We start from the raw sequence: 57,671 nt of genomic DNA on the forward strand, positions 1-57,671 counted from the left end.
GTATGCCGCATAGGGCAGTGCCCACCAGCAACGTCCCAAAGTTCAACACGGCACCATGCGCCCGTTCCTTTCCCTTGAGGCTGTACAGGCCAAACAGTGCCAGCCCGAAGAGCAACATCAGGTCGATGTAGAGTGCGAAGCGAAGACTGATAGGGATCAAGTCGTCCATGAATCAGTTGACTGTGAAGGTGACGGCGCCTGTGATCGGATGCGTATCCGAAGAAACAGCCCGCCACTCGACCTTGTAGGTGCCTGGTGGAAGCGGTGCTGCCGGGGTGATGACCATCATTTTCGGGTCGGCGCTGCCCGCTACAGTGGCCTTGATGCCCATGGGGGAGTGGGAAGACATGCCCGGCATTTCGGTCATGATCAGTTTCGCACCGGAAAATTGGGTGGTGAGCTTTTCCGAGAAGCTCAGTTCGATTTTTGCCGGTGAAGTCACCGTGGCGCCGTCGCTGGGGTTAGAGGACAGCAGTTTTGGATGCGCTTGGGTGACCGCACTCAACAACAGACCGGCGCTGAGTGCTGAAACAGAGATGAGGGCTTTCAGGGGTGACATGCCAAGCTCCTGACGGCCTGAGCCGTGGTCGGGGGATTATTGTTCGAGTTGCTTCAGCAAATCTCTCGGGTTCAGAACCACATTCGCATACCGACGACAAAGCGCGTATCGCTGCGGTCTTCGCCTTCTTCAAGGAGGTAATCCGCTGTTTTGCCGTAGGCGCGGTTCCAGGTCACACCGATATAAGGTGCAAACTCGGGGCGTATTTCATAGCGCAGCCTCAGGCCGACCTCGGCGTCCGACAGCCCGGAACCTGTGGCTCGCTGGGCGTCGTTTTTACCGTAGAGGTTGATTTCAGCAGTGGGCTGTAGAATCAAACGGTTGGTCAGCAGAATGTCGTAGTCGCCCTTGAGCCGCAGCGCGGTCTGGCCGGCTTCGCCCAAATAGGCGGTCGCCTGGGTTTCCAAGCCGTAGAGCGCCATGCCTTGCAACCCCAGCGCCGCCCAGGTCTGGGGGGCGCCAGGTTTGAAGTCCTGGCGCACACCACTGACCACCTCCCACCAGGGACTGACGGCGTGGCCCCAGAGTGCCTGGAGCTCAGCGCTTTCGGTCACGCCATTGGTTCGCTCGCCTTCAGTGCGCAGCCAGAGGCGATCGGTGTCGCGGCCAATCCAGCCGTTGGCCTCCCAACGCAGTGCGCTGCCATCGTCAGCGTCTTGCCATTCGAATTGATCGACCAGGAAAAACGAGTTGATCGAGCGGTCGTGCATCTGATGACCGGCATGGCTTGCAAACACCGCCGCGCGATCGGCATCGGTGAGCGCCGGGATCGGTGTCCGGCTTTGCTGGGGCGCGGCGGGTTTCATACCCTGCATCTGGGTGTCATCCATGCCCTGCATTTGGGAGTGATCCATACCCTGCATCTGCTTGCCGTCCATACCTTGCATCGGCTCGCTCTGCCCGTACGCAAGCGGCACGCCCCCCATGCCCAGGATGACCAGGCCGGCGAGTAGCGGTTTGGCGGTTCTTTCGAAGTTCATGTCTGGCTCCTACTCTTGCACACGGACTTCGCGGAACATGCCCATTTCCATGTGGTACATCAGGTGGCAGTGATACGCCCATCGCCCCAGGGCATCGGCGGTCACGCGGTAGCTGCGTTTGCTGCCTGGCGGCATGTCGATGGTGTGCTTGCGAACCATGAAGTCACCGTTTTCATCCTCCAGGTCACTCCACATGCCATGCAGATGAATGGGATGCATCATCATGGTGTCGTTCACCAGCACCAGCCGGATGCGTTCTCCATATTTGAGAAGAAGCGGCTGGGCATCCGCGAATTTGACACCGTCAAAAGACCACGCGAACTTCTCCATGTGTCCGGTCAGGTGCAGGGTGATGGTGCGGCCGGGTTCCCGACCATCGGGATCCGGGAAGGCGCTCTTCAGGTCCGCGTAGGTGAGTACCCGGCGACCGTTGTTTCTCAGGCCCATGCCGGGGTCATTGAGTTTCGGCGTGGGGCTCATCGCTTGCATGTCTACCAGTGGGTTATTCGCTTCCGAGGCCGGGTGCGGCTCCAGCGAGTCCATGCCGGTCATGCCCTGCATACCGCCAGCGGGCGCCATCTGACTGTGATCCATACCCTCCATGCCTTGCATCGAGTCCTGGGTGTGGCCCGTCATATCACCGTGATCCATCCCGGCCATATCACCCATGCCCATGTCGCTCATGGTGATCAACGGACGTGGATCCAGGGGTGGCACAGGCGCCGAGAGCCCTTCATGTACAGACAGCGTGCCTCTGGCGAAACCGGTGCGATCCATCGACTGGGCGAACAAGGTGTAGGCGTTCTCGGTGGGTTCGACGATCACGTCAAAGGTTTCGGCCACGGCGATGCGAAACTCATCGACGCTGACCGGATTCACGTATTGCCCGTCTGCGGCGACGACCGTCATCTTCAAACCGGGAATTCGCACGTCGAAATAGCTCATCGCCGAGCCATTGATGAATCGCAGGCGCAGCCGTTCTCCGGGCTTGAAAATACCAGTCCAGTTACCGTCGGGCGCCTGCCCGTTAAGCAGGTAGGTGTAGGTGGCGCCGCTGACGTCGGCGAGATCAGTGGGGTTCATCTTCATTTCAGCCCACATTTTCCGATCCGCGAGGGTCGCAGACCAACCGTTCTTGCCGACGTCATCGATGAAGTCGCCAACGGTGCGTTTGTGCTGGTTGTAGTAACTGGATTGTTTCTTGAGCTTTTTCATGACCCGCTCGGGGTCTTCGTCCGTCCAGTCGGACAGCATCACCACATAGTCGCGGTCATAGCTGAAGGGTTCGGGATCCTTTGCATCGATAACCAGTGGGCCGTAGACGCCGACCTGCTCCTGGAACCCGGAATGGCTGTGATACCAGTAGGTGCCGTTCTGTTTGACCTTGAAGGAGTATACGTACAGACCGCCCGGTTCGATGCCGTGAAAACTCAGGCCTGGTACACCGTCCATGTTCACCGGAAGAATGATGCCGTGCCAATGGATCGAGGTGTCTTCCTTGAGTCGGTTCCTGACCCGCAACGTCACCGTATCGCCTTCGCGCCAGCGCAATGTCGGGCCGGGTAGGCTGCCGTTGATGGTCATGGCGGTGCGGGGCGTGCCTGTGAAATTCACCCCCATCTCACCAATGAACAGGTCGAAATCCGTGCCGGCGAGCACATTCGGCTGGCCTTGGCTGGTAATTGCCCACACCGGGCTGCGCCACAACCCACAGCCTGCAAGTACTCCGCCTGCCGCCAGGGCTTTTACGAAAGTGCGTCTTGATGTTCTGGGATGCATGGAGGGTATCCAATAAGTCAGAATCCAGGCAGATACGGATCCGCTGTCACAGTACGGCCAGGCCTCGTTCGTTGGAGTCGCTGCCAGCCTCCATTCGCGAGCAAGATGTCACATCATCAGGCGGCGCGTGATTACATTTCCGTCAGGTTGGCGACTGTGATTTGGCTGTGCTGCGAGTGAGCAGTGCCGATAGAACCGGATTTGTATGACTGAGGGGCTGGCATCCAGTAATACGTCGCGCAGGTTCAATGGGCGGCAGATTTTTACCCTTGGCATATTGCCCAAGGTCAAAACCGCCGTCCCATTGGCTAGGGGCTCGTGCGCATCACTTGCTCATCGGCATCTTCATCATGCTCGACTGTTGATCCATCATTTTCATCATCATGTTCATCATTCCCATGCCGTCCTTGTTGCCTGTCATGTCCATGCCATGACAGTTCTTGTGCATCATCGCCATGCTGTCCTTCATCGTCTTCATGCTCTCCTGCATGGCTGCCTGCCGTTCCTCAGGCGTCTTGGCTGCCGCTGCCTTGTCATGTGCGTCCTGCATCTTTTGCATTTGCTCGGTCATCGCCTTGTTCTGCATGGACATGGCCGCTTCGCTTGTTTGAACGGGTGAGGGCGACGCCTGGTCCGGGTGATGTTCATCGGCGGCCGAGACCATTAATGGGCTGCTCGCGAGCAAGGTGACGAGGATCAATCTCAGTGAGGCATGCATGGCAATCTCCAAAGGGTGAGGACAACGCTACCAAGCCGCGTCAGGTTGGGCGCAGTCAGACAGGGCGCCGGAAATCGGCGCGAAGCAGGTCGGTTTAATCGTTGAAACGGACGAAGATCAGGCGGGCGGGCGGTCTGGCGGGTACAGGATGCCGTAATGCAAGAAAGGCTAAAGCAGAGGGTTTGGCGAGATACAAAATCAACAACGCGGGGGGCAGCAACAGAAATATCCAACTGGTCAGCACAGACATTAGAAGATGCAGAAGACTCACGGCTATCGCCGTGTCTGCGCAGTGTTGAAGGCAACCAAAGGTACGGGCGTCCTGGCTATCGTGTTCTTGCGTGGTGTTCAGCGAGGCATGGCTTGTAGCCGGACTTTGGCTGGGTTGCGTCAGACATCCCTGGCCCGCTGCCAGACCAAACGCCAGCACCCAAAGCACTATGGCCAGGCGTATGAGCGTTGGTTGACGATGGCGAAACCAGAACATGGAGAATCTCCGGTACCGATAGCGGGTTTTGAATTTTCAACATACGCCACATCGAAGTGCAAAGGTGGATCCATATCAAAGTATTCAACCTGGCGTCGGCTTTTGATGAGAATTCACGCAATCATGTCGGCGAAGACCGCCTATGACGCCCGCGGGGGTATCTTTCACCTGAGCATGTCAGAGCGCAACGGCCTGGCGCAGTCCGATGACAGCCTGTGTTCAATAATCCGTGAATGACATCGTAAGAGGTGTGGAGTCTGATGCCTTGGCAAGGCTGTGCCCAAGCAGCTTCTGATTGATCTTGAATCGTGTGAAGAGGCGCCCAACCAAGGCTGGGCGCCCCTTGACTCAGCCCGTATGGTGACTCTCGGCAAGTCCATAGACGTTGGTGTCGATGCCTTCGAAACGCGCTTTCAACTGCAGCGCCAGATACAGCGAATAATGCCGTGACTGGTGCAGGTTGCCACCGTGGAACCAGAGGTTGTCCTGCTGTGTTGGCTTCCACATGTTGCGCAGCTCGCCCTCGTACGGGCCAGGATCATTCGTGGTGCCAGAACCCAGGCCCCAGCAGCGGCCGACCTTGTCAGCGACTTCCTGGGAAATCAGCTTCGCCGCCCAACCATTCATTGAGCCATAGCCCGTGGCATAGACGATCAGGTCTGCCGGGAGTCGGCTGCCATCGTTGAGCACGACGGCATCGGCTTCGATGCGTTCGACACCCAGGCCAGGCGCGCTCTTGAGCTTGATCGTGCCATTGGCAATCAGTTCGCTGGCGCCGACGTCGATGTAGTAACCGGAACCACGGCGAACATACTTCATGAAAAGGCCAGACTCGTCGTCACCGAAATCGAGCATGAAACCTGCCTTGGCCAGGCGCTCATAGAAGTCCTTGTCACGCTCCTTGATCGCCTCAAAGATGGGTTGATGAAAGCTTGGCATCACCTTGTAGGGGATAGAGGCGAACAGCATGTCGGCCTTGTCCGTGGTCAGCCCCGTTTCCACGGCGTCTTCGGAGTAGAGCCCGCCGAAGACAAGATCCATCAGGCTGTCGGAACGCACGATGTGGGTACTGGAGCGTTGCACCATGGTCACCTCGGCGCCGTTCTCCACCAGGTCGGCGCAGATATCGTGGGCCGAATTGTTCGCACCGATGACCACCGCGCGCTTGCCGCGCCAGGCATCTCCGCCGGGATGGCGGCTGGAATGATGCTGCTGGCCATTGAAAACCTCGGCACCCGGGTAATCCGGAACATTGGGTACGCCAGACATGCCGGTGGCGAGGATCAACTGGGTCGGCTGTAAAGTCACAGGCTCGCCATCGCGCTGCACTTCAACCTTCCAGGTGCCACTTTGCTCGTCAAAGCTGGCGCTCACGCATTCTGTACGCGGCCAATAATTGAGCTCCATCACTTTGCTGTACATTTCCAGCCAGTCGCCAATCTGGTCCTTTGGGGTGAAGACCGGCCAGTGATCGGGGAAGGGCAGGTAAGGCATGTGGTCGTACCAGACCGGGTCGTGCAGGCACAGCGACTTGTAGCGACCGCGCCACTGATCGCCAGGACGCTCGGCCTTGTCGACGATCAGCGTTGGCACGCCCATTCGCTTGAGCCGCGCAGCGAGCCCCAGCCCACCCTGGCCGCCGCCCACGATCAGGCAGTAAGGCTGGGTGGTGATGCCCAGCGAAGCTTCTTCATCGCGTCGGCGTTCCAGCCAGTTGCGTTTGTCGGCGTGGGCGTGACCATGATTGGCACCCATTGGACGCCGGCGGCCCCTGGGTTCTTCAAAGCCCTTGAGCTCACGCATGGTCGTCAGCAGCGTCCAGCACAGGCCCTCCTTCAGACGCACGTAGCCTTTACCTCGCGCCGCCTCGGTTTCCAGACTGATCCAGCCTTCGAGCACACCGTTATTGAGCGTCGCCTCACCTTCGAGTTTCCATTGCTCGGGACGCGTCGGGTCGAGGCGTGTTTCGAGCATGTCGCGGATGGCAGGCTGGCCTTCCAGGGTCACCAGGTTCCAGCTGAAAAGCAGCAGGTCACGCCAGTGACACTCTTGCGCAAACAGTTCCAGCGCGCCGTCCAGATCACGTTGGGCGAGACGCTCGCCGAGGTTTTCGACCCAGGCGGCGAGCTGGGCAGTTGGCGTTTGCAGAGGGGTTTCGACAGCGATGTTCATGGAGCCTCTCCCGATCTTGTTGTTGTGGTAACAATTGCCCTTGAGCAAGGCTCGGGCCATCTTCATGAAAGCCCCGTTGCAGAGCGGTTGGCGCAGTACCGCCCAGGCTGTGGCGCGGATTCATGTCACGATTTTGGGAATGGCGGATGACAGAGTGTCACCCGGTGCAAAAAGCGCTCGTTGCGATCTTTTCATATAAGCTTCGAACAGCCCCGTGTCCTGACCGTAACGGAGAACAAGAACGATGAAGCCGGCCTTGATCAACGCCCATGCACAACAAGTGCTCCAAGCCGTGCAGGGCACGCCCGCCAGCCACGACACTCCCGTCAACCTGGCAATCACACGGTCCTGGCGCCGTTGCCTGGATCAGCATCAGCTCGATCCCGCCAGCCGCCGCGCGCCTAATGTAGTGGAGCACCCACGCCTGCAGGATCACCGCGCGCCGCTGGAAAGCATCATGTCCGTGGCGCACTGGCAGATGAGCAGTTTGCACCAGCAGCTCGGGCGTGACGGCCACGTGGTGCTGCTTACCGATGCTCGCGGTGTGGCGATCGACAGTGTGTTCAACGACTCCGAACGCGCCGAGTTCCAGCGTGCCGGACTGTGGCTCGGTTCGGTATGGAGCGAGGATTGCGAGGGTACCAACGGTGTCGGCACCTGCCTGGTCGAGCGGCAGCACGTCACCATCCGTCGTGATGAACATTTCCGCGGCAAGCACGTCGGCCTGACGTGTTCGGCCAGCCCGCTATTCGATGCGAGCGGAGAATTGCTTGCCGTGCTCAACCTCTCCTCGGTGCGGGAGGAACACAGTCTGGCGCAACACTTCAAGGCCATGGCGTTGACCAACCTGTCCGCCAGGTTGATCGAGAGCAGTTTTTTCCTGGGGCATGATCCGCAGCGCTACTTGCTGCGCTTTCATCCTGAGGCCGGTTTCGTTGGGCTGCTGGGCGAAGGCCTGCTCGGTTTCGACGAGAGTGCCCGTATCTGCTCAGTCAATCAGGCTGCGCTGGAGCTGCTGGGTCTCAGCCGTGAGCAGGTGCTTGGACAATCGCTGACGATGCTGCTGGAAACACCCATCGATCAGGTGATGAGTCAGGCCAGCGCTCAGCCGAGTGTCTGCTGGCCAATGCGCCTGATGGATGGGCGCCTGCTCTACGGACAGTTGCGCGAACCCTTGCGCCACGAGCCTTCAGTCACGCCTGCAATTCCCAGGATCAACGACGTGCACGTGTGCCTGGAAGACCCGCGCCTGCAACGCGGCTTTGCGCGCGCATTGCGTGTTCTGGAGCGTGATGTACCGGTGTTTCTACAGGGCGAAACCGGTACCGGCAAAGAAGCTTTTGCGGCGGCGCTGCATCGCGCCAGCGCCAGGGCGAGCCAGCCGTTTGTGGCGATCAATTGCGCGGCCATTCCAGAGTCGTTGATCGAGAGCGAGCTGTTCGGCTATCGCGGCGGCAGCTTCACCGGCGCACGCAAGGACGGGATGATCGGCAAGCTGGAACAGGCCCATGGCGGCATTCTATTTCTCGACGAGATCGCCGATATGCCACTGGCGTTACAGACTCGCCTGCTGCGTGTGCTGGAGGAGCGCCAGGTGGTGCCGCTGGGCGGCGCGACGGCCCGTGCGCTCGACATACGCCTCGTCAGTGCCAGCCACCAGGATCTGCAAGCCTGTGTGGCCGAAGGGCGTTTTCGCGAAGATCTGTTTTATCGCATTGCCGGCTTCGCCGTGCAGCTCCCGCCGTTGCGCGAGCGTTCAGACAAGGGCCGATTGCTCGACCTGTTGCTGCGCGAGGAGGCAGCAGGGGTGAAGGTTCGGCTGGAAGCGGGTGTCAGGGAGCGCTTGCTGGCGCAGCCTTGGCCAGGCAATGTCCGACAGTTGCGTACGTGCCTGCGCACACTGGTGGCATTGGCGTGGGAGGGGCGTGTCACGCTGGATGACCTGGCGGAGCTGCTGCCGGCAGCGCCAGCGTCAGCCGCGCTGGCCGAAAATCCGCTTGGACTTTCCGAACGGCAGACGCTACTGAAGTTGATCGAGGCGGAACACTGGCATATCGCCCATGTTGCCGCCCGCCTGGGGATCAGTCGCAATACGCTCTATCGCAAACTGCGCCATCACGGTATTTCACGACCTGGTTGAATGCAGATGACTTCAGGACTAGCAGTTCTGCCAGTAGGCAGCGCTGGCCACTTTGCGCAAGACTAGTAGCTTGAAACGACGGACCTTTCAGGGAGCCCGACCCAATGCGAACGAACCGCGAAACCCCGCTCTGCCGCTACCACTATGACGCACTGGATCGCCTGGTCCTTTGCACGCCAACGGAGAAGGCAAGTACCCGACGCTTCTATCAAAAAAGCCGCCTGGTTACCCAGATCCAAGACTTGGTGCAGCATTCAATCTTTCAATACGACGGTCAACTGTTGGCGCAGCAACAGTGCAAGGGCGGCACAGTAGCAACAACCATGCTCATCACCGATCATCAACGCTCGGTGTTGAACACACTCGACGCAGCGCCGCATCGTACTCTTGCCTACACACCTTACGGCCACTGCTCTCCAGGACACGGCTTGCTCAGCCTGCTCGGTTTCAACGGCGAACCGCCGGATCCGGTGACAGGGCATTATCATTTGGGTAATGGCTATCGCCAATTCAACGCCGTGCTGAAGCGGTTTAACAGCCCGGACAGTTGGAGTCCGTTTGGGAAGGGGGGAGTAAACGCTTATGCATACTGTGAAGGAGACCCAATCAACAGGGTGGATCCAACAGGGCATGCGCTATTAAAAAATCTCGTGGCTATGTTGAAGTCGCCAGTTGACTTCACCTTGGATGATCACTGGTTTGTACATGAATTAGGTAAAATGAAAAAGGCATTGGGCGGCAATAATGTAATAAGGGAAGCGGCAAGATTGGAAAAAACGAGCCCTGAGAAGTATCTATTCAATCAAACCGTTAACAAGGAACTGGATAGACAAAAAACATTAATGGATGGACTTAAAGACCGTATTAACATGGCCAGTTCTCCTGAAGTCGCAATGATGAATAACTTTGAGTTGGCACAATTCGGAAGTAAGAGTAGAGACTTTAGGCTTCAGGTATTGGACTATCGCCTAATGGATATGGAAACGGATCGTAAGTCGTTATCGGTGTATCGCGGTATTAGCCCAACCCTGGATCAAGCTAATCGAATGACTTATAATAGAATCATGGCTTTAGCGAACGTTCCGCCTCACTCTCGCCCTCTTTACTCCCTGAGTGATACTCCGTCATACCACGACGCGCCTCCATCATACGAGGACGTCGCTAATAACATCCGAAAGTCATGATTACCTTACCAGCTGCACAGTTTGATTGTGGGGCGGACAAAAGTGGAACACACAGCGCTTTACTGCAAAGTCGCCTGCCGAGTGAAAATCCAGGACACGGGGAAGCACCACACCTGCGTCTCGCAAGTCGCCTCGCTTTGATCGACCTCAATGATCCGAAGCGCATGGACTTGTGAAAAGGTGAAAAGGGGACGGATTTATTATTTCGACCTCTTTTTTTCCGAAAATAAATCCGCCCCCTTTTCCGTGCAGCCGGGCATGGGCGAGCGCAAGGTCGGCAAGCGAATAGACAGCGCCAACGTGTGGTCGAAGCCGACCGCGCTCTACCAGTGCGCTCAACTCATCAAGCTTGCCGCGGTTTTGCCTGGTGAAGACGAAGTGATAACTCGCGTTCTTGCCCCAGGCCTGAACGACGTTTTGTGGCTGCGCAATGTCCACGATCGGCTCTTGGGCAAATGGCAGCTGCCGCAATCGAACAAGGTCAATTGAAGATTCGGAATAGGGAGGCCTGATGATTGGCCAATAGCGGGACTGAATGTCCGCTATTGGCTGTGGATTCAACCGGTCAACGCAACAGATTGGCTAAATCGTTATGAGGGCTTAGTCAACCATCACCTCGTCCAGTCCCTGCTCGAGGGTGCTGACCGTGCGCTCGATATTGTGCAGCTTTTCGAGCCCGAACAGACCGATGCGGAAGGTCTGGAAGTCGGCCGGCTCGTCGCATTGCAACGGCACTCCGGCGGCGATCTGCAGGCCATGGTTGGCAAATTTCCTGCCGTTCTTGATGTCGGCATCATCGGTGTAGCTCACCACGACGCCAGGAGCCTGGAAGCCGGCGGCGGCCACGCTTTTGAAACCTTTGCCGGTCAACATGGCGCGCACCCGATCGCCCAGCGCCTGCTGTTCGTCGCGGACCTTGTCGAAACCGTAGGCTTGCGTCTCTTTCATCACTTCGTTGAATCGCGCGAGGGAATCGCTGGGCATGGTCGCATGGTAGGCATGTCCGCCCTGTTCGTAGGCCTGCATGATCTGCAGCCACTTTTTCAGGTCGCAGGCGAAGCTGCTGCTTTGCGTCTTCTCGATGCGCGCGAGGGCCAGGGAACTGAACATCACCAGGGCGCAGCAAGGGGAGGCGCTCCAGCCTTTCTGCGGTGCGCTGATCAGCAGGTCGACGGCGCATTTGTGCATATCGACCCAAAGCGTGCCTGAGGCGATGCAGTCCAGCACGAACAGGCCACCCACCGCATGCACGGCGTCGCCGACGGCCCGCAGGTACTCGTCGGGCAGGATAATCCCTGATGAGGTTTCAACGTGGGGGGCGAAGACAATCTGTGGCCTCGACGCCTCAATGGCTGCCAGCACTTCGTCCAGAGGGGGGGGGGCGTAGGCCGCCTGGCGACCGGTGTCGAGCGGTCGGGCTTTGAGCACCGTGGTGGCCGCCGGGATGTTGCCCATCTCAAGGATCTGGCTCCAGCGATAACTGAACCAGCCGTTGCGTATCACCAGGCATCGCTGGTCGGTGGCAAACTGACGCGCCACCGCTTCCATGCCGAATGTGCCGCTGCCCGGGACCACCGCAACACCCTGGGCGTTGTATACCTGTTTCAGGGTCTTGGAAATGTTTTTCATCACGCCTTGAAATGACTGCGACATGTGGTTGAGCGAGCGGTCGGTGTAGACCACTGAGTACTCGACCAGTCCTTCGGGATCGATACTGGGATATAGCTTTGACATGGGTGACTCCTTTGACAGAAATCTCGGTGGTATCGACCCTGCCCTAAGCCTTGGCAAATGACAAGCGGCGCGGGATTGAATTGAGATTTCTGTCGAGCGGCTGGCATCACGGCGTTGACCAGGCTATTCAAAATACCTGGTTGCGGTGTGTCAGCATCAGTTTCACCCTGCTTTTGTAAGCAAGCTTGCCTGCGCTATTCGAAAAAACATGGTCGATGTCGACTACTCGATATTCCTCTTCCTCGGAGGCCGTTCTGCCCCAGGCAACCTCAAGGCCCAGATGATTGAAACGATCACCTATCGACACAGCCGGGAAGGGCGTTGTTGCTTCAACGCTCCAGACAGGGGCATTAGCGAAAGACTCCTCATAGACCTCGAAAGAGTACTCAATTGGCTGCGCGCTCATGAAACCTCCTACACTGGTTTGCTCACAAAATAGGCGGTCCATCAATGGATTCCCCTCCATTTGCTCATAGAGTGGCAGTGCACGAAAAAATTCAAAGCTATTTCATGGCATTTTAACTATTTGATTTTATTGACTTTATCAAATCGTCCTGTTTTTTGAGCACTCAGCGCATTCGCTCGAAACAGGGAAGTACATGTCCCGTGAGCAGAACTTGGAATGAACGAGCCTTGCAAGGGTCAACTGCGAAGACCTCATCGGAAAAAATGTGATGTCCATTGCAGCCATGACTGTTGATTATCTTCGTGAGCACAATCTTGTGCTCACAACCGCAGAGTCGTGTACGGCAGGAAAAATTGTGACGCTTTTGTCGGAGATCGAGGGAAGCGGTGAGCTGATCGAAAGTGGCTATGTGGTTTATTCCCCTGAAGCCAAGCAGCGTCTATTGCGAGTCAATCCCCAGACCATCGAGACCTTCAATCTCACCAGCTGCGAGGTCGCCAGAGAGATGGCCCTGGGTGCGTTGTACGACAGCACGGCCAATGTTGCCGTGGCGACCACTGGAATATTGGGTCCGGAAGATATCGATGGTATTCCGGCAGGAACAGTCTGCTTCGCCTGGGCTTTTCAATCGGAGCAGGGCCGAAGTGTGTTCAGTCGTAAACATCGTTTTTTCGACACTCGTTGCCAGGTGCAGCGCCAAGCCGCCGAATACGCGTTGAAGCATTTACCGGACTTCCACCGCCGCGCACTGGCGGGTGAACGAGGGTAGGAACATGCCATGAGTGATAAAGGCAGCCACGACGACTACAAGAACCGAGACTATCCCGTTCGTGAAGACATGGCCTGTCAGATCAAGGTTTGGCGGTTCGAGCGATGCGGTTGGTACGTGTTGGTGCTGTTGGTTGTGCTGGGATTATGCGGAATGTTTTCACGCGGGCCGATGAGCTCCCGAGACGTCAAGGGCAGCGATGGCAGACTCAGAGTGCAGTACGAGGTTTTTCACCGTAACGGTTCGACCAATCCAATGGTGATCAGTGTAGTCGGCGCGCCGGATGCGATGGTCGAGCTCGAGCTATCCGGGGCGTTACTGGATGGTTTCAGCATCGAGTCAATGCTGCCGGAGCCAGGCCGCGCCAGCAGTGTCGGGGAGGGTATGAAGCTATGGCTGCAAGCGGATGCCCAAGGACGCGCGAATCTGTATATGACGTTGCGTGGTGACGGATTGGGACTGTTCAGTACCCGCGTGTCATCACCAGGCGCGGCACCTGTGGCCATGGATCAATTCATTTTCCCTTGAGGTGATATATGGATTCGGTATTGCGTGCCTTCGCGATGTATCTGGTGTTGATGGTGCTGTTCAAGATCGCCGGCAGGCGTTCACTGGCGGAACTGACGACATTCGATTTTGTGTTGTTGATGATCATTGGCGAAGCCACGCAGCAGGCATTGCTGGGGGATGACTTTTCCCTGACGAATTCTGTCCTGGTGATCGTCACGTTGATCGCCATCGATGTCGGCCTTTCACTGCTCAAGCAGCGCTCGGGCTGGGTGTCAAAACTCATTGATGGCGGCCCTACCATCATCGTTGAAAACGGAAAGCTTTTAAGTAAGCGCCTACGGCATGCCCGGCTGGTCGAAGCAGATGTGATGGAAGCGGCCCGCTCAAGCCAAGGCATAGAAACCATTGACCAGATCAAGTTTGCGATCCTGGAGCGCAACGGCAAGATTTCTGTCATCCCGTTAGAGCGTTGAGGGCATGGACACCGTTGATTCGGCGCTGATGGCTGCGCGTGCTCAGTTTGCGATCACCATAAGCTTTCATATCGTGTTGGCTGCACTCACCATCGGGCTGGCCAATTTTTTGATGGTGCTGGAAGGTCTCTGGCTGTGGCGCGGGCAAAAAATCTATCTGGATGTTTACCTCTACTGGCTCAAGATATTCGCGCTCAATGTGGCGGTGGGCACGGCGTCGGGTCTGATTCTGGAGTACCAGTTCGGACTTAACTGGTCGCGCCTGTCCACCCAGGCAGGCGATATCCTGGGCCCGTTGATGTTCTACGAAGTGCTTGCCGCTTTTTTCCTGGAGGCGGGCTTCCTGGGCATCATGCTGTTTGGCCTGAAGAAGGTCGGCCCTCGTCTGCATTTCTTCGCCACCTGTGCGGTTGCCGTGGGCTCATTGATCAGCGCGTTCTGGATCCTGTCGGCCAACTCCTGGATGCAGACGCCCGCCGGTTACACCCTGGGCCCTGATGGCCGCTTCATGGCCGAGGACTGGTGGGCGATCATTTTCAATCCATCGTTTCCCTATCGGCTGGCCCACATGACGCTGGCGGTGTTTCTCGGCACCGCCACCCTGGTGGCCGGCATCAGCGCCTGGCAACTATTGCGGCAGCCGGAAAACCCTAGAGCACGCCTTCAGTTTTCCATGGCGTTGTGGATGATCGTCGTACTCTCACCTCTGCAAATCCTGGTGGGCGATCTGCATGGGCAACACAGTCTCAAGGTCCAACCTCTGAAGGTTGCTGCTATTGAAGGCTCGTGGACGCGTCCGCCTGACGGCGCGGGTGAACCGTTGCGACTGTTTGCCATTCCCGACATGACCGAACGACGGAATCATTGGGAAGTGGCGATTCCTCGTGTTGGCTCTTTGTACCTGCGGCACGATCTGACGGGCACCATCGCCGCGCTGGACGAATTCCCTCCTGAAAACATTCCGCCGGTGCCGATTGTGTTTTTCGCGTTTCGGTTCATGGTGGGTCTGGGGCTGTTGATGGTGGGGCAGGGACTGACCAGTTTGGTGTTGCGCTGGCGCCATAGGGTGTACACCGCGCGTTGGATGCTGTGCGGGTGTGTGCTGATGGCCCCGGCTGGATTCCTCGCGATGCTTTGTGGCTGGGTAGTGACAGAGGTAGGTCGCCAGCCTTTCACCGTCTATGGTTTGCTGCGCACAGCTGACAGCCTGTCGTCGGTGTCGCGCCAGCAGGTGATAGGCGCAACGTGGACGATCCTGGTGTTTTACCTGCTGATCTTCGGTATCGGTCTCTGGGTGCTGTTGCGAATTTTGCGCGAGCCACCGCGAAAGGGTGAAGCCGGGCCGCAACCGACGCTGGCAGACGAGACAGGGCAATCCTGAGGAGCTCAATCCATGCCGGACACTGATTGGATCGTCCTGCTTTCTGCCGCGGCCCTGGCCTTCTCGGTGATGAACTATGTGCTGCTCGACGGCACTGATCTGGGCGTCGGGGTGCTGATGGGACTTACGCCTTGCGGTAAGGATCGACGGGCGATGGCCGTGACAATCTTGCCGATCTGGGATGCCAACGAAACGTGGCTGGTGCTGGGAGGAGGCGGTCTGCTGGCGTTGTTCCCGTTGGCTTACGCCATCCTGCTTCCGGCGCTTTATTGGCCATTTATCTTGATGTTTCTGGCGCTGATTCTGCGCGCCGTAGCGTTGGAATTTCGTGATTACGCCCCCAGCGATGGTCTCAAGCGCATGGTCGATGGATTGCTGTCGTGCGGTTCATTGCTGGCCGGCGGGACACAGGGAATCATCTTGGGAACCCTCGTACAAGGTGTACCGAATCATGGCGGCCAATACAGTGGTGATGGCGCGGAGTGGCTCAACGCGTTCCCGCTGTTCTGTGGTGCAGTGCTCGTGGTGGGGTATACGTGGTTGGGGGCTTGCTGGCTCTATTGGCGCACAGTAGGGGAACTCCAGAGGCGATCCAGCTTGCAGGCTAAGAGGCTGGCGGCCGTCACCATCGTGTTGTTGAGCCTGTTGGTGGCCTGGACGGCGACTTTGGATACTCGCTATGCACAACGGCTGGGAGATCCCCAGGTGTGGATGCCGGCCATGACGCTGCTGGTTGCACTGCCGATTGGTTTTGTCCTGGGGTTTCGAAGCCGTCGTCATTTTCTGCCACTGTTCTGTGCATTGGGCGTTTTCATAGTGGCGTTTGCATTGATGATCGCGGCGCTCTTTCCAATGATCGTGCCGCCGCAGCTGACCTTGCAGGCGGCTGCCTCAAGCCCCAACAGCCAGATCTTCATGCTGGTCGGTTTCGCGGTGCTGATCCCGGTAACGCTCATCTACAACACCTATGGCTTCAGCGTCTTTAGCGGGAAGGTACGAGTTCAACGCGACTGACTGACATCCGGCAGAACTTCGATCTGCACCCGAGTGTCCAGACCCTTACACGTTCCGACGGGATGTTCTGTCGGAAATGCTCGATGCACGGGTTGAAGGCGAGGAACGACATGACGACGACAGTGGGCGACTTTCTGATTGAACGGCTCAGCGAATGGGGTGTGACCCGGATCTTTGGTTATCCAGGGGATGGCATCAATGGCGTGTTCGGAGCGCTGAGCCGGGCCAAGGGGAAGATTGAATTCGTTCAGGCCAGGCATGAGGAAATGGCTGCCTTCATGGCGTCGGCGCATGCCAAGTTCACCGGTGAGTTGGGCGTGTGCATTGCCACTTCGGGCCCTGGCGCATCGCACTTGATCACTGGGCTTTACGACGCCCGGATGGATCACATGCCAGTGCTGGCCATCGTCGGCCAGCAGGCGCGCACGGCGCTGGGCAGCCATTACCAGCAAGAGCTCGATTTGTTGTCGATGTTCAAGGATGTCGCCGGAGCCTTTGTCCAGCAGGCTTCGGCGCCGGCGCAAATACGGCACTTGATCGATCGGGCCGTGCGCACTGCCATCGGTTTACGGCGCGTGACGGCAATCATTTTGCCCAATGATGTGCAAGATCTTGAGTATGAGGCGCCGGCCCGTGCCCATGGCACGGCGCATTCGGGCGTTGGTTACAGCAAGCCGAGAGTGGTGCCCTACGAGGTGGATCTGCAGCGAGCGGCAGACGTTTTGAACGCGGGACAGAAGGTCGCGATCCTGGTTGGGGCCGGCGCGCTGCAGGCCACCGATCAAGTGATTGCGGTGGCGGAGAAGCTTGGCGCCGGTGTGGCGAAGGCGTTGCTCGGTAAAGCCGCACTGCCCGACGATTTACCCTGGGTCACCGGCAGTATCGGTTTGCTCGGCACCGAGCCCAGTTACAAGCTGATGAGCGAATGCGACACCTTGCTGATGATCGGCTCGGGCTTCCCGTATTCCGAGTTCTTGCCCAAAGAAGGGCAGGCGCGCGGCGTGCAGATCGACTTGCAACCGGACATGCTCAGCTTGCGTTATCCCATGGAGGTCAACCTGGTGGGCGATGCTGCAGAAACACTTGCTGCATTGCTGCCGTTGCTCGAACAGAAAACCGAACGCAAATGGCGCAAAAAAGTGGAAGGCTGGCGCGGTAGTTGGGAGAAGACCCTGGAAAAACGCGCCATGGTCAAAGCCAAACCGATCAATCCACAACGGGTGGTCTACGAGCTGTCACCTCGTTTGCCGGAGCGGGCGATCATCACCAGCGACTCCGGTTCGTGCGCCAACTGGTACGCCCGCGATCTGAAAATTCGTCGCGGCATGAAGTGCTCGCTTTCCGGCGGATTGGCCTCAATGGGCGCAGCGGTGCCCTATGCGATTGCGGCGAAGTTTGCGTTTCCCGAACGCACGGTGATTGCGCTGGTGGGTGATGGTGCCATGCAGATGAACAACATGGCCGAGCTGATCACCGTCGCCAAATACTGGCAACAGTGGGAAAGCCCAAAATGGATCTGTGCGGTGTTCAACAACGAGGACCTCAATCAGGTCACCTGGGAGCAACGGGTGATGGAGGGGGATCCGAAGTTCGAGGCATCGCAAAGCATTCCAGACGTGCCGTACCACCTGTTCGCCATTTCGATTGGGCTGAAAGGAATTTTCGTAGACCGCGAGGAAGACGTCGCCGCCGCCTGGGAACAGGCGCTGGCCTCGGATGTTCCGGTGCTGATCGAGTTCAAGACCGATCCCGACGTGCCGCCGTTGCCGCCACACATCAAGCTCGAACAGGCGAAAAAGTTTGCCACGACGTTGCTCAAGGGTGACCCGAACGAGGCCGGGGTGATCTTGCAAACCGCCAAGCAGGTATTGGGAGCGGTGCTACCGCACAAGAAGTAAGAGGTGACTGCGGGAGCGAGCGGAGGGAAATACCTTGGAATACGCCGATTTTCTGCAATGGCCCGCGATGATTGTGACAGTGATCTCGGCCTGGTTCATTGGTTCGCAACGACCACGTCGGCGGATGATCGCCTTTTGGGGCTTCATCGTGAGCAATGTTTTGTGGGTTGTTTGGGGGCTACACTCCAACGCTCAGGCGTTGATCGTCCTTGAGTGTGTACTCCTGGGCATGAATGCCCGAGGTTTCAGAAAGAATCTTTACGGCTCCCGAACGTCCCGGGAACACTAGTTCTACTGCCCTTTATAGTTCTTTTTAAACCCGCGAAGGTTCATGAGGAAGAGGCAAATCTGCAGGACGATAAGCGCGTAGGCGTGTGCATACAGGCCCCAAATCACCCACAACACATTGCTTAAGCTGAAACAAACGAACCCGATCATTCGCCTTTTTGGCTGCTGAGATCCGATCAGCCATGCGGCCAGCACAGTGACAACCATCGCCGGCCATTGAACCCAATCAAGATAGGCCAAACGCCTTACCTCCTACTGAATTGCCATCCCGTAGCGACTAGGATCCCGATACTCCCGGCACATCCATGTTTATCTTGCGCCAGGCAGCCTCGGAAAAGCTGTAAGCCGAAAAGGCAATCAAACCAAATGCCATCACCATCAGGATCAAAACCCCGGCTGGCAGGTTCTGGAGCGCATCAAGGGCCTCCTTCATGCCTGGAGGATCAGCGGTTTTATAACGGGAGCCGCTGATTGCCAGCAGCAGGGCTATCTCGATAAACACCACGCCTCGGGCTATGAGTCCGAAACGAGCCACCGGTCGTACGTAGCGCATCACGTCCTCATCAGCCTCAAAATATTTCTCGAACGAGGCCTTCCATCCCTTGATGATGTGAGCAATGCCTACGCCGAGTGGGACCAGCGCCACGAGGTAGACCAGCACGTTTGAGTGATCCCAGGATAAAAGATGGGCCAGTAGATCCTTTGTCTCGCCACCTGCGGAATTGCCTGAGCTTCTGACGCCGCTGATGAGCAGGCCCAATGCAAAAAACGCAAGAGCGCCGTTGATCAAACCTCCCGCCAACAAACCTGCACGAATCACCAACCCCTTGAGTTTCGAACCGTGATGATCGACGTCGCGAATGGCTTGCAATATTCGCCACCCGGCGAAGGCGATCAGGCCCGCCACCACCAGTCCTACCAGGACATAACCGAAAGGCTGGCTTAACAGTGCCTCAAGGCTTTTGTGACTGTCCTTGGGTTTTGTCGAGTCTTGAGCCGCCAGCAGAGCGAAGATACCTATGATCAGATACAGGACGCCCCGAGCGGCATATCCGCCCCGAGCGAGTACGACAAGGGTGTGTTGAGCGGACATTGGATTATTCCGAGGAGGTATATAGGATAAGACCTGTCGCTTCGGGAGGGGTTCGATAAACCGACTCGTTTCGACGATGTTGACCCGACGCCTCGCCAGCAGGCTGGCTCCCATAGTGTGATCTTCAGCGTACGCAAGTCCTGCAGCCACCACAGATCTCCTGTGGGAGCTAGCTTGCTGGCGATGAGGGCATCAGCTTCAACATCCAGGTTGACTGACCCGACGCGATCGCCAGCAGGCTGGCTCCCACAGCCAACGAAGCGCCGTCGTCTCCCATCACCCTGATCGGTGATATCGGCGGTGGTGCGCTGTACCTGACGATCGGCATCCTGGCCGGTGTGCTCAATGCGCGGCAGACCGGCAAGGGCACGGTGGTCGACGCGGCCATCGTCGACGGCTCGGCGCACATGATGCAGTTGATGCTGTCGCTGCAGGGTCGCGGGTTGCTCAAGGAACAGCGCGGCAAGAGCGTGCACGACGGCTCGCATTTCTATGCCACCTATCGCTGCGCCGACGACAAGTACGTGGCCTTGGGCTCGATGGAGTCGCAATTCCATGCACTGCTGCTGAACAAGCTGGGCCTGGAGGATGACCCGCGTTTCGCCAAACAGTGGGACATGAGCCGCTGGGAGGAACTGCGCGGGTTGCTGGCCGAAGTGTTTGCCAGCCAGCCGCAGGAACACTGGTGCGACCTGCTCGAAGGCACCGACGTGTGTTTCGCCCCGGTCCTGAGCCCCCGCGAGGCCTCGCAGCACCCCCATATGGTGGAGCGGGGCGTGTACTTCGAACGCGACGGCTTGTTGCAAACCAGTCCCGCGCCACGGTTCGATGGTCGGGTCGAGGTACCAGGTTCGATCCCGGCGCGTGGCGAGCACACGGCAGGGATCATGAGCGCACTCGACGTCGGCGATCTTGCGGCCGTCTGGAAGCCGTAACCTCTGGACGTCGCCATCACCCTGCGGGCGGCCTCGCGCCTGATGGCCCTCGGGCGGTTCGACGAGGCAAGGTGCAGGCTGTCCGTGGCGATCGGGCAGGGTGTGGATGACCTGGCCTGCGCGGCGACCGCGCTGGAAAGCCTCATCGACCTGAGCCAGGGATGCCTGGCGACGGCGCGCCTGCGCCTGGAGTGTTTTGCCCCGGCTGGCACGCAAGCCGATAGTGTGCGTGCCCTGGTGCTCTATGAGAGTGGCGAGCTTGCGCAAGCGCAACGCGTGATCACGCAAAACCGGTCAGGCAGGCCTGACGAATCGCCAGCGGATGCGTGGATCCTCAGCCATAGTTTGATCTAATCAGGTTAGAGTGTTCATCAATCTATCAATCGTTAAGTGATGAATGAATCGTCCGCTGTTTGTTTCTCTGGATGGGCCCAAGGGAACCGGTAAAACCACACTGTTGGAAGCCGTTACGAAAGCACTGAGGGCAGACAACAGAAAGGTGATCCGGCTTTGCGAGAAAAAAAGCGATCCCCACAGGGGTGAAACAATGGCCCTCGTCAACAAGCTCGTCAGAAATCCCACCCGGGAGCTGGAGTTGAAAGTTTGTGAGCGCCTGGCTGATAGCCGTAGCTGGATTTCCCGGCACGTGCTGGCTAAACAGCCACCAGGCAGCATCATCCTGATCGATCGCTGGTACCCGTCTGATGCCGCGTTTCGCCGGATAGTCCCGTTTGCAGAGATTCTGCAGTTGAACATTGATCGAAACGTGCAAGTGCCAGACCTGCATGTCGGCGTTGTCACCGAACCGGATATTTCATGGGCAAGGGCAGCGGCACGAGGGCGTGGGCTGAGCAGTACGGTGATCCATAAGCTGGAAGAACAGGTCGCTTGTACCCAGTCGTTCGAGCGGGCGATTGCAGATCACGGCTGGGTTTTATGCCGAAATGAAGGAACGATCGAAGACGCCACGATGCAGGTGGTTTCCGAGATTTATAAAGTCCTTGGCGGTCGGGACTTCACCGCCAATGGTGTTATCACCACTGGCGATGGAAATCGACCGTTCAGAGCGTAGCTTTCACCTGCAAACCGAGCACCAGTGCATTGTCGATGTCCTGCCCGGAAAATGCGCCCGGTTCGATGATGTATTGCATATTCGGGCGCAGCGTCAGCCAGGGAGTGGCCTGGTAGCCGTAGCCTAGTTCGACCAATTGTTCGGCACTGTCCAGGTTCGGCAACGTTGTGCCGTTGGCCAGCGCGGCGTCCTGCTGCACATCGCGGCTGCGCGGGTTAGGTACAGCTCGGCCATAACCCAGGGCGACGGTGTCACGCGGGCGACCTTCGAACGGTTTGTACAGCACCACGCCGGTGCCGTACCACTTGCTGAACGGTGAAGCCGCTTCGCTGGCCGCCGAGTATTGGCCGAAGGCGTGCAGGCTGCGGCCCTCGGACGTTTGCGAACGCCACACGGCCTGATCGATCAGCAGGTAATGACCGCTGCGGCCGGACACTTCCTTATCGCTGCCGATGCGTTGCACATCGGAACTGTCGTAGTAGTAGCCAACCTTGTACTCGCCGGGCAACTCGCCCGCGTGCTTGTACACCAGTTCGATCGGCACCACGGTGCCGGTGGTATGTTTCGGGCCCAGGTGCCAGGCACGGCTGGAATTGCCGTTGCTCTCGGGATCGACATTGAAGGCCGCCACGCGCAGCTGCCAGGACGACGACAGGTCGTACTTCACGCGCACGCCCAAGTGGGCGTTGGGGTAGTTGGTCCAGCCACTGCCGCCGGACATGTTCAGCGGATGGCCGCAGAAACCGGCGTTCATGAAGTTGCAGAGAATGCCGCTGTCCAGGCCACCGAGGTCGTTGCCCATGGCCATATAGCCCAGCTTCACGTTGAGCGACGGAGTAAACAGGCTGCGCTCGTAACTCAGTTCAGTCAGGCGAGTGTAGAGACCGCCGTAGTTTTCCTGGATGGGCAGACGGTTGCCGACCAGATCCTCGGAGGCGCTATTGCCGCGTCGGTCGTTGATGGTCAGCTGGATCTTGCCGGCGTTATCCGCGCCATACAGTTTGCTCAGGTCGAACTGCGCGCCGAGCTTGATGTTCTGCGAGTAACGGGCCGAACGGTGCAGGCCGCCATCGGCGTTGTAGGCGGTTTCGCCGCTGTAATCGCCGGTGAATTTGATGCCGTCCTGATCCATCTGGTGGCGCAGACCACCCCAATCACCGGTCAGGGTATTGCGGGTCAAGAGGTTCGAATCGGTATCGGCGAAGGCGGGCAGGGTGGCGCTGCAGGTCAGGCCCAACAGTAAGCCGTTGAGCCAGCGTGCATGAGAAAAGCGAACAGCCAAAAACATGTGAGTCTTCCAGGTGGAATCTTGAATGATTGCGCAAAGCGGCGCGGCACCCGCAGGTGCCGCGCACAGAGGAGTTGCCCGCCAGTGAGGCGGGCACGGCGGCTTACGGCAAGGCGTAAGCCATCACGTAGTCGCCGCGATCGGTCGACTGGCGTGCACCACCGGCGGTGATGACGATGTACTGCTTGCCGGACTTCGGTGAGACGTAGGTCATCGGGCCGCCCTGGCTGCCGACTGGCAGGCGAGCTTTCCACACCTCTTCACCGTTGCCGCTGTTGAAGGCGCGCAGGTAGAAGTCCTGGGTACCGGCGATGAAGATCAAGCCACCTTGCGTTGACAGGGTGCCGCCGAGGGTCGGCAGACCCACCTTGATCGGCAGGTGCATGCGGATACCCAGGGGACCGGTGTCTTCAACGGTGCCGACCGGAACCTGCCAGGCGACTTTCTGTGTCTTCATGTCGATGGCGGTCAGCGTGCCGAACGGCGGTGCCTGACAAGGAATGCCGGCCACCGACAGGAAGCGGTTCTTGTTCACCGCATACGGCGTGCCCTTGAGCGGCACAGCGCCCATGCCGGTGTTCAACGCTTCGCCACCGGAAGTGGCCTGGCCTTTGTTCTGCGACGGGATCATCTGAATCCACAGACCCAGGCGCATGTCGTTGACGAAGATGAAACCGTGCACCGGGTCAGTGGAGATACTGCCCCAGTTCATGCCGCCCAGCGAGCCTGGGAAGCTCAGCGATTTATCCATGCCCGGCGCAGTGTACAGACCGTCATAACGCATCGATTTGAAATCGATACGGCACAACAGCTGGTCGTACGGGGTCGCGCCCCACATGTCGGATTCGGTCAGGTGCTGGGCACCGATCTGCGGCATGCCCACCGATTTCGGCTGGGTTGGCGAGTACGGTTCGTTGGGGATGTTGGCCGCCTTGACCGGCACTTCTTCAACGTCGGTCAGCGGTTTGCCGGTGGCACGATCGAGCACATAGATCTGCCCGGCCTTGGTGCCGATGACCAGCGCCGGTACGGTTTTGCCGTCCTTGGTGAAGTCGATCAGGCTCGGCTGCATCGGCAGGTCGAAGTCCCAGAGGTCGTTGTGAACGGTCTGGAAGACCCAGCGTTCTTCACCGCTGGTGGCATCCAGCGCCAGGATCGAGGCGCCGTAGGTGTGATCGAGCTTGCTGCGTTCGACACCATAGATGTCGGTGGAAGAACTGCCCATCGGCAGGAACACCGTGTTGGTCGCCGGGTCATAGGACATCGGCGCCCAGCTGTTCGGCGTGCTGCGTACATAAGTGCTGCCTTCTGCCGGCGCATTGCGATCCTGCGGATTGCCCGGGTCGAACGCCCAACGCATGGCGCCGGTGATCACGTCAAAACCACGGATCACGCCACCCGGCATGTCGGTTTGCACGTTGTCAGCCACGCGACCACCCACCACGACAGTCGTGCCGGCCATCAATGGAGCGGAGGACAGCTGATAGTAACTGTCCGGGACATTACCCAGTCCAGCCTTCAGATCCACCTGACCGTTGTTGCCGAACCCCTGGCAGAACTCGCCGGTGTCAGCATCGACCGCGATCAGGCGGGCATCGATGGTGTTGGTCAGCAGACGACGCTGGCAATTGGCAGCCGGCGCGGGCTTGGCTTCGATGATCGTCGAATTGCTCGGCTGGGCGATGACGGTGGAGGCGTCGAAATACGCCATGCCACGGCAACGCTGCCAGACTTTCGACTGCGCGTTGATCGAGTTCTTCCACAGTTCCTTACCGCTGTCGGCATCCAGTGCGATCAGGTTGTTGTGCGGGGTGCAGATGAACACCTTGTTGCCGACCTGCAGCGGGGTGAGCTGGTCTTCGGCGCCATTGCCATCGCTCTCGGCGACGTCACCGGTGTGGTACGTCCACGCGACCTTCAACTTGTCGACGTTGTCGCGGTTGATCTGATCCAGCGCAGCAAAGCGGCTACCGCCCTCGGTATTACCGTAGTGCGCCCAGTCCTTTTGCGCGTTGGCTGGCTCGACGGGCGTCAGGCCCGGGCCAGTGCCCGTGGCGGCGACAGTCGGGTGCGCAACGAACATGTTGCCAGCCGCCACCGCCAGCGCAATCGCCAACACCGCAGCGATGCCATAGGCACCGCGACCTGGCACGCCACCATTGGCACGCTTGAGCAGCGGGTAGACCAGCGTGACCGCCAGGCCAACGGCGCTGAACATGAACAGGCGCGAGAAGACCGGCCAGAACACCAGCCCGGCATCACTCACCGCCCAGATCGCCGTGCCCAGCAGAAACGCGGCGAACAACCAGGCACCGGCCGTCTTGAAGCGAGCGATCAGCAGACCGGAAACGGCCATCACCAGGCCACTCACCAGGAAGTACCAGGATCCTCCCAGGCTGACCAACTTCACGCCGCCCGCAGCCAGCGCCAGGCCGAGGAGGGTGATGATCACGCCCAGCCCGACCAGAATGAATTTTGATACGCCCGAGAGGCGTTGACTCTGCTTCACGTTGAATGTCCCGTTGAAATGAGGGGGGCATTATATAGTTAGGTAACTATCTAGTTAAACCATAAATTCTGAATGAAGCGTAGTTCGTTGCTCAATGGCGCGCCTGAACGACGGCCTGCGCGCCTCAGCTGACTTTGCGACCTTTACCTCGCGGCCGATCTGACTGCCGACCATGGCGCTTCAAAGCGAACATCAAGCCACCCAGCAAAAGCGTCGCGCCCACTACGACAGCGAGCGAGGGCCTTTGCGTCGTTACTCGCCATCCACCTTCAACCTGGCGTTGAGCATTCGATGGGGTAAACAGATTGCCCGACGTGGCCTGAGTCTGCGGCCTGTGTTGCAAGCCTAAGCGAGTCAACCAGCCCGACAGATACGCAAAGCCCGGCAGCAAAAAATGCGCTATCCGTGCCATCGTTGCAGCTGCGCCGACGGTAGTACTCGGCCTCGGACGTAATGCGCAAGCCACCATGGCTTCGGCGACGAGATGTGGGTCATAAACGGGCGGCGGGGGTTTCAGCGCATGGCCAGTGAAATTGCCACCGTCACGAAATCCTGGGGTGTCCATGACAGCCGGATAAATGTCACAGACATGAATATCTGGATAGTCATACAGTTCACCGCGCAACGCTTCGCTCAGACCACGCAAGCCATACTTGCTGGCGGAATAGGCAGCGGCATATGGCTGTGCAACCCAACTGCCCAGTGACAACGTATTGATCAGGATTCCACGTTTCTGCGCTTTGAAAAACGGCCATGCCACATAGGCGCCGCGCAGGTAACCCAACAGGTCCGTCTGCAGTACTTGCTCATGCGCTTCCAGCGGCGTTTCCTCAAAACTGCCTACCGCCCCGACACCGGCATTGTTGATCCAGATGTCGATGCGTCCGTCGCCGAAAACAGCGGCCTGGTCTGCCAAAGCGCGCATCTGCTCACTGTTCGTGACATCGGTGCGCACGGCCAGGGCTGAAGCGCCACGTGCTGTGCATTCTTCGACAACGTCATCAAGTGCGGCCTCGTCACGCGCACTCAACACCAAGCGTGCGCCCTTGTCAGCAAATGCATGGGCTGCTGCACGACCTATCCCACTTGAAGCTCCCGTGATCACCACCAGTTTTTCATTGAGCGCCGAGGACACAGGGTGAACGAGCACATCGGGACTTTTATCGACTTCGGGTGGGGTGGGTTCTTCTCGAGCGTTGTACCTCACCTCGTTCAGGTTCAGACGTGCACCATCTGCCAGGATGAGCGTCAGGTTTTCAATAGTGCCAGCGACCCGATTCGCAAACACCGGTTCTCCGGTAGGGTCGAGTTGATCGTAAAAAAACGTCTGTCCTTCCAGCCATCCGACCGTCGTCATCAACTCGGGCCCCAGGTAATACTTTCCATCGAGGAAGAATCCTGGAAAGTGTTGCGTACGCTCCAGGCTTTCGACGACATACCGCTCGCCTGGCTTCATACCGGTTTTTGGATCGATCATGGCGGCGTCCTCAGAGTGTCTTGGTGTTGCGATAGAGGACGACGCTTCGCGCAATGTTCCATCGAGATGACTCAATGGCTGCCCCGGAGGACGTCGACGATCGGTACGCGGATAAATCGAACGCTCGAAATTCGAAGCATCTCCAAGCTATACATCCTCAACGGTGAGGGTGCTGAGAGGTGCGTATGAATAATGATCCAAAGTTGCAGGGCGGTGCGGGACAAGACGACCCGATGCCAACTTCACCCGATCCACTGAGTCCTGGTCGCACTGAAGTCGACCCGATGAAGGAGGAGGGCATAGACGAGATACCTGATAACGAAGGTGAGCGTCCGCTTGATGATGACAGCACCGGACTGGATCCCGACCGGGTGCGTGAAGAAACGGACAATGCGGTAATGGACAGACAGCAAGATCCCCGGTAAAAAACGTGATCCAGCCCTGTATCCAGCGGGGCTTGTCACCGCTCATAAAATTCGAACCTTCGGATGCGCCCTTGAACGCGCAACACGAAAGTAAGGGGCCCTGCATGTCGGAACCGCCTTCTTCATTTGTAGCCCCCTTACGCGCCTTGTTTGTGCAGCTGACCCGTTCGGGATGGGGCGGCATGGTGTTTTGGCTGGCTCTACTGTCCGTGATGATAGTGCTGATGGTCAGCGGTTACGGAGCTTTCGCCGGGGCCAACAAGGACAATCTGCGTTTCGCTTTTCTTGGTGGGCTGTCGGGCTTTGCTGCGACAGCCGTGGGGGCTGTCGTCGCGCTTGCACTGCGCGATATTGCGGCGCGCACTCAGGACATCATGCTTGGCTTCGCTGCAGGGATGATGCTGGCTGCCAGTTCTTTCTCGCTCATCTTGCCGGGCATCGAAGCGGCCAAGGAACTCACCGGTAACGGTTTGCTGGCGGCCAGTATCGTGGTGCTGGGATTGGCGCTCGGTGTTGCATTGATGATCGGCCTTGATCGATTTGTTCCTCACGAACATGAGAAAACCGGCCGGCGCGGGCCTGAAGCCAAGCGTATCAATCGAGTCTGGCTTTTCGTCCTGGCGATCACCCTGCATAACCTGCCGGAAGGCATGGCGATTGGTGTCAGCTTTGCCACCGGCGACATGCAGGTCGGTATACCGCTGACGACCGCGATCGCCATCCAGGACATACCCGAGGGTTTGGCCGTCGCCATGGCTTTACGGGTGACCGGCATCTCGGCGCTGCGCGCGGCACTGATTGCAGTGGGGTCTGGCTTGATGGAGCCCTTTGGCGCCCTCGTAGGCCTTGGCATTTCCAGTGGCTTTGCCCTGGGCTACCCCATCGCACTTGGCCTTGCTGCGGGGGCAATGATCTTCGTGGTCTCCCATGAAGTCATACCAGAGACGCATCGCAACGGTCATGAAACGCCCGCCACTTTGGGACTGATGTTGGGTTTTGGCGTGATGATGTTTCTCGATACCGCGTTAGGCTAGGGCACGCTCCGTTTCGTCGGGACAGGTTCATAATTTTGGAACACCGACACCCCCCCGGGGTGCCGGCAGTGGATCTCACGTCCAGTCGCCGCGTTATTCGATTCGCGGATGCTGCTGCACGAGATGCTCGCGTTTAGCTTCCAGCTCGGCAATTTCTTTGTCGATGTCCTCGATCTTCTGCTCGATGTTGTCGTGATGTTCCTGAAGCAGTTCATGCGCTTCCTCAATGTCGGAAGCCGCCGGAGCTGCACCACGCAATGGTTTGTTGGCTGTTTCTTTCATCGTTACGCCGGTAATCAGCCCCACCACGGCAATCACCATCAGGTAGTAGGCCGGCATATAGAGATTTTCCGTGCTTTCCACCAGCCAGGCTACGGCGGCAGGGGTAAGACCCGCGATCAACACCGAGACGTTGAAGGCACTGGCCAAGGCGCTGTAGCGGATGTGAGTGGGAAACATCGCCGGAAGGGTGGAAGCCATTACGCCGATGAAAAAGTTGAGCAGCACAGCCAGCACCAGCAAACCGGAAAAGATCAGGCCGATCTTGCCGCTGTTGATGAGCATGAAGGCCGGGATGGCGAGGAAGAACAGGCCGACGCTACCGAAGATAATGAAGGGGCGGCGGCCAATCTTGTCGCTGATGAGCCCAATTACCGGCTGGACGAATAACATGCCGACCATGATCGCGATGATGATCAACACGCCGTGATTTTCGCTGTAGTGCAAGTTGTGTGTCAGGTAGCTCGGCATGTAGGTGAGCAGCATGTAGTAGGTGACGTTAGTCGCCACCACTACGCCAATGCAGGTCATCAGGCTGCGCCAGTGCTGGGTGGCCACCTCCTTGAAAGACACTTTCGGGCCAGTGGCAAGGCCCTCGCGATCACCCTGTTCCAGTTGCTCGACATGCTGCTGGAACGCCGGTGTCTCCTCCAGCGCGTGACGCAGGTAGAGCCCGATCATGCCCAGGGGCAGGGCGAGGAAGAAGGGCAGGCGCCAGCCCCATGCCTCAAACTGCTCTTCACCGAGAATGGTGGAAATCAGCACGACCAGACCTGCGCCGAAGACGAAGCCGGCGATAGAGCCGAAATCCAGCCAGCTGCCTAGGAAACCGCGCTTGCGATCCGGAGCATATTCGGCGACGAAGATCGAGGCACCCGTGTATTCACCTCCCACTGAAAAACCTTGGGCCATTTTAGCGAGCAACAGGAGGATCGGCGCCCAGATGCCAATCGAGGCATACGACGGAATCAGCCCGATGGCGAAGGTGCTGAGCGACATGATCACGATAGTGGCCGCCAGGACTTTCTGCCGACCATACTTATCGCCCAACGTACCGAAAAACAAACCGCCCAGAGGCCTGATCAGGAACGGAACCGAGAAGGTGGCCAACGCGGCAATCATCTGCACACCGGGATCAGCACCGGGGAAAAATACCTTGCCGAGAACATAGGCAACAAAACCATAGACGCCGAAATCGAACCACTCCATCGCGTTGCCGAGTGCAGCGGCAGTGATCGCCTTGCGCATTTTCGCGTCGTCGACAATGGTGATGTCTTCCAATCCGATCGGATTAACGGCTTTCTCAGGTGATTTCATGCGAGCCACCCTGTAACTGATTTGTCCTGATGCACACCACTGCGCTGCGGTGTGGCGCAGGCCAGACGAGCTTGCCTTTACCGATGCCATCTTTTTGATAGCACTGCTTCTTTTTGATCAGATACAGGAAGGCACGAAAAAATTCACATCTTGCGGTTATTTTTGCTGGTAGCCATGGCTGTCAACGCGGTGGTGTTGATCAGAGTCTTCGTTGTCCCATGCATTGACCAGCGATCGCCCAACTGATGAGTAAAGTGAGACTATTTGATGAGAAACACTCATCAAATATACATCTATGTGGACGGTAGAATCCTCTGACGTGGTCGCTGGTCTGGCTTCCATCCCAAATCCAAGTTGTGAGGCCTCATGAATATAAGCCGCGCCAACCTCGCAGACTTTGTCTACTTTCTCGCAATTGCTCGCCATCAGAGCTTTAATCGAGCTGGCATAGAGGTTGGGATCAGTGCCTCCGCCTTGAGCCATGCTATCAAGGGTCTGGAAACCAGAATCGGCGTTCGTCTACTCAATCGCACCACTCGCAGCGTCACCCTCACTGCGGCGGGCGAAGAGCTGCACAACCTGATAAGCGAGCCCATGCTTGAGATGGGGCAGGCCATGGAGGTTCTCAATCGTTTCCGAGATGAGCCAACTGGTCGTATTCGATTGAACTTGCTCAGCGATGCCGCAGATCTGTTGCTCGGCCCCGTATTGCCCGTCTTCAACGACCGCTACCCGGAAATCCAGATTGACCTGACTGTTACCAACCTGATCGTCGATGTTATCGGCGGAGGCCATGACGCAGGTATACGCTACGGCGGCACTGTTCCGGAGGACATGATCGCTCAACGTTTGTCGCCGGACATTCGCTGGGTCGTGGCTGGCGCTGCGCAATACCTGAAGCGCTTTGGTGTTCCAGAGCATCCGCAGGATTTGCTCAAGCACCGCTGTTTGCGCATTCGCTTGGGCAACGGCTGTATGTACGACTGGGAGTTCGAGAAGGGCGAGGAAGCAGTTTCGATTGCGGTTCCTGGGTTGATTACAATTGACGAAACCCGTGTCGGCCTGTCTTTAGCCCGTCAGGGGGCCGGATTGATGTATGCGCCAGAGCCGGCCATGGCGCCTCTTATCGCGAGCGGGTACGTCACAACTGTTCTTGATGATTGGGCCAGCATCGCACCTGGTTTTCACATGTACTACTCGAGTCACCGGCAGTTACCGATGGGGCTGCGTCTGCTTATCGACCTGATCCGCGAGCTGCAGCCCCTTGATGAGCCAGCGATCATCAGCTAGCGGTGGCCGGCGCGATCCGTTGAGGCACAAGCGGCCAGGAGCAGGCCAAGGCAGGCGACGCCTGCTTGAAAAGGCCTCATCGCGATGCCTCGTATTGCGCTTCGCTGACTGGCTCCATCCATACGACATTCTTTCCATCCACAGCCTCTTGAATCGCGATATGGGTCATTCCCGTGGTCGCGGTCGCCCCGTGCCAGTGTTTAACGCCGGGCGGTGTCCAGATTACATCGCCTGGCTTTATGACAGTTTTCTCACCGCCCACATGCTGAATCCAGCCAACGCCTGTGGTGACTACCAACGTTTGGCCTTTGGGATGTGTGTGCCAAGCCGATCGAGCCCCCGGCTGGAATGTCACCGCACCCGCAGAAACAGTAGAGGGTTCACGCGCAGCGAAAAGAGGGTCGATCCTTGCGTTGCCGACGAAATTGCCTGGAGCCCCCATCAGTGAGGCTTGGTCGCCATTCCTGACAATGCTCATGGCTTGATCCTTCGGAAGATCCGCTGCATGCGCAGATGCGTCGGACAGGATTGCGGCAGTCAGCATCGAGGCGGTGACGAGTGTTCTCATGAGGCAAGCTCCTGCTGGATATGCGATAGAGCTGACAAACTATTGCAAGACCCTCCTGAGGACTACGCGGTAAAACCGACATGAAGCAATGAATATCTCTCATTAGTCCGGCTGTGCGCCTGCTTCCACTGACTCGAGCCCTCTAGCGCAGTCGCTAGCTGGATTGCTGAGTAACACTCATCAGAACATCCCACATTCGCCCCATATTCATCTTCTTACTCCTTGATTAGCGTGGGTGGCCTCACCAGAGGAGATCGCCGACGCGGTTCTCTGGTTAAGCAGTAGCGCCTCCAGTTATGTCACAGGCCAATCCATCTCGGAATCGCCACCCACCTACCTATGCCAATCGGCATGCCAACTCGCGGTGGGCCAACAATACTTAATCGTCAGCGCTGGCGGTAATTCAGCCACGACGCAGAAGGGTGATTACGTGGTGGCGAATGCGCTGCCGCAGTGAAGGAGGGGGAAACCTGATGGGTAAACGTTTATTAGGAGTGGTCGCATTGGTTGGATTACTTGCGGGACAAGCGCTGGCCGCCGAAGAAACTGGCTTGGTGGTACGCATCGCGCAACTCGAAATCGATCCTGCACAGGTTGCGGCCTATCAAGCCGCAGTCAAAGAAGAGATCTCAGAATCGACTCGAGTAGAGCCGGGCGTCATATCAATCTACGCCGTCGCCGAAGTCGACCGCCCAAATTGGTTCCATTTCTTCGAAATCTACGCCAGCGACTCGGCATACCGAAGCCATATCGAATCGCCGCACTTCAAAAAGTACGCTGTTACAACGAAGTCGATGATTCTGTCGAAGCGCTTGATTGAAACCACGCCAATCGAGCTTAGCCCGCGGCCTGGCTCGTAACCGGCTAGTTCGAAAGAGATTTGCGCGCTGGGCAAGCTGGTTTTTCAATGGAGCAAAGCGATGAAAAATTTAAAGGTGATGGCAATTGCATTGGCGGGACTGGCGTTTTTTGCGGCGGGCAGTTGTCGCGTAATGGCATCGGACGACCATGCGGCAGCACCACCGGCCTACTATGTCGCGGAGTTTGAGGTTACCGATCCCGAGGGGATGAAGCCCTACAGTGCACAGGTTGAATCAACCTTCAAACCCTATGGAGGGCATTTCATCGTGCGTGGCGGGAAGACCATCTCGCTTGAAGGTGAAGCGCCAAAGCGACGCCGTGTTGTCATCGAGTTTGCGAGCGTCGAAAAAGCCCAGGCTTGGTACAACTCTGCGGAGTACACCGAACTGAGGAAAGTCCGCCAGCGTTCAGCCAAGACGGATGTCTACTTGATCGAGGGAGTACCGGCGCAATAGTCACAAATCGAAATCCTCCCCCAGTGGAAGCTTGGTTTTGGCACCGGCGTCATACTGATTCCAGGTATCCGCGAGCGTTGAACCATACAGAGAGATCTTTAGGTCTTTATTCAGTGAGTGGATGAATCCGACATATCGGACGTTAGCTGCAGGCGGCAGGAGCATGAGGTTGGTGCGGATATGGTGCGGTGGCGGCTGTAAAATTGCGTTCAGTACGAATTGTGAATAATCGAATCAAGCCGTATGGGGGGAGGGGAGTTTCATCAAGCGCAATGGGCGAGAGTTCACCATGAAACCTATGCCCAAAGCCCGCAAAAGCGGGCCTTGGGTTGCAAACCAGACTTACGATCGGCGTGCGGTCAACGCCGAGTAGCTGTTCATCAAGTTGCGATAGTTTGGAATGCGCTGGGACAAGAGATTACCCAGGCCTTCGATGTCGTTGCGCCAGTCGCGCTGTAGCTCACAGGCCACCGAGAACCAGTTCATCATTTGCGCACCGGCCTGTGTCATTCGGTTCCAGGATGCCTGTTGCACAGTGGTGTTGAACGTACCGGAAGAGTCAGTCACCACGAACACTTCAAAACCTTCTGCCAGTGCCGACAGGGTCGGAAACGCTACGCAGACGTCCGTGACTACGCCAGCGATGATCAATTGCTTGCGACCGGTGGCCTTGATTGCCTTGACGAAATCTTCGTTGTCCCAGGCATTGATCTGACCGGGTCGAGCGATGTAAGGCGCCTCAGGAAACATCTCCTTCAACTCTGGCACCAATGGGCCATTTGGGCCTTGTTCAAAACTGGTGGTGAGAATGGTCGGCAGTTCGAAAAACCTGGCGACGTCAGCTAGCGCCAACACATTATTCTTGAACTCGTTGGGTGAAAAATCCTGAACCAGAGAAATCAGGCCGGTCTGGTGGTCGACCAACAGCACTACTGCGTCGTCTTTGTTCAAGCGGTTGTAGGTAGCGTTGCTCATGATGAAGTCCTTTTGAAGTGAGTGAATGTTGTCGTTCAACATGGGCTCAGATTAAGGATCTGGAGGGTGCGGAAAAAGCAGGTGAAATGCGTTTGACTGTCAACTGATATGAGACAGTTCACAATTCCAAGCGGTCCGCAGTTTTTGCGGACGAAAAAAAACCCGCGATGGGGAGCGCGGGCTGGGAATCACAAAAGGAGCTAGATCGACTGTATGTAAGACGATGTGAAAATATTGTGAGAGGTCGTTGCCAGTGCGCCGCGCACACGGATTCGCCGCACCAGGTAACGCCTTGATTTTCAGATCCAGGTTTTATTCGAAATCTCAGGTTTCCAGGTGCAGCTCACATAAAGCGGGGACCCTCTAATACACGATTTAACATAATATACATTATGCGTACCCATAGGTATTCCACACAGGGCGTCTCCAAGGTACATTTCAAGCTCTCGGAAGTAATCTCTTTTCATTTTGAGAACTAAATCCCTTGCGTGGGTGCTTCGCTGCCAGGGAAAGACTTTACTTCTGCAGGCTTCGGAGCCGATTACGTGCGGCCCATGCCATTTTTCTTGTTCCTGAATCTTCTACACAGAATGCGAATATTGCGCGGAAATACTTGCGCTGGAGATCAAGGCAGCAGTTCTCAGAAGTAAATATGTGTAAAAACGGGAAGTAACCTTGTGATCTGCGTGGTACAGGCTCTGGCGCGGGCTTTGTGACCGTCATCGTGCCTGATTTTACGTCTGAGCGGAAAGTCCAGAAATGTCGCCCTTGATGAGCGTGATCGCACACCGTATGCGGATTCGCCTATTCGTTTGATTAAAGGAGCTTTTTTGGGACCAGTTCGCTCGTTTACCGCATACTTTCACGGCAGGCCCATCCGTAAACACGTCGCTGTGTGAAATCTGCAGCGTTCAGCGTGGAGTTGGTGCGCAGATTTCAAGGGCTGCCACACGTGCAAAAGATAAACGCCAGCTAGTTTACTTGCAAATGCTGAAGGTTTGCGGTGCACACCTTGTGCTTGAAGCCTGCTGAGCTATCCCGCCCCAAATGCCCTGGAAGCTCACCAAAGCCCGGCAGTATGCATAGCTCAGTAAAATGCTAGCCAGGTATCGTTTGTTAACCACAAACCTAACGTGTTAACCACCGTAGTTAACAAGTCAAAAAACAGGCTAACAGAGCTATATTGAACCTGCGTTTTAACCTTGATTTACCTAGCTTGCCTGGGATTTCAAGACTTTGTAATGCTGTTCGAGCTCCGAGGTTTACCTGTCGAAATGTTTACCCCTATTATCACTCGCGTTTCACCGTCAACAGCGACCGTAACCATCGGATTCAGTAGGCGTTGCCCATCCTTACCACCAATAAAACGTCAAGCTCAAACGTGCAAATTTCAATGGGCTTCTGCATTTTTTGGCACCCTGCTAGATTAGGTTGGAGCTCATCAGAGCGTCATGTCAGACGAATGATTTGTGCTCTTGATGATAGTCAATGCACCACCAACGGTCGGAAGCACCTTGACAGGTTCTATATGGAGAACATGAGCTAACTCAACTAAACATCCATTTAGTTGAGTTAGTTCTGTTTTGCTCCTAAGGTATCCACCAACAAAGATCGGCACACCAAGTGGCCAACAAAATATGGGAAGGTCTAGCGCTATCTAACAATGTGTAGCGAATTTTGCCAGACATCGCTGGATATCTCTAAATTCTCGCATCTTCATATCCTTTCTTGAAGGCACCAGCGCGCGTCATCACCCTCCTCGCTCCTATGAATCCTCGATTTATGACCGTTCTAGTGCGGCTCTGTCACTGCCCCCCACTGTGGGGGGCGTGACGGAGGTGGAACTTACTACTTTTGCGCAGTGCCGAAGCGGCGTCATCTTTGCCTGTATCGATGGCTTGAACCATCAATCCGAAGTGTCCAGTGCTTTGCTCCGCCGGCCTCGCATTCCCGACAATATCAAGAGAACAAAAAAATGGCTCTGTTCAGGATCCCTTTCGATGTCGTTGCGCACGCACTTTTTATCACCACTGCTACGCCAACGAGCGTGATATAGAGTTTCTCACTTCACCGACGCTCCCCCCTCGCCGCCGGGGGGGTAATAGTTGCTCGACATCTTCAGGATGGCCCTCAGAGTTTTCACCTTGCCGCTATTGGCAGTCCAGAGGAGCATCACCATGTTGTACGAGAACATCGATACTGCCGTCATAAACGATAACGACCTGCCGTGGGTCCCCTTCACGCCTTATGACGATAATGTCTTCATCAAATACTTCAAGTGCGACCCGGTTCGCGGTGAAACCATCACCCTGCTCAAGGCCCCGGCCGGCACCAGGCTGCTCAAGCACCACCACTCTGGCACGGTAATCGTCTATACCATCAAAGGCAGCTGGAAGTACCTCGAGCACGACTGGATCGCCACACCCGGTGGCGTGGTGTTCGAAACCGCTGCCACCAGCCACACCCCGATTGCCCTCACCGAGTACGGTGACGAAATCATTACACTGAACATCACCATGGGCGACCTGGTGTATTTCGACGAGAACAACAACGTCTGCGCCATCGAAAACTGGAAAACCGGTGTTGAGCGGTACCGAGCCTTCTGTGAAGCCAACGGTATCGAAGCCAAGGACATCACCAGCTTCTCGATATGACCCAGCCCTTGCGATCCCCTCCCCCTGAAGGGATCGCAACGAATTGCAATCCGCGCAGGATTAACGCTGCCGCGGCAGGTATCAGATTGATACAGGCCCAGCCTCCATACCCGGCAACAGCGTAACCTCTTCAGAAAAACAACAATTGATGGAGACACTATGTCCCAGAAGATGCCACGCTCCGGGCACTTCGCGCTGAAGCTGTGCATGCTGCTGTCCAGTTCGATCGCCGCCGCACAGGACACACTGCCCTTCCCGCCTACGCCTTCGGCCAGTGACGCCAAGCCGACGCTGCAAGAGTCCAGACACCAGAAGCGCCAGCAGCAATCGCATTTACCGGCCGACGCACCGAACATTCTGGTGATCATGCTCGACGATGCCGGCTTCGCGCAGTCGGACACCGTCGGCGGCGCCATCCATACGCCGACCCTGAGCCGGATTGCCGATAGCGGTGTGCGTTACAACGCCTTTCATACCACGGCGATCAGCTCGGCGACTCGCGCCGCGCTGTTGACCGGGCGTAATCACCACCGGGTTGGCAACGGCGTTATTGCAGAACTGGCGACTGACTGGGATGGCTATACCGGGGAGATCCCGAAGAGTTCGGCAACCATGGCCGAGGTGCTCAAGCAGTACGGCTACAGCACCGCCGCCTTCGGTAAATGGCACAACACTCCGCCGCTCGACACTACGGCTGCCGGCCCCTTCGACACCTGGCCGACCAGTTATGGCTTCGAACATTTCTATGGTTTTCTGGCGGGCGAAACGTCCCAGTACGAACCGCGCTTGTACCGCGACACGACACCAATCGAACCACCGCGCGATCCGAAATATCACCTCAGCGAAGACCTGGCGAATCAGGCGGTGAACTGGCTGCAGGATCAGCAGACCTATGCGCCGAACAAACCTTTTTTCCTCTACTGGACCCCCGGTGCCGTGCATGGCCCGCACCAGGTGAACGCCGAGTGGGCAGACAAGTACAAAGGCAAGTTCGCTGGCGGTTGGGATGCCTATCGTGAGCAGACCTTCGCCCGCCAGAAAGAGTTGGGCTTCATTGCGCAAGACGCCAAGCTCACGCCTCGTCCGGCGGAACTGCCGGCCTGGGAAAGCCTGACGCCGGAACAACAGCAATACCAGGCACGCTTGATGGAAGTCTATGCAGGCTTCATGGAGCATGCCGATACCCAGGCAGGGAAAGTTCTCGATGAACTGGAGCGCGAGGGTAAGCGCGACAACACTTTGATCTTCTATGTGTTCGGCGACAACGGCGCGTCAGCCGAAGGCATGGAAGGCACGATCAACGAATTGCTGGCTCAGAACGGCATTCCGGTGCCCAAAGAGCAGCAACTGAAAACCCTCAACGACATGTACGGTGGCCTGCCGGCGCTCGGTGGACCCAAGCTGGAAAGCATGTATAACGCCGCCTGGGCCTGGGCTGGCTCGGGGCCGTTCCCCGGGACCAAACTGGTGGCCGGTTATTTCGGTGGTACCCGAACTCCGCTGGCGGTGTCCTGGCCAAAGCAGATCAAGCCTGATGCCCACGTCCGCAGTCAATTCCACCATGTCAACGATATCGCTCCGACGGTCTACGACATCCTGAACATCACCGCGCCCAGAGAAGTCAATGGCATCGTCCAGGATCCGTTGGACGGCATCAGCATGCGCTACACCTTCAGCGACGCCGAGGCGAAGTCTAAAAAGCCGGCGCAATACTTCGAAGTGCTCGGCAGTCGCGGCATTTACAAGGATGGCTGGATCGCCTCGGTATTCGGGCCACGCAAACCCTGGGTTCAAGGCTTTGCACAATTCATGGGGTGGAATCCTGCGAACGACCAGTGGGCGCTTTACGATCTCAGCCACGATTACTCGCAAGCCACTGATGTGGCGGCCAGCCACCCAGAGAAACTCGCCGAGTTGAAGGCCGAGTTCGACGTTCAGGCCAAGGCCAACCATGTTTACCCGATTGGAGCCGGCCTCTACCCGTTTCTCGATCCGACAGCGCGTATCGCCACTAGCCAACGTGAATGGCATTTCAGCGACCGAACCAAGCGTATGCCGGAGTTGACTGCACCGAACCTGCGCAACCAGAACAACAAGGTTGTGGTAGACGCAGTCGTACCAGGCAACGCTAATGGCGTACTGTACGCCCTGGGTGGTATTGGCGGCGGTGTGAGCCTGTATCTCGATGATGGTTACCTGGTTTATGAGTACAACGCGCTCGCCGTCGCCCGGGTCAAGTTGCGCTCGGAGCAGAGAGTGCCGGCCGGAAAAGTCAGTATCGAGGTGCTCACCAGCATGACCGCGCCTAAACCTGGCTCGCCGGCGAACCTCAACCTGCGCCTCAATGGCCAGGAAGTGGCCAAGGGAGTCACGCCTTTCACACCACCGATACTCTTTACCGCAAGCGAGACCTTCGATGTAGCCGAGGACCTCGGCTCACCAGTGGCCCTCGACTACTTTGACCGCGCACCGTTTGCCTTCAACGGCAAGATCAACGATGTGCATGTCGTCTATATGCCCTAAGTGGTAACGACCGTCCCGGGCTCCCTGGGACGGCTTTTGCAACGGTTTGGCAACCCCTGTTTCCTGAACGACGGATACCGACATGCGTTTCGTTCCCCCACTCAATCAGATTGCCCTGTCCGTAGTCGATCTGCGCCTGACCGAACGCTGGTTCCGCGAAGGTGTTGGCCTGCTGCCCGCCGGAGGTCGTCGATGGATGATGCGTGGCCCCCTGGCTTCAAGGGTACAAGGATTGCCCAAGGCAGCCTCGACCTGCTGGTGGCTGGTGGGCAGCAACCCTTGGGCGCAACTGGAACTGTTTCAGTTCGAGCGTCCGCTGGCGCGTCCGTTGCCGACTGACTTTCGCCCCTGCGACATCGGCTATACGCGCATTGGTTTATGGGTGGCTGATTTTGATGAGACGCTGCTCCGTCTCGCCCGACTCGGCTCGCAACCGCTGTCCACCGTGCAGGGCCAGGCTGGCGAGCGCCGGGCCTGCGTGCGTAACCCCGATGGGGTTTATGTCGAAATCATGGAAGCGGATCCACTGGCCGGCCATGTCACGCCGGGGCATAACAGCCCTGTCGCGATCCGGTCGGTAACCATGTCCGTCCCTGATCTGCAATCAACCTGCGATTTCCTGCGGCACGGCATGGGACTGGCTGAAACCGAGACGTCGCTGCACAGCCCTCTACACGAGGCGCTTTGGGCCCTGCCCGGCGCGACGAAGAAAAGTTGTCTGTTTCTTGCCGGTGACGTGTTGCTGGAAGTCGTGCAATACCTGGAACCACGCGGCAAGGCCTGGCCCGAAGGCTATCGCCTCAGCGACCAGGGCATCCTCAATGTGGCCTTCGGTGCGCACAACAAACAGGACATGGTGGCCGTTTACCGTCGTGCCTGCGCCGCTGGCGCACAACCGAACTGTCGCCCCGTGCACCTTCCGCTATTCAATGTCGGCGTGGTTTACCTCAACGATCCGCAAGGATTTTCTTATGAGGTCCTTTGGCTGAAGCCTGGCAAGGCTGACCGTGCCTGGGGTTTCGAGCCGCTGCCGCAAGCGCGTCGGCCTGCGCCGGGCGCGCTCGGAGGGACGCTGGTCAAGCGCCTGAAACCTTACATCGAACGTTGCTGAGTCGCGCGCCCCGACTCACTCTAATTAATTACACAGGTGTTTGCATGGCCATCCCTGAACTGAAAAACAAAAAAATCCTCATCACCGGAGCCGGCTCCGGCATTGGTCGGGCGACGGCGCTGGCGTTCGCCCGGCGTGGCGCCTACATCATCGCCACCGACATCAACCCGCAAGCGTTGAGTGCCGTCGAGCTGGAGATGACCGACCTCGGTGCATCCTGCCTGGTGCAGGTACTGGACGTTTCGAGCGAAAGTGCGATGAAGACGTTTGCCGAGCAGGTGCATCTGACCCTCGGCCCTCTCGATGTACTGATCAATAACGCGGGTATCGGCTACCTCGGCCAGTTTCTCAAGAGCGATCTGGCCCACTGGCAACGGGTGATGGATATCAACCTGATGGGGGTGGTGCATGGTTGCTATCACTTCATCCCGCAGATGATCCAGGCGGGTGGCGCGCGCCATGTACTGAACATCGCCTCGGCGGCCGGCATTTATCCATCGCCGACCATGGCCGCTTATGCCGCCTCGAAACACGCCGTGTTCGGCTTCAACGAAGTGCTGAAGATGGAACTGGCCGGGACTCAGGTAGGCGTCACCACGGTGTGCCCGGGCATCATTAATACGCCCATCACTCAGTCGCGCAGCAATATCTCGCCTTCGGTCAGCGATGCCCAGCTCAACCGCCTGCAAGCCTATTACATGGCCAAGGGCTGCGCCCCGGAGCTGGTCGCGGAAGGCATGGTGCGCGCCGTGCAAAAAGGCCAGGACCTGTTGCTGGTCGGGCCATTCGCCAAACTGATTTTCAACATCAAGCGTATTTCCCTTGGGCTGATGCGCCGGATCGTTCTCAACGACGCGCGCAAAATCGGTTATCTGTGACCCTTGGTTGCCCCCCGGCCATGGGGGGCGCCGCATTATCGAGAGTCCTCTAGCCTGTGAGCCTGACCGAACTCGGTCGGCACAGCACGAGGCCTACTGTATGTTGACTTTCGACCCCCACTCCCAAGGCTTGCACCTTATGGCCAAGCCGGTCGGGCCGATCTGCAACCTCGATTGCAGCTATTGCTTTTATCTGGAAAAAGAACAGCTGTTCCCGCCCCGCGAGCGCTTCCGTATGCCCGACGAAGTGCTGCGAGCGTATGTGCAGCGTTACATCGCGGCGCAGAACAGCTCTGAAGTGGAATTCACCTGGCAAGGTGGTGAGCCGACGCTGTTGGGGCTGGATTTTTTTCAGCGGGCGGTCGCTTATCAGCGTCAGTTCGCCGATGGCAAGATCATCCGCAATACCCTGCAGACCAATGGCACCCTGCTCGATCACGAGTGGTGCGCCTTTCTCGCCCACGAAAACTTCATGGTCGGCCTCAGCCTCGACGGGCCGCGCGAGGTCCATGACCTCTATCGGCCAGACAAACGTGGCCGCTCCAGCTTCGACGACGTGATGCGCGGTCTCGGACTGCTCAAGCAGCATGGAGTGGAATTCAATGTGCTGGTTACCGTAGCCCGTGATGTTGCGAAGTATCCATTAGAGATTTATCGCTTTCTCAAGGCTGAAGGGGTCCGGCACATTCAGTTCAACCCGGTGGTGGAGCGCCAGCCCGGCGCTCCTGAAATCAAGCAAGGTATGAGCTTCGCCACGCCACCGGAACTGCGATTACACGCCGTTCCCGAAGTTTCTGTGGTGACCTCGCAAAGTGTCGAGCCCGACAGCTATGGCGATTTCCTCATCGCGATCTTCAACGAATGGGTATGCAAGGACGTTGGCGACATCCATGTGATGAACTTCGAGTGGGCGCTGGCTTCCTGGTGTCAGTTGGCGCCGTCGGTGTGCCTGTTCAGCCCGCGTTGTGGCAAGGCTGCGATTGTCGAGCATGACGGCAGCGTGTATTCGTGCGATCACTTCATGTACCCGGAATATCGACTGGGTAACATCCAGACCGACGATCCCGCCACCCTGCTCGCCTCCCCCGCCCAACAAGCATTCGGCGCGGCCAAGGAGCAAACGCTTCCGGCCATGTGCCTGCAATGCGACTACCGTTTCGCCTGCCATGGCGAGTGCCCGAAGAACCGCTTCATGACGGCGCCCAATGGCGAACCCGGGTTGAACTACCTGTGCCCGGGCTACAAGAAGTACTTCCGCCATTTGACGCCCTACATGAATGCCATGGCCCAATTGATCAGCCACAACCAGCCGGCTTCGCTGATCATGCAGGCCTTCAGCGGCCCACTCCTCGTACCGCTTGATCGCTAAAACACCGCAGGTCTCAATCTTGTTCAGGACGCGACAACCGTCGTAAAAAAGCCCGGCATGCAGTGCACTGCATGCCGGGCTTCTTTTTGCGTTGAATCAGTTGGCTTTTCTGAGCAGGAAGTGCGATAGCGCCGGGATCAGCACCAGTGCACCGATCATGTTCCAGATGAACATGAAGGTCAGCAGGATGCCCATGTCGGCCTGGAACTTGATCGGCGACCAGGCCCAGGTGATGACGCCCGCCGCCAGCGTGATACCCACCAGGGCCACGACTTTGCCGGTGAAGGCGACGGAGTTCTTGTAAGCCTCGGTCAAGGACAGACCGGCACGTTGCTGCGCCAGTTGCACGCTCAACAGGTACAACGCGTAGTCCACGCCGATGCCCACACCCAGGGCAATCACCGGCAACGTGGCCACCTTCACCCCCATGCCCAGCCAGACCATCAGAGCCTCGCAGAGAATCGAGGTCAGCATCAACGGCACCACCGCCACGACCACGGCACGCCAGCTGCGGAAGGTGATGAAGCACAACACGATGACCGCGCCGTACACGTAGAACAGCATGGTGCGGTTGGCTTCGCGTACGACGATATTGGTCGCCGCTTCGATCCCCGCACTGCCGGCGGCGAGCATGAACTGGCGATCATCATTGCTGTGTTCCCGGGCGAACTGATCAGCAATCTTCACCACATGATCGAGAGTTTCGGCCTTGTGATCGGCAAGGTAAGCCACCACTGGCATCATCGAGCAGTCGTTATTGAACAGCTCAGGGTTGTTGACCGAGGCTTGTTGCGCGCCGTAATTAAGTACGTCCTGATTGCGCGCGATGGTCAGCATCTTCGGGTTGCCCTCGTAAGAGCCCGCCGTAATCTGCCGCACGGCATTGACCAGCGACACCGTGGTTTGCACGCCCGGCTGTTGCTGCAGCAACCAGCCGAGGCGGTCGGCCTCGACCAGGGTTTCGTACTTCAGGCAGCCTTCGCTGGCGGTTTTGATCATCACGGCGAACTGGTCGCTGGAGAGCGAGTAATTGGCGGTAATGTAAGCGTTGTCGCGATTATAGCGCGAGTCCGAACGCAGCTCGGGTGCACCGGGGTCGAGATCACCGATCTTCAGATGAGTGCTGACCATAAATCCGCCGACTGCCAGCAGGCCCGCCACAACGACTGCACCGGTTGCCCAGCGACGCTCGGTGAAGCGGTCGAGGAAACTCCAGAGATTGCCCAGGCCCTTGCCCTGTAACTCCTTGCCTTCCTGGCGCAGGGTACGGGCTGCCGCCTTACGGCTCACCCCGCAATAAGACAACAGCACCGGCAACAACACCAGGTTGGTGAAGATCAGCACCGCCACGCCAATGCTGGCGGTAACGGCCAGGTCCTGGATCACCGGAATGTCGATCAGCATCAGCACGGCGAAGCCGACGGCGTCGGCCAGCAGTGCGGTCAGGCCGGCGAGGAACAGGCGGCGGAAGGTATAGCGTGCAGCCACCAACTGATGGGTTCCGCGTCCGACGTCCTGCATGATGCCGTTCATCTTCTGCGCGCCGTGGGACACACCGATGGCGAAGACCAGGAACGGCACCAGGATCGAAAAAGGATCAAGCGCATAGCCCAATAGCGTGACCAGGCCGAGCTGCCAGGCCACCGCGATGACCGAACAGAGGATCACCAGCGTGGTGCTGCGCACGCAGCGGGTAAAGAAGAAAATGATAGCGGTCGCGATCAACGCGGCGGCGGCGAAGAACATCATCACTTGCACCAGACCGTCGATCAGGTCACCGACCAGCTTGGCGAAACCGATCACACGGATCTTGATCGGGCCTTTGCCCTCTTCAGCGGCAACGTGTACCGCGCTGTTGCCAGCAAACTCAAACCTAGTGCGCAGCTGCTCTTCGAGCACGCGCGAAAAGGCATGGTAGTCGATGGCTTCGCCCGTGACCGGGTCCTTCTCCAGCAACGGTACAAAGATCATGCTTGACTTGAAGTTGTTGCCGACCAGGCTGCCGATGATGCCCGAGCGGGTAATGTTTTGCCGCAGTTGCTCGACGCCCTTGGCCGAGCCGTCATAGGCGTCCGGCATCACCGGCCCGCCCTGGAAACCCTCCTCGGTCACTTCAGTCCAGCGTACAGAGGGGGTCCACAACGACTTCATCCAGGCCCGGTCAACGCCTGGGGTTATGAACAAGGTGTCGTTGACTTGCTTGAGTACCTCAAGGTACTTCGGATCGTAGATGTCGCCTTCGCTGTTCTCTACCACCACCCGCACCGCATTACCCAGCCCGCGCAGGGACTGACGGTTGTCCAGGTAGTTCTGGATAAATGGCTGGCTCTGCGGCAGCATCTTTTCGAAGCTGGCCGTAAGCGTCAGCCGGGTGGCCGCGAAGTAACCGAGCAGGAGGGTCACCACCAGGCAGGTCAGCACTACCAGCAAGCGATTGTTGAAGATCAGGCGTTCGAGCAGGTTACCGGAGCGTGCATCGAAGCCCTTGAGCTCCTTGACCACCGGCATCGTATCGAGTTCGTAGGTACCCATATCGGTTCTTGTCTCTTTTGTTATACGCAAGTGGGCTTATTCGAGGGGCAGTTGACGCAGGCCACGTGCACCGGCGAGCACCAGTGCTCCCGAAGCCGATACCTGGGCCGCGGCCACCGGTGCCAGGCCATTTTGTGGCTGCAATTTGAAACTGACGCCGTCGTCAACGCTGACCAGCACGTGACCGGCCTGGCTGAGCAGGACGATTCGCCCATCGGTTGTAACGGTACTGGCGGTGATGCTTAAAGGCAGGCCGAGCTCGACCTTGCTCCAGCTGACGCCGCCATCGACACTGCGGTACGCATTTCCGCGCAGGCCGAAGACCAGCACTGCACCGGGTTTGCCGGTGACGCCGAAAAAGGTGCCGTTGTACGGTGTGGGGATGGCGTTGAAACGCTCGGCTACCGGGTCGAGCTTGAGCACCAGGCCTTGTTCGCCGACGATGAACAGCTCATTGCCGACGGGACGCAACGCATACAGGTTCAGCGCAGCAGGATTTTCTGTGCGATCAAGCCAGGGGCTCCAGTGTTGACCACCGTCGTCGGTGCGAAAAATCAGGTTGAAGGCCCCGACGATGTAGCCGACGCGATCGCTTTCGAACCAGACATCGAGGAACGGTTTATCCGCGCCCTCGTCGCTCATGCGCTGGGCCTCGGCGACCCGTGTTTGCAAGTCGCTGTTCTCAGGCTGTGCGGCGGCCATTCGCTGGTAGTACGCGAGCATAACCGGGCCGACCTGACGCCCATCAAACTGGCGGATCCAGGTTTGGCCCGCGTCACTGCTATGCAGCACTACCCCGTCATGCCCAACGGCCCAACCTTGGAGTGGCGTTGGAAAATGCACGGCAACCAGATCAGAGCTGACCGGTACGTTAGCCTGCTGCCAGTGCACACCGGCATCGTCAGAGTAAAAAATATGGCCGCGTTGACCGACGGCAATCAAACGCTCGCCGGCAGCCGCCAGCCCCGTGAAAATACCGTGCACGGCCTTTTCCGTCTGGATCGCCGGTTTGTCGAGCGTATCGATAAAGTCCGCCGCTACGACAGCTTTGCCAAAAGGCAGTGTCAGCGCCGAACCCAATGCAATGAGCTTTATCCAATTCGAGATTTTCATAGGGGGTTCCAGGATAAAAAAGCCACCGGAAGGCGTACTGCCTCCCGATGGAAATACCTCTATGGCGGTCGGTTAACGGATACCCGCGCCGGCCAGCGACTCCGGTGCCCACTGGGCTTTGGAAAGCGGCTCGATGTACTTGACGCCGCCATAGGGGCCATAGATGCCAAGGATGTTGTAATTCCCGGAGACGAAGTCGTAGAACATGTGGTTGTCCGAGTTCGGCGCCTGCACGTCATAGCTGTAGGCCATGTGCGCGAAAGCACCGCGGTAGAGCTTGCCATTGGCGTCGTATTCGTCAGAGGCCAGCGCGATCCAGCTGTCTTCGTCGAGGTAGAAGGTGCGCTTGTTGTAGATGTGGCGCTTGCCCGGCTTCAGCGTCGCCTCGACCACCCAGACACGGTGCAACTCCCAACGTACCAGGTCGGGGTTGACGTGGTTCGGCGTGGTGATGTCGGCCGCCTTCTCGTGATAGTTGAGCTTGTAGGTGTTGTACGGAACGATCATCTCCTTCTTGCCCACCAGCTTGAAGTCGTAGCGATCCAGCGCCCCGTTGAACACCCAGGCGTCGTCATAGGTCGAGCTGCCGGCCGAGCCCGGGTTCGGGGTGTCATAGGCAATGTCCGGCGCCAGTTTCACCCGCCGTTGACCCGGCAGGTATTGCCAGCCGCGACGCTCCTGCTTCAACGGGTTGACCGCGTCCTGCACCAGGATCGCTTCACCGGCGCGACGGGCCGGTCCCTGGTAATAGAGTTTGGTCTTGAAGTAGATGTCGCTCTCTTTGGCCGGCGTGGTACGGGCCGGGTCGTACAGCGGGTACTCGAGATACGCATTGCCGGTGGTGGCCAGGCTCGCGTGACCGGAAGAGTCGACGTTCCAGGAATCGTACTTCAAGTTCGTGGCGTACCCCTGGTAGCGCAACAAGTGATTCCACATGGCTTCATAGCCATCGTTGGGGATCGGAAACGGCACGCCCGGCAAGGAATTTTCCAGGGCCACACCGCCCTCGAGAGACTTGGTTCCTACGGCATTCTTCGCAGTGTTATCGAGCAGTCTTTGCGGCAAGGCCACGGTGCGATGGGTCGGGTAGACATCGACGCGGAACGTCGGATAACGCTTAAGCAGTTCCTGGGTTGAAACCGTCAACTTGCTGGAAAACTCACCAGCATTTTTCCCGGTGATCACCACCTTCGGCTTTTCCGACTCGAACGGGTCGGGACGCATGGAACTGCCCTTCTGAAACGAGGCCGGCGGCGTGATCAGGCCGCCGGTGTAGGCCGGGATGCTGCCGTCGGCGTTGCCTGCCTTCTCGGCGCCGACGCCGGTCAGGGTGGTACCGAGCTTCGCCGCCTGGTCAGGGGATACGGCCGCGTGCGCGCCGCCGGCGACGGCCAGCGTCAAAGTGGTGGCCAGTAAAGTTTGAGCGAATTTCATAGGGTCTCTCCTGTTGCTGAGCAACGGTTCGATCAGATAGTCGTTTTGAATGTGAAAGTGACCATGCCGCGATCCTTGAGCTGCGATGGAGTGCCGCCGAAGGCGGTGGTTTGACCGGGCACGCAGTTGTATTGCCCGTTGGCGCCCGGTGCGGCGCCGTCTCCCTGACTGCCAGCGTTGCCTGGCGAACTGCAGGTATCGAAAGGACCGAAGTTGTCCACGTACTTCAGGTCGAAGCGATACTGGCTGCGCACATCCATGCCGACGCCGACCGAATAGCTGCCAGCGTCCTCATTACCGCCCAACTGCACGGCGGAGTTGCCATTGAGGCCGACGTTGTAGGTCATCGGCATGTACATATCGATGCCAGGGAACACCTGGTACCAGGTCGGGTTGAAGTTGACGCCGAGGATGTAGTTGTCCTTGGTGACCTTGTCGGTGCCGTGGTACCAGTCCTCGCCCTTGAACAGTTGCTTGTTCTCGGTCACGTCCAGCCAGTGGCTATAGCCGAGCTCGACCAGCAACGAGGAACTGTCCCACAGTGGCGTGTCGCCAAAGGTGGTCAAGCCGTTGAGCACCGCATGCACGGTGTTGCCGCGGGCCACACCGTTTTCGCCGTTGAAACTGCCGATGAATCCCGGCAATCCCGCGGCGGCCGCCGCCGGGCTGACACTGCCCGGCACGCTGGCCAAGGGCATGTTTTCGCGGTAGTTGAGGTCGAACCCGACGCTGACCCCGGCGATGCTTTTCGACAGGCTGATGCCATAGATATCGATGTCATCGACGTAGAACTGGTTGTAGCTGCCGATGTTGCCCGAGATCAATTGCGCCGGACCGACAGCGGTCGGCTGCAGGGCCAGGTTCGGCAAGATGTCGGAGGTGTTGCGGTAGTAGAAGCCGAGGGTGCCGTCCAGCCATTCCGGGCTCCACTTGGCCATCAAACCGAAGTCGCCGTGCTTGTCCGGAGTGAAGGTATGGCCATTGCTCAGGCGCAGAAACTGATTGGCGCCCAATGGACCGGGCGTACCAAAGCGGGGATTTTGTGCACCAATCAACGACAGGTTGTGCCCACCATTCTGAATGCCATCGTTGAAGCCAAGGTACGTGCCGGACTCCGGCAGGCGTGCGGCATCCCAGTCGAGGAAGTACTGCGCCGCGAGAGTCAGTTCAGGGTTGACCGTGAAGCTGGTGGACAATTGGTTACGCGGAATGAACAACTCCTTGGCCTCGGTGCCTGGCACCGTCAGCGCTTTAGTAATGTCCAGACCGGACTGGCCGTAGCTGTTGCCATGGGCAAAGGACAGGATGCTTTCACCCCAGTACTGGGTGTGCTTGCCGAGCTTGGCGCTGAGCATCGACTCTTCGCCGACTTCAGTGCTGCCAAACACAAAGGCATCGAGAATCTCGGCTGATGGACCGTTGTAGTAGCGATCGACGTAACCACTCACATGGCGTGAGTCTGGAACCCCGTTGTTGAGCTGGTTGGTCGCCGCGTTGTCGCTACCGACATTGTCATAGGCGTGGTCGTACCAGCTGTTGGCACTGACGCGAAAACCGGCCTTTTCCTTGTAAACCACGTCCAGTTCGGACAGCACATCCAGCCGCTGGGACACTGCACTGCCCGAAGAGAAGTTGCGGTCCCCGTCGTTGTTGTTCCATGAATTGGCCAGTTTGCTGTTGGGGCTTTCGACCCGCTGGGCATAGTTGAACTTGAAGGTATTGTCGAAACGCACCGACAGGTCTTCATTACCCGTATCGATTTCCACGGCATGCACCGGAGCGATCCCCAGCCCGGCAAGGATCGCGGACGCCAATAGCCCTTTACGCAGGTTTGCGTGGCAGATCTTATTGTTGTTCATCTAACTGGCTCACCTTCTCTATGGTTCACGAAAAAGTCATGCATTGCATCGACAGGGCTCTGTCCTCAGGTGCGCTGCAGAATGGTTACCGATACAGAGCGGCCAAGCGCCGCGCTGTGTTGCAGTGCCGTGCGGGCACCGTTCAATTGCCCGGCCGGGGCCGTACCACGCAGTTGCCAGACCAACTCGGCAATCTGTGCCAGCCCCGTTGCACCGGGTGCATGACCGCGACCGAGCAGCCCCCCCGAGGGGCAGACAGCAATCTGTGCGCCGCGGGCGTTGCGGCGTTCGTGCACGAATGTGTCGATCTGGTCTTCCTCGCACAAACCCAGAGCGGCGCTGCACACCATGAAGTCGCCGACACTCTGATCGTGCAACTCGACCACTTCGATTTCGTCGGCGCCTAGCCCGGCGCGCTCGTAGGCTTGTTGGGCGACGCGACGAGTTGCGGCACGGCCCAGCACATCAAGCACATTTGCGGACTCCTGTTCGCAAGCGGTATCACTGCTACGCACACTGGCCAGGACCGCAATTCCGCCACGGGCGCCATAACGCGCAATGAATGCCGGAGTACAGAGCAAGACCGCCGCCGCCCCGCAAGCCGGTGGGCAGAGATAGGGCGCCAGCCAGTCATCGCGATCCGACGAGCGATTTGTTACAGCAAAGGGATTGCACCGTGCCTGCGCCCTGGCATGACTGATCACCCGCTCGAAGCTACTTTCGGCTATCGCCATTCGGGTCAACAGCCAGCTTGTCTGGGCGGCGAATAACGCGGCCGGATGCTGGCGGCGCTCGAGAAATGCCGTTGGACGGCTTGCGTAGTCGGCGCTGCCCCAGTCCTGCACGGACATTTCGTCCAGGCCGAAGAAGGCCCGATTGGAGATTCCCACTGGCATGCGCTCGAACCCCAAGGCCAGTGCGCATTCGACCTCACCGGACAACACGCTGTTACGGGCCAGTTGGAATGCGCTGCTGGCGGATACGCAGCCATCGCTGATAGAGAAAATCGGAATGCCGGTGAGGCCGATTTGCGCCAGCACTTGCTCTGCGCTGCCGGCCTCGTTGTGCACACAAGAACAGAACACCTGGTCGACCAGATCGAAGTCGATGCGCGCGTCTTCGAGCACCGAGCGAATCGCCCGGCCTGCAAGCGATGCGGCGCTATCGCGAGCGCTCAACGGGACGAACGGGGCCATGCCCACCCCCGCAACCAGCACTCTTTGACTCATAGCCTGCTCCTCGATAGCCGGAACGCGCCGGCAAGTCTTTTGTCGATAGATGTTGTGACGCATCGCTACACCAGACGGGATAACCCCATCGGGAGCAGAACCTCACAACCTGGAACTCAGACTATTGCGTCACTGACAGCCAGCCGCCCCCATCGAAGAGGGGGGCATGGATTCAGGTGGGGGGTTTTTTGAGAGGAGGGAGTTGTAGAAAGGGTGATGGCTGGGTGTTATCCAGCCGACTCGAGGATACCCAGCATGTAAGCGCGGTCCACGACATGCTTGCGAGTGCCTGCCTGGAATTTTCCAAAGAGGTTTTTCAAGTGCCACTTCACGGTTTCTTCACCGACATGCAACGCCTGGGCAATCTGCTTGTTCGACAGGTTGCGTGCGAGCAGCTGCAAGACTTCTCGCTCCTTGGGTGTAAGCAGGCGGCTGGGTGAAACAGAGCTTGGTGGGGGCTCTGGGCGCACTACCGGACCTGCGTGAAGCGAGGCCTGCATTGCCGGTCTGGTCGTTTCGCTTGTGACCATTTTCGACCACTTGACCAGTTCGGGATGGGTGTCCTGAACAATGCGCTGCAGGCCATATTCCTCGGCCAGACTGATGGCTTCCAACAAGCAGGAAAGTCCGTCCCCTCCTGATTCTCTGAGTGCCAGTGCCTTGAGCAGTTTGATCTGAACGATCTCACGACCACGCCGCAGGCTCTCGGCAGTCTTGTTAACATTGGACAGTGCATCGAGTAAGGTCTGCCAGTCGCGCTGCACAAGAGCGACATAGGCACCGGCCAGTTTGACTACCAAACCAAGCTCCGGCCCAAGCAAACCGCGTTGTTCACGGGCAACGTCCGGGACTGACTCGTCCAAACGTCGCCACAGAGCCTGACAGGTATCGACCCGGCCTTGCAGAGCGTGCATTCGAATCTGCTCACCCAGCGCCACCAGGCAGAAGCGGACAATGCCACGGTCCTCGCCGAGCGCGAACAGAGCGTCCAGCAAGTCTTCGCCACGATGAGGCTGGCTTTGCAGCACAGCCAGGCGCGCGGCAGTGAGAAAGCCCATCTCGATCGCATCCGGCGAAGCCAGCCGCTCGACGATATCCAGCCGGTTGGCCAGCACGGTCGCGGCCTCCTGAATTTCGTCGTGTTCGAGCAGCGCAGTGGCCAGACTGGTGGCCAGCGCAACCGCCACAGGGCTACGTCGACCGATGTCCTGCTCGGCACACAACAAGCTATTTCGCAGCGCGCTTATGGCTCGCAAGATGCGCCCTTCGCTCAGGTAGCTCATGCCCACCACCCATTCACCGAACCCGCGAATGGCATCGAGCCCTGGGGTCCAATCGTAGTGTGGCGCCCGCTGGACGATGCGCCGGGCTTTCTCCGGATGCCCTTGGAACAGCATCAGCCGGGCGATTTGATTGGCGATGATGGCTTGCAGTTTGATCGACACGGACCGCGGTGCCTCAACCCAAGGCCCTATGATGGCCAATATCTCATCGGGGCGGTCGGCAAAGTACGCCGCAGCGCCCGCTATCGCTGCAGCTTCGCAATGCGTTTCCGCATCGGCGGTCGGATCCTGCTGGAGATGTGCGATCAGCTTCGCCGCTTCGACATGTCGGTCGCTCATAGCCAGTGACCAGGCCGCAGCCAGACACATGCGCGGGCGGGATTCCACTTCTTGCGCCGGGAGCTTCTCGACCCACTCCAACACCCGGCTGAATTGGCCACGCAACATGATCTCGTACAGGCATTGTTCGACCATCTCGTAGGTCTGAGTGGTATGTCCGGCCAACAGGTATTGTCGCGCCGCTTCTTCGAACAACGCATGTTCCTCCAGCCAGATTGCAGCTCGCTCATGGAAAGTCTGGCGCTGCATCAGGGACAAATCGGAAAACCGCCCGAGGAGGAACTCTCTGGCCAAAGGATGAATACGCACCCATTCGCTGTTGACGCTTTCAACGAAAATTGGCGTCGAACCGCAAAGCTCGAGCAGCGTTTCGCCTGCCCGCTCATTGTGTGTGAGCGCAATGCAGAGAGAAGGATTAACCATCTCCAACAGGGCGATGCATGTGAGGAAGTCAACCTGTTCGACAGGCAGACGGACGACCAGGCTATCAACGAAATAACGCTGGATATCGCCCGAGCAGGCCGACAATTGTTCGACGGCCGCGCCCAGGTTTGGGCTTTTCTCGATCGCAGCAATCGCCAGCTGCAGCCCCAGTGGCCAGCCTTCGGTGATTTCCTGCAAGCGTACACAGAGGTCCGGGTCGATGCGCGCACCGAAACGGTTGCTGAGAATAGTCACGGTTTCCTCGGTACGAAAACGCAGCAAATCGGCCGCTATCGCGACGTACAAACCCCGTGCAAGCAGGTCTGCCACCTGCAGGCTCAAGCGACTGCGCGAGGCCATGATAATGCGCAAATTAGCCGGGGCGTTGTGCAGCAGGTAGGCCAGTGATTGACGAACGGTTACCTCGGGCAGTGCATCCGCCTCGTCGAGCATCAATATGGTTTCACTGCCAAGGTCGGCGACTTCCGCCAGCCAGCCCGTCAATCCTTCCAGCTCATCCCGGCCCGGCATGCGTTCGAAAGAACCGGCGAAAGATTGGCGGCCACTGCCGATGGCCATGGCTGCCATCAGCCCCTGGACAAAGCGGGTACCATCGTCATGACTGTCCAGCGTCAACCAGGCGACCACCGCCCCCCGCGAAAGGAACTCCCTGCGCCACTGGGTCAGCAGAAACGTTTTGCCGAATCCGGCCGGGGCATGGACCGCAATCGCCACCTTGTCCGAAAGCTCTGGGCCGCCAATGCTGAGTCGCTCACGCACCTGTGCAGTTTTCGGGCTTCGAGGTGGGGTGGTCTTGAGGACTAGCTCGGGCTCTATGCGATCCATATTGGCAATTCCTCTCTGCAGCCCAGCCCACTGCGAGACAGAGACGGGGAAGCGATGGCTACTGGCATCAATGCCTTCTCAGAGTGCTCTTGCATAGGTCATGAAAGAGGCATAGGCATTTTGCCGCTCTAACCAATGTAGTAGGTCGCAAGCGCGACGACTACTTCACTCCCCGCTTAACTCTCCTCTGCTAAACGATAGTCCCGGAACTGCTCGCGCAATTTCATTTTTTGCAGTTTTCCGGTTGCCGTGTGCGGCAATTCGCTAACGTAGGCGACATCCGAAGGCAACCACCACTTTGCCACCCGGGTTTCAAGGAAGTTCAGCAGCTCTTCCTTGCAGGCTACCTTGCCGGGTTTTAGCACCACTATCAGTAGTGGCCGCTCCTGCCATTTAGCATGGGGAATACCGATAACGGCCGCCTCGGCCACCGCTGGGTGACCGACGGCGGCGTTCTCCAGGTCGATCGAGGAAATCCACTCGCCACCGGACTTGATGACATCCTTGGCCCGATCGGTGATCTGCATGTAGCCATCTGGATCGATAGTGGCGATATCACCGGTATCGAGCCAACCGGCGTCATCGAGGATTGGCCCGCCCTCGCCCCGGAAATACTCGCTGGCGATCCAGGGGCCCTTGACTAGCAGATGACCGGAGGCCTTGCCGTCACGGGATAATTCGACGCCTTCTTCATCGACGATCTTCATGGAAACACCGAACATCGCCCGCCCCTGTTTGGCCTGCAGGTCAAGCCGTTCGGCCAGCGAAGCATCGCGGTGTCTGGGCAGCAGGTTGCAGACGGTGCCGAGTGGCGACATCTCGGTCATGCCCCAGGCTTGCATTACGCGCGCACCAAAACGGAGTTCGAAGAACTCGATCTGAGCTCTTGGTACTGCCGATCCGCCGATCACGACGCGGTTCAGGCAGAGGTCGGTCGCGGGGTCCAAACCACGGGTCTCGACGTGCTGCTGTAACATCATCCATACCGTGGGCACGCCCAGCGCCAGGGTCACCTGCTCGGTCCGCATCAGCTCGTAGATACTCTCACCATCCAGCGCCGGCCCTGGCAGAACCAGCTTGGCACCGCTCATAGCCCCGGCATAAGGCATGCCCCAAGCGTTGACGTGGAACATCGGCACGACCAACAGGGCTGAGTCCGCCACCGACAGACCAAAGCCGTCCTGAGTACACAGTGCCAGAGAGTGCAAAATTGAGGATCGATGCGAGTACAGCACGCCCTTTGGATTACCCGTCGTGCCCGAGGTGTAGCACAGTGACGAGGCCGTCATTTCATCAAGCACTGGCCAAGAGAACTCGCTACTCTGGCCCTGGATCAAGTCCTCGTAGCACAGCAGGTTGGGCACCTCGATAGCCGGCATCCGGCTGCGATCGGTCAGGGCAATGAACGCTTTGACGGTCTTCATCTTCGGCGCAATCTGCTCGACCAGCGAGGCGAACGACAGGTCGAAAAACAGATACTGGTCTTCAGCGTGGTTGGCGATGAATTCCACCTGTTCCGGGAACAAACGCGGGTTGATGGTATGCAGAACGGCGCCCATGCCCGACACACCGAAATACATCTCCATATGGCGATAACCGTTCCAGGCCAGGGTACCGATCCGCTCGCCTGGCTGTAGGCCAAGCGTGGTCAGGGCATTGGCTAGCTGTTTGGCACGCCGGCCAATATCCGTGTAGGAACAGTTATGCATCGGCCCTTCGACCGTGCGCGAAGCAATTTCGCTGTGCGGATGAGCCCTGAGCGCATGCTCAAGAACCGATGAAATCAGCAGTGGTTGATCCTGCATCAAGCCCAGCATGGCTTTGTGCTCCAGTCATATTGTTGTTTGAGTGCAGCCAGACGGCATGACGTGTTCGCCAAAACCGCATCGCTTGTGGACCGGGTAAGAATAGGGGCTCGCCCCCATGGTTTTACCCCCAGTGACGAGGGGGTAGATGCAATTTGGTGACGGCTGGAATCGCCCCCCTCACCAAGAGGGGGGTATTTATTGCAAGGGCGTCCACTATGGGGGTAGCACTCAAACACCCCCTAAGGCGCACAGCTAGTCGGCAGTCATGATCTGCTTGTGAAAAAATCACAAAAGGTATTACCCCTGGAGAGGTAGTACCGGACGAACGCCGATGCTGTGCCACCTGTATGACTACGAGGTATACACATGGCTGAATACAAAGCGCCCCTGCGCGATATGCGCTTCGTCCTCAATGAAGTATTCGAGGTCGCCAAACTCTGGGCCGAGCTGCCAGCATTGGCCGAGACCATTGATGCTGAAACGGTCGAAGCCATTCTCGAAGAAGCCGGCAAGGTCACCAGCAAAAGCATCGCACCCCTCAGCCGTGCCGCTGACGAAGAAGGCTGCCACTGGGCGGACGGTGCCGTCACCACGCCGGCAGGTTTCCCACAGGCTTACCAGACCTACGCTGAAGGCGGTTGGGTCGGTGTCGGTGGCGATCCGACCTACGGCGGCATGGGCATGCCCAAGGCCGTTTCGGCCCAGGTCGAAGAAATGGTCAACTCGGCCAGCCTGTCGTTCGGTCTGTACCCGATGCTGACTGCGGGTGCCTGCCTGTCGATCAACGCCCACGCCAGTGAAGAGCTGAAAGCCGCCTACCTGCCGAACATGTACGCCGGCGTCTGGGCCGGTTCCATGTGCCTGACCGAACCGCATGCCGGCACTGATCTTGGGATCATCCGCACCAAGGCCGAGCCTCAGGCCGACGGTTCCTATAAGGTCAGCGGCACCAAGATCTTCATCACCGGCGGCGAACACGACCTGACCGAAAACATCATCCACCTGGTGTTGGCCAAACTGCCGGACGCACCGGCCGGACCGAAAGGCATTTCGCTGTTCCTGGTGCCCAAGTTCATGGTCAATGCCGACGGCAGCCTGGGCGCGCGCAATCCGGCCAACTGCGGCTCGATCGAACACAAGATGGGCATCCAGGCCTCCGCGACCTGCGTGATGAACTTCGACGAAGCCGTGGGCTATCTGGTCGGCGAGCCGAACAAAGGCCTGGCGGCGATGTTCACCATGATGAACTATGAGCGTCTGGGCGTCGGCATCCAGGGCCTGGCCACCGGCGAGCGCTCGTATCAGAACGCCGTCGAGTACGCCCGTGATCGTCTGCAGAGCCGTTCGCCAACCGGCGCGCAGAACAAGGACAAAGTGGCTGACCCGATCATCGTTCACCCGGACGTGCGTCGCATGCTGCTGACCATGAAAGCCGCGAACGAAGGCGGTCGCGCCTTCTCCACCTACGTCGCCATGCAACTGGACACCGCCAAGTTCAGCGAAGACGCCACCACCCGCAAACGCGCGGAAGACCTGGTGGCCTTGCTGACCCCGGTGGCCAAGGCGTTCCTCACCGATCTCGGTCTGGAGACCACGGTTCACGGCCAGCAGGTGTTCGGCGGCCACGGTTACATCCGCGAGTGGGGCCAGGAGCAACTGGTGCGCGACGTGCGCATCACCCAGATCTACGAAGGCACCAACGGCATCCAGGCGCTGGACCTGGTCGGGCGCAAGATCGTCGGCACGGGCGGTGCGTTCTACAACCTGTTCGCCGACGAGATTCGTCACTTCACCGCCACCGCCAGTGCGGACCTGGCGGAGTTCACCAAGCCACTGAACGATGCGGTGACCACACTCGACGAATTGACCTCATGGCTGCTGGATCGGGCGAAAAACAACCCGAATGAAATCGGCGCGGCGTCGGTCGAGTATCTGCAAACCTTTGGTTACGTCGCTTACGCCTACATGTGGGCGTTGATGGCCAAGGCCGCCCTGGGCAAAGAAACCCAGGACGATTTCTACGCCAGCAAACTGGGCACCGCACGCTTCTATTTCGCCCGCTTGCTGCCGCGTATTCACTCGTTGAGCACATCGGTGAAGGCCGGTAGCAAGTCATTGTTCCTGCTGGATGCTGCGCAGTTCTAGACACTGGGCATGATCTCGACACCCAAAGTTTAGAAAATATCGACTCACCAGGAGG

Annotated in this window: 48 protein-coding genes and 1 pseudogene (1 of these 49 cut by a window edge); 24 read left to right on the forward strand and 25 right to left on the reverse strand. The window is 58.2% G+C overall.

The genetic code is table 11. The features are described from left to right. The 6 genes from copD to DKB71_RS16725 form a co-directional block, all read right to left on the reverse strand. Positions 1–169 carry the beginning of a copper homeostasis membrane protein CopD gene (gene copD, locus DKB71_RS16700; protein WP_408595969.1) on the reverse strand. Its footprint begins 770 nt before the window's first position, so only the first 169 of its 939 coding nucleotides appear in the window; the start codon lies at positions 167–169; its stop codon lies off the left edge, out of view. Positions 170–172: 3 nt separating this feature from the next. After that, positions 173–559 carry a copper homeostasis periplasmic binding protein CopC gene (gene copC / locus DKB71_RS16705; RefSeq protein ID WP_408595971.1) on the reverse strand — a complete coding sequence of 129 codons (387 nt, stop codon included), beginning with the start codon at positions 557–559 and terminating at the stop codon, positions 173–175. A gap of 71 nt (positions 560–630) precedes the next feature. Then, a complete protein-coding gene (locus DKB71_RS16710) occupies positions 631–1,485 on the reverse strand; it encodes a copper resistance protein B (RefSeq protein WP_408601110.1) in 855 nt (284 codons plus the stop codon). Between the two features lie 63 nt (positions 1,486–1,548). Then, positions 1,549–3,318: a copper resistance system multicopper oxidase gene (locus DKB71_RS16715; protein ID WP_408595973.1), complete on the reverse strand. Its 1,770-nt coding sequence runs from the start codon at positions 3,316–3,318 to the stop codon at positions 1,549–1,551. A gap of 325 nt (positions 3,319–3,643) precedes the next feature. Then, positions 3,644–4,036: a hypothetical protein gene (locus DKB71_RS16720; RefSeq protein ID WP_408595975.1), complete on the reverse strand. Its 393-nt coding sequence runs from the start codon at positions 4,034–4,036 to the stop codon at positions 3,644–3,646. Positions 4,037–4,130: 94 nt separating this feature from the next. Continuing rightward, the gene (locus DKB71_RS16725) at positions 4,131–4,523 is read right to left on the reverse strand and encodes a hypothetical protein (RefSeq protein WP_408595977.1); all 393 of its coding nucleotides are present in this window, start codon (positions 4,521–4,523) and stop codon (positions 4,131–4,133) included. Positions 4,524–4,628: 105 nt separating this feature from the next. Here DKB71_RS16725 and DKB71_RS16730 point away from each other — a divergent pair, with 105 nt between their 5' ends. Beyond that, positions 4,629–4,760, forward strand: coding sequence for a hypothetical protein (locus DKB71_RS16730; RefSeq protein ID WP_408595979.1), 132 nt, complete (start codon positions 4,629–4,631; stop codon positions 4,758–4,760). Between the two features lie 111 nt (positions 4,761–4,871). Here the strand turns inward: DKB71_RS16730 and DKB71_RS16735 are convergent, their stop codons facing one another. Further along, positions 4,872–6,695 carry an NAD(P)/FAD-dependent oxidoreductase gene (locus tag DKB71_RS16735; protein ID WP_408595981.1) on the reverse strand — a complete coding sequence of 608 codons (1,824 nt, stop codon included), beginning with the start codon at positions 6,693–6,695 and terminating at the stop codon, positions 4,872–4,874. Between the two features lie 244 nt (positions 6,696–6,939). On the opposite strand from DKB71_RS16735, the gene DKB71_RS16740 reads away from it, so the two are divergent. Next, the gene (locus DKB71_RS16740; protein ID WP_408595983.1) at positions 6,940–8,835 is read left to right on the forward strand and encodes a sigma-54-dependent Fis family transcriptional regulator; all 1,896 of its coding nucleotides are present in this window, start codon (positions 6,940–6,942) and stop codon (positions 8,833–8,835) included. Positions 8,836–8,939: 104 nt separating this feature from the next. After that, entirely contained in the window at positions 8,940–10,019 is a 1,080-nt protein-coding gene (locus DKB71_RS16745; RefSeq protein ID WP_408595985.1) for an RHS repeat-associated core domain-containing protein, read from the forward strand. Between the two features lie 147 nt (positions 10,020–10,166). Here DKB71_RS16745 and DKB71_RS16750 read toward each other — a convergent pair. The 3 genes and pseudogenes from DKB71_RS16750 to DKB71_RS16760 all read right to left on the reverse strand — a co-directional run. Then, a pseudogene (locus tag DKB71_RS16750) lies at positions 10,167–10,460 on the reverse strand (zinc-binding dehydrogenase); the annotation flags it as partial. 159 nt (positions 10,461–10,619) lie between these two features. Further along, positions 10,620–11,753, reverse strand: a complete 1,134-nt coding sequence (locus tag DKB71_RS16755; protein WP_408595987.1) for an aminotransferase class V-fold PLP-dependent enzyme — start codon at positions 11,751–11,753, stop codon at positions 10,620–10,622. A 127-nt stretch (positions 11,754–11,880) separates the two neighbouring features. Further along, entirely contained in the window at positions 11,881–12,159 is a 279-nt protein-coding gene (locus DKB71_RS16760; RefSeq protein ID WP_323609215.1) for a hypothetical protein, read from the reverse strand. A gap of 268 nt (positions 12,160–12,427) precedes the next feature. Here DKB71_RS16760 and DKB71_RS16765 point away from each other — a divergent pair, with 268 nt between their 5' ends. From DKB71_RS16765 to DKB71_RS16795, 7 genes are all read left to right on the forward strand, one after another. Then, positions 12,428–12,928, forward strand: coding sequence for a CinA family protein (locus DKB71_RS16765; RefSeq protein ID WP_408595989.1), 501 nt, complete (start codon positions 12,428–12,430; stop codon positions 12,926–12,928). Between the two features lie 9 nt (positions 12,929–12,937). Then, the gene (locus tag DKB71_RS16770; protein WP_408595991.1) at positions 12,938–13,456 is read left to right on the forward strand and encodes a hypothetical protein; all 519 of its coding nucleotides are present in this window, start codon (positions 12,938–12,940) and stop codon (positions 13,454–13,456) included. 8 nt (positions 13,457–13,464) lie between these two features. Further along, positions 13,465–13,911, forward strand: coding sequence for a DUF421 domain-containing protein (locus DKB71_RS16775; protein ID WP_274075271.1), 447 nt, complete (start codon positions 13,465–13,467; stop codon positions 13,909–13,911). Between the two features lie 4 nt (positions 13,912–13,915). Next, positions 13,916–15,292, forward strand: coding sequence for a cytochrome ubiquinol oxidase subunit I (locus DKB71_RS16780; RefSeq protein ID WP_408595994.1), 1,377 nt, complete (start codon positions 13,916–13,918; stop codon positions 15,290–15,292). 12 nt (positions 15,293–15,304) lie between these two features. Next, positions 15,305–16,306 (forward strand): cytochrome d ubiquinol oxidase subunit II, encoded by a 1,002-nt coding sequence (gene cydB / locus DKB71_RS16785; protein ID WP_408595996.1) that lies wholly within the window; start codon positions 15,305–15,307, stop codon positions 16,304–16,306. 110 nt (positions 16,307–16,416) lie between these two features. Beyond that, the gene (locus DKB71_RS16790; protein ID WP_408595998.1) at positions 16,417–18,204 is read left to right on the forward strand and encodes a thiamine pyrophosphate-requiring protein; all 1,788 of its coding nucleotides are present in this window, start codon (positions 16,417–16,419) and stop codon (positions 18,202–18,204) included. A 67-nt stretch (positions 18,205–18,271) separates the two neighbouring features. Further along, a complete protein-coding gene (locus DKB71_RS16795; protein WP_408601111.1) occupies positions 18,272–18,493 on the forward strand; it encodes a hypothetical protein in 222 nt (73 codons plus the stop codon). A 2-nt stretch (positions 18,494–18,495) separates the two neighbouring features. On the opposite strand, the gene DKB71_RS16800 is transcribed toward DKB71_RS16795, so the two are convergent. Together DKB71_RS16800 and DKB71_RS16805 are read right to left on the reverse strand one after the other, a co-directional pair. Then, positions 18,496–18,732, reverse strand: a complete 237-nt coding sequence (locus tag DKB71_RS16800; protein ID WP_408596000.1) for a hypothetical protein — start codon at positions 18,730–18,732, stop codon at positions 18,496–18,498. A gap of 37 nt (positions 18,733–18,769) precedes the next feature. Beyond that, positions 18,770–19,585 (reverse strand): DUF1206 domain-containing protein, encoded by an 816-nt coding sequence (locus DKB71_RS16805; protein WP_408596002.1) that lies wholly within the window; start codon positions 19,583–19,585, stop codon positions 18,770–18,772. Positions 19,586–19,893: 308 nt separating this feature from the next. Between DKB71_RS16805 and DKB71_RS16810 the strand changes: the two genes are divergently transcribed. From DKB71_RS16810 to DKB71_RS16820, 3 genes are all read left to right on the forward strand, one after another. Next, positions 19,894–20,520, forward strand: coding sequence for a CoA transferase (locus tag DKB71_RS16810; protein WP_408601112.1), 627 nt, complete (start codon positions 19,894–19,896; stop codon positions 20,518–20,520). Between the two features lie 84 nt (positions 20,521–20,604). After that, entirely contained in the window at positions 20,605–20,874 is a 270-nt protein-coding gene (locus tag DKB71_RS16815) for a hypothetical protein (RefSeq protein ID WP_408596004.1), read from the forward strand. 43 nt (positions 20,875–20,917) lie between these two features. Continuing rightward, a complete protein-coding gene (locus tag DKB71_RS16820) occupies positions 20,918–21,592 on the forward strand; it encodes a dTMP kinase (protein WP_408596006.1) in 675 nt (224 codons plus the stop codon). On the opposite strand, the gene DKB71_RS16825 is transcribed toward DKB71_RS16820, so the two are convergent. The 3 genes from DKB71_RS16825 to DKB71_RS16835 all read right to left on the reverse strand — a co-directional run bounded on the left by DKB71_RS16825 (position 21,582) and on the right by DKB71_RS16835 (position 26,866). Beyond that, entirely contained in the window at positions 21,582–22,880 is a 1,299-nt protein-coding gene (locus DKB71_RS16825) for a carbohydrate porin (protein WP_408596008.1), read from the reverse strand. The genes DKB71_RS16820 and DKB71_RS16825 overlap by 11 nt on opposite strands. A 103-nt stretch (positions 22,881–22,983) precedes the next feature. Beyond that, a complete protein-coding gene (locus tag DKB71_RS16830) occupies positions 22,984–25,389 on the reverse strand; it encodes a glucose/quinate/shikimate family membrane-bound PQQ-dependent dehydrogenase (protein WP_408596010.1) in 2,406 nt (801 codons plus the stop codon). 124 nt (positions 25,390–25,513) lie between these two features. Next, complete coding sequence (locus DKB71_RS16835) at positions 25,514–26,866, reverse strand: SDR family oxidoreductase (RefSeq protein WP_408596012.1); 1,353 nt, start codon at positions 26,864–26,866, stop codon at positions 25,514–25,516. 185 nt (positions 26,867–27,051) lie between these two features. Between DKB71_RS16835 and DKB71_RS16840 the strand changes: the two genes are divergently transcribed. Further along, positions 27,052–27,291 carry a hypothetical protein gene (locus tag DKB71_RS16840; RefSeq protein WP_408596014.1) on the forward strand — a complete coding sequence of 80 codons (240 nt, stop codon included), beginning with the start codon at positions 27,052–27,054 and terminating at the stop codon, positions 27,289–27,291. A 212-nt stretch (positions 27,292–27,503) separates the two neighbouring features. After that, complete coding sequence (locus tag DKB71_RS16845; protein ID WP_408601113.1) at positions 27,504–28,325, forward strand: ZIP family metal transporter; 822 nt, start codon at positions 27,504–27,506, stop codon at positions 28,323–28,325. Between the two features lie 93 nt (positions 28,326–28,418). Here DKB71_RS16845 and proP read toward each other — a convergent pair whose 3' ends face one another. Next, the gene (gene proP / locus DKB71_RS16850) at positions 28,419–29,921 is read right to left on the reverse strand and encodes a glycine betaine/L-proline transporter ProP (RefSeq protein WP_274075354.1); all 1,503 of its coding nucleotides are present in this window, start codon (positions 29,919–29,921) and stop codon (positions 28,419–28,421) included. A 366-nt stretch (positions 29,922–30,287) separates the two neighbouring features. Between proP and DKB71_RS16855 the strand changes: the two genes are divergently transcribed. Beyond that, complete coding sequence (locus tag DKB71_RS16855) at positions 30,288–31,211, forward strand: LysR family transcriptional regulator (protein ID WP_323609198.1); 924 nt, start codon at positions 30,288–30,290, stop codon at positions 31,209–31,211. A 76-nt stretch (positions 31,212–31,287) separates the two neighbouring features. Here the strand turns inward: DKB71_RS16855 and DKB71_RS16860 are convergent, their stop codons facing one another. Further along, positions 31,288–31,779: a cupin domain-containing protein gene (locus DKB71_RS16860; protein WP_408596017.1), complete on the reverse strand. Its 492-nt coding sequence runs from the start codon at positions 31,777–31,779 to the stop codon at positions 31,288–31,290. Positions 31,780–32,252: 473 nt separating this feature from the next. Between DKB71_RS16860 and DKB71_RS16865 the strand changes: the two genes are divergently transcribed. Then, complete coding sequence (locus tag DKB71_RS16865; protein ID WP_408596019.1) at positions 32,253–32,639, forward strand: putative quinol monooxygenase; 387 nt, start codon at positions 32,253–32,255, stop codon at positions 32,637–32,639. A 60-nt stretch (positions 32,640–32,699) separates the two neighbouring features. Continuing rightward, positions 32,700–33,095: a DUF1330 domain-containing protein gene (locus DKB71_RS16870; RefSeq protein ID WP_408596021.1), complete on the forward strand. Its 396-nt coding sequence runs from the start codon at positions 32,700–32,702 to the stop codon at positions 33,093–33,095. 342 nt (positions 33,096–33,437) lie between these two features. Here DKB71_RS16870 and ycaC read toward each other — a convergent pair whose 3' ends face one another. Next, the gene (gene ycaC, locus DKB71_RS16875; RefSeq protein WP_323625886.1) at positions 33,438–34,070 is read right to left on the reverse strand and encodes an isochorismate family cysteine hydrolase YcaC; all 633 of its coding nucleotides are present in this window, start codon (positions 34,068–34,070) and stop codon (positions 33,438–33,440) included. Between the two features lie 2,177 nt (positions 34,071–36,247). Here ycaC and DKB71_RS16880 point away from each other — a divergent pair. The 5 genes from DKB71_RS16880 to DKB71_RS16900 all read left to right on the forward strand — a co-directional run bounded on the left by DKB71_RS16880 (position 36,248) and on the right by DKB71_RS16900 (position 42,605). Beyond that, the gene (locus DKB71_RS16880) at positions 36,248–36,724 is read left to right on the forward strand and encodes a 2,4'-dihydroxyacetophenone dioxygenase family protein (protein WP_323625794.1); all 477 of its coding nucleotides are present in this window, start codon (positions 36,248–36,250) and stop codon (positions 36,722–36,724) included. 159 nt (positions 36,725–36,883) lie between these two features. Next, positions 36,884–39,247: an arylsulfatase gene (locus DKB71_RS16885; RefSeq protein WP_408596024.1), complete on the forward strand. Its 2,364-nt coding sequence runs from the start codon at positions 36,884–36,886 to the stop codon at positions 39,245–39,247. A gap of 82 nt (positions 39,248–39,329) precedes the next feature. Further along, the gene (locus DKB71_RS16890) at positions 39,330–40,358 is read left to right on the forward strand and encodes a hypothetical protein (protein ID WP_408596026.1); all 1,029 of its coding nucleotides are present in this window, start codon (positions 39,330–39,332) and stop codon (positions 40,356–40,358) included. Between the two features lie 44 nt (positions 40,359–40,402). Next, positions 40,403–41,236, forward strand: coding sequence for an SDR family NAD(P)-dependent oxidoreductase (locus DKB71_RS16895; RefSeq protein ID WP_408596028.1), 834 nt, complete (start codon positions 40,403–40,405; stop codon positions 41,234–41,236). Between the two features lie 100 nt (positions 41,237–41,336). Continuing rightward, positions 41,337–42,605 (forward strand): anaerobic sulfatase maturase, encoded by a 1,269-nt coding sequence (locus DKB71_RS16900; protein ID WP_408596030.1) that lies wholly within the window; start codon positions 41,337–41,339, stop codon positions 42,603–42,605. A 96-nt stretch (positions 42,606–42,701) separates the two neighbouring features. Here DKB71_RS16900 and DKB71_RS16905 read toward each other — a convergent pair whose 3' ends face one another. The 7 genes from DKB71_RS16905 to DKB71_RS16935 form a co-directional block, all read right to left on the reverse strand. Further along, positions 42,702–45,137: an efflux RND transporter permease subunit gene (locus DKB71_RS16905; protein ID WP_408596032.1), complete on the reverse strand. Its 2,436-nt coding sequence runs from the start codon at positions 45,135–45,137 to the stop codon at positions 42,702–42,704. 36 nt (positions 45,138–45,173) lie between these two features. Further along, positions 45,174–46,250 (reverse strand): YCF48-related protein, encoded by a 1,077-nt coding sequence (locus DKB71_RS16910; RefSeq protein WP_408596034.1) that lies wholly within the window; start codon positions 46,248–46,250, stop codon positions 45,174–45,176. Positions 46,251–46,322: 72 nt separating this feature from the next. Further along, entirely contained in the window at positions 46,323–47,684 is a 1,362-nt protein-coding gene (locus tag DKB71_RS16915; RefSeq protein ID WP_408596036.1) for a DUF1329 domain-containing protein, read from the reverse strand. 32 nt (positions 47,685–47,716) lie between these two features. Continuing rightward, complete coding sequence (locus tag DKB71_RS16920) at positions 47,717–49,543, reverse strand: DUF1302 domain-containing protein (RefSeq protein ID WP_408596038.1); 1,827 nt, start codon at positions 49,541–49,543, stop codon at positions 47,717–47,719. A 65-nt stretch (positions 49,544–49,608) separates the two neighbouring features. Continuing rightward, the gene (locus DKB71_RS16925) at positions 49,609–50,772 is read right to left on the reverse strand and encodes a thiolase C-terminal domain-containing protein (protein ID WP_408596040.1); all 1,164 of its coding nucleotides are present in this window, start codon (positions 50,770–50,772) and stop codon (positions 49,609–49,611) included. A 227-nt stretch (positions 50,773–50,999) separates the two neighbouring features. Further along, the gene (locus tag DKB71_RS16930; RefSeq protein ID WP_408596042.1) at positions 51,000–53,663 is read right to left on the reverse strand and encodes a LuxR C-terminal-related transcriptional regulator; all 2,664 of its coding nucleotides are present in this window, start codon (positions 53,661–53,663) and stop codon (positions 51,000–51,002) included. Positions 53,664–53,839: 176 nt separating this feature from the next. Then, positions 53,840–55,480 (reverse strand): 3-(methylthio)propionyl-CoA ligase, encoded by a 1,641-nt coding sequence (locus DKB71_RS16935; RefSeq protein WP_323625782.1) that lies wholly within the window; start codon positions 55,478–55,480, stop codon positions 53,840–53,842. 357 nt (positions 55,481–55,837) lie between these two features. Between DKB71_RS16935 and DKB71_RS16940 the strand changes: the two genes are divergently transcribed. After that, positions 55,838–57,616: an acyl-CoA dehydrogenase C-terminal domain-containing protein gene (locus tag DKB71_RS16940; protein ID WP_408596044.1), complete on the forward strand. Its 1,779-nt coding sequence runs from the start codon at positions 55,838–55,840 to the stop codon at positions 57,614–57,616. Positions 57,617–57,671: the final 55 nt, after the last annotated feature.

The sequence above is a fragment of the Pseudomonas sp. PLMAX genome (assembly GCF_046042685.1).
Classification (GTDB): domain Bacteria; phylum Pseudomonadota; class Gammaproteobacteria; order Pseudomonadales; family Pseudomonadaceae; genus Aquipseudomonas; species Aquipseudomonas putida_AE.

Coding starts and splice junctions, on each gene's coding strand:
- copC (WP_408595971.1), bottom strand. CDS start 559: ATGTCACCCCTGAAAGCCCTCATCTCTGTTTCAGCACTCAGCGCCGGT.
- DKB71_RS16710 (WP_408601110.1), bottom strand. CDS start 1,485: ATGGGGGGCGTGCCGCTTGCGTACGGGCAGAGCGAGCCGATGCAAGGT.
- DKB71_RS16715 (WP_408595973.1), bottom strand. CDS start 3,318: ATGCATCCCAGAACATCAAGACGCACTTTCGTAAAAGCCCTGGCGGCA.
- DKB71_RS16720 (WP_408595975.1), bottom strand. CDS start 4,036: ATGCATGCCTCACTGAGATTGATCCTCGTCACCTTGCTCGCGAGCAGC.
- DKB71_RS16725 (WP_408595977.1), bottom strand. CDS start 4,523: ATGTTCTGGTTTCGCCATCGTCAACCAACGCTCATACGCCTGGCCATA.
- DKB71_RS16730 (WP_408595979.1), top strand. CDS start 4,629: ATGAGAATTCACGCAATCATGTCGGCGAAGACCGCCTATGACGCCCGC.
- DKB71_RS16735 (WP_408595981.1), bottom strand. CDS start 6,695: ATGAACATCGCTGTCGAAACCCCTCTGCAAACGCCAACTGCCCAGCTC.
- DKB71_RS16740 (WP_408595983.1), top strand. CDS start 6,940: ATGAAGCCGGCCTTGATCAACGCCCATGCACAACAAGTGCTCCAAGCC.
- DKB71_RS16745 (WP_408595985.1), top strand. CDS start 8,940: ATGCGAACGAACCGCGAAACCCCGCTCTGCCGCTACCACTATGACGCA.
- DKB71_RS16755 (WP_408595987.1), bottom strand. CDS start 11,753: ATGTCAAAGCTATATCCCAGTATCGATCCCGAAGGACTGGTCGAGTAC.
- DKB71_RS16760 (WP_323609215.1), bottom strand. CDS start 12,159: ATGAGCGCGCAGCCAATTGAGTACTCTTTCGAGGTCTATGAGGAGTCT.
- DKB71_RS16765 (WP_408595989.1), top strand. CDS start 12,428: ATGTCCATTGCAGCCATGACTGTTGATTATCTTCGTGAGCACAATCTT.
- DKB71_RS16770 (WP_408595991.1), top strand. CDS start 12,938: ATGAGTGATAAAGGCAGCCACGACGACTACAAGAACCGAGACTATCCC.
- DKB71_RS16775 (WP_274075271.1), top strand. CDS start 13,465: ATGGATTCGGTATTGCGTGCCTTCGCGATGTATCTGGTGTTGATGGTG.
- DKB71_RS16780 (WP_408595994.1), top strand. CDS start 13,916: ATGGACACCGTTGATTCGGCGCTGATGGCTGCGCGTGCTCAGTTTGCG.
- cydB (WP_408595996.1), top strand. CDS start 15,305: ATGCCGGACACTGATTGGATCGTCCTGCTTTCTGCCGCGGCCCTGGCC.
- DKB71_RS16790 (WP_408595998.1), top strand. CDS start 16,417: ATGACGACGACAGTGGGCGACTTTCTGATTGAACGGCTCAGCGAATGG.
- DKB71_RS16795 (WP_408601111.1), top strand. CDS start 18,272: ATGATTGTGACAGTGATCTCGGCCTGGTTCATTGGTTCGCAACGACCA.
- DKB71_RS16805 (WP_408596002.1), bottom strand. CDS start 19,585: ATGTCCGCTCAACACACCCTTGTCGTACTCGCTCGGGGCGGATATGCC.
- DKB71_RS16820 (WP_408596006.1), top strand. CDS start 20,918: ATGAATCGTCCGCTGTTTGTTTCTCTGGATGGGCCCAAGGGAACCGGT.
- DKB71_RS16825 (WP_408596008.1), bottom strand. CDS start 22,880: ATGTTTTTGGCTGTTCGCTTTTCTCATGCACGCTGGCTCAACGGCTTA.
- DKB71_RS16835 (WP_408596012.1), bottom strand. CDS start 26,866: ATGATCGATCCAAAAACCGGTATGAAGCCAGGCGAGCGGTATGTCGTC.
- DKB71_RS16840 (WP_408596014.1), top strand. CDS start 27,052: ATGAATAATGATCCAAAGTTGCAGGGCGGTGCGGGACAAGACGACCCG.
- DKB71_RS16845 (WP_408601113.1), top strand. CDS start 27,504: ATGATAGTGCTGATGGTCAGCGGTTACGGAGCTTTCGCCGGGGCCAAC.
- proP (WP_274075354.1), bottom strand. CDS start 29,921: ATGAAATCACCTGAGAAAGCCGTTAATCCGATCGGATTGGAAGACATC.
- DKB71_RS16855 (WP_323609198.1), top strand. CDS start 30,288: ATGAATATAAGCCGCGCCAACCTCGCAGACTTTGTCTACTTTCTCGCA.
- DKB71_RS16860 (WP_408596017.1), bottom strand. CDS start 31,779: ATGAGAACACTCGTCACCGCCTCGATGCTGACTGCCGCAATCCTGTCC.
- DKB71_RS16865 (WP_408596019.1), top strand. CDS start 32,253: ATGGGTAAACGTTTATTAGGAGTGGTCGCATTGGTTGGATTACTTGCG.
- DKB71_RS16870 (WP_408596021.1), top strand. CDS start 32,700: ATGAAAAATTTAAAGGTGATGGCAATTGCATTGGCGGGACTGGCGTTT.
- ycaC (WP_323625886.1), bottom strand. CDS start 34,070: ATGAGCAACGCTACCTACAACCGCTTGAACAAAGACGACGCAGTAGTG.
- DKB71_RS16880 (WP_323625794.1), top strand. CDS start 36,248: ATGTTGTACGAGAACATCGATACTGCCGTCATAAACGATAACGACCTG.
- DKB71_RS16885 (WP_408596024.1), top strand. CDS start 36,884: ATGTCCCAGAAGATGCCACGCTCCGGGCACTTCGCGCTGAAGCTGTGC.
- DKB71_RS16890 (WP_408596026.1), top strand. CDS start 39,330: ATGCGTTTCGTTCCCCCACTCAATCAGATTGCCCTGTCCGTAGTCGAT.
- DKB71_RS16895 (WP_408596028.1), top strand. CDS start 40,403: ATGGCCATCCCTGAACTGAAAAACAAAAAAATCCTCATCACCGGAGCC.
- DKB71_RS16900 (WP_408596030.1), top strand. CDS start 41,337: ATGTTGACTTTCGACCCCCACTCCCAAGGCTTGCACCTTATGGCCAAG.
- DKB71_RS16905 (WP_408596032.1), bottom strand. CDS start 45,137: ATGGGTACCTACGAACTCGATACGATGCCGGTGGTCAAGGAGCTCAAG.
- DKB71_RS16910 (WP_408596034.1), bottom strand. CDS start 46,250: ATGAAAATCTCGAATTGGATAAAGCTCATTGCATTGGGTTCGGCGCTG.
- DKB71_RS16915 (WP_408596036.1), bottom strand. CDS start 47,684: ATGAAATTCGCTCAAACTTTACTGGCCACCACTTTGACGCTGGCCGTC.
- DKB71_RS16920 (WP_408596038.1), bottom strand. CDS start 49,543: ATGAACAACAATAAGATCTGCCACGCAAACCTGCGTAAAGGGCTATTG.
- DKB71_RS16925 (WP_408596040.1), bottom strand. CDS start 50,772: ATGAGTCAAAGAGTGCTGGTTGCGGGGGTGGGCATGGCCCCGTTCGTC.
- DKB71_RS16930 (WP_408596042.1), bottom strand. CDS start 53,663: ATGGATCGCATAGAGCCCGAGCTAGTCCTCAAGACCACCCCACCTCGA.
- DKB71_RS16935 (WP_323625782.1), bottom strand. CDS start 55,480: ATGCTGGGCTTGATGCAGGATCAACCACTGCTGATTTCATCGGTTCTT.
- DKB71_RS16940 (WP_408596044.1), top strand. CDS start 55,838: ATGGCTGAATACAAAGCGCCCCTGCGCGATATGCGCTTCGTCCTCAAT.